The sequence below is a fragment of the Streptomyces sp. NBC_01261 genome, from assembly GCF_036226385.1.
Taxonomy (GTDB): domain Bacteria; phylum Actinomycetota; class Actinomycetes; order Streptomycetales; family Streptomycetaceae; genus Streptomyces.
On the sequence record NZ_CP108463.1, the window covers coordinates 5948596 to 6004814 of the forward strand.

The following is a 56219-nucleotide window of genomic DNA, read 5'->3' on the forward strand; positions in this document are numbered from 1 at the left end:
ACGGGGAAGCCGTGCGCGAAGGGCAGCGGTTCGCCGTTCATGCCGAGGGCGAGGAGGGCGTCACGGCCGTCCATCACGTCCTCGACCGGGCTGCCGATCGTCATGCCGTCCACGGAACGCGCCACCAACTGGTCGGCGGGGCCTCCCTCGGAGGGCGGTTTCACGCCCGACTCGGCCAGCAGATCGGCCAGTCGTACGCCGATCCAGCGCGCGTTGCCGACGTAGGGGCCGCCGACCTCGTTCGACACACAGGTGAGCGTGATGTCGCGCTCGACCAGTTCGCGCCGCAGCAGGTCGTCGAAGGTGAGGGTGAGAGGGCGTCGTACGCCCTGCCCGTGGATGCGCAGCCGCCAGGTCGTGGCATCGACCTTCGGCACCACGAGGGCGGTGTCGACGCGGTAGAAGTCGCCGTTGGGGGTGACGAAGGGGCTGACGCCGGGGACGCGCAGCCGGGCGCCCTTCGGTACGGCCCGGGCCCGGGAGGCCGGCGCCGGCAGGACCAGGTTCCGGCGGGAGGCGACCGCGTCCCGGCCGCCGGCGCCGCTCAGCGAACGGCCGAGGAGCCCGGCACCGGCGGATCCGACGGCGGCGGCACCCGCCGCGATCACGAACCCGCGCCGGTCCCATCCCGCACCGGGCGGCGCCACGGCGTCCTGGTCGGCCGCGCCCCGGGGCCGGAGCCGGCCGACCAGGACGTACAGCACCACGGCCCCGACGACGGCGCCGGCCACGGAGGGCAGCGCGTCCGTGATCCCGGTGGAATCCGGGCGGCCGGTCGCCGCGAGGGCGCCGACGACTCCGAACAGCAGCACACCGGCCGCCCCCGTACGCCGGAATCGCAGCGCGACAATTCCCAGGGCCAGCGCGAAAAGCGCGAGTACCGCGAGAATTCCCAGCTGGAGAAAGAGTTTGTCGTTCGTGCCGAAATGGCGGATCGCCCAGTCCTTCACGGCGGCGGGCGTACGGTCGATCGCCGCGCCCCCGACCGCGACGACCGGCCCGGCCTGCGGACGTACCCCGCCCGCCACGGCCTCGGCGACCGCGAGCGCGGCGAGACCCGCCAGTACGCCGCTGAGCGCGGCGAGCGGCAGCAGCAGTGCGGTGGCTGGTTTCTTCTCGTTCTCGGTCACGGGGGGAATCCGACACCGAATGGGGTGAGGATTGGTCGCCCGCCCGATCGGATGAATTTCCCTTTCCGACCCATCCGCGGCCCCTTCGGCTCCGGAAGGAGAAGAAACGGGCGCACGCGCGTCACAGACGCCGCGCGGCCGTGTCCAACCCGCAGACAGACCGGACGAGAGGAGCCGCCCAGTGGCGGGGCCCCGCACACCCGACGCACCACCGGACACCCGGGCCGAGACCGATGACGCCCTGCTGGCGGTCCGGGCCGCGGAGGGGGACGAGGACGCCTTCGCCGTGCTCGTGCACCGGCACGCCCCCGCGCTGATCCGGCTCGCCACGAGCCTGCTCGGTACCGGCGCGGAGGCCGAGGACGCCGTACAGGACGCGTTCCTCAGCGCCTGGCGACGGCTCCCGGAGTTCCAGGGGCGCTCCGCCTTCGGCACCTGGATGTACCGCATCGTCACCAACCGCTGCCTGAACGTGCTGCGTTCGCGCAGACCGGTGGCATCGCTGGAGGCGGCCGGTGACGTGGCCGCCGCCGAACACACCTCCTCCCCGGCCCGGATCGCGGAGGGCCGCGACGCGGTCCGTGAACTGCGCGCCGCCCTCGACCTCCTCTCGGCCGAACAGCGCGCGTGCTGGGTGCTGCGCGAACTGGACGGCCGTTCCTACGAGTTCATCGCGGACGCGGTCGGCATCAGCCAGGAGGCCGTCCGCGCCCGGGTGTTCCGCGCCCGCCGATCTCTGACCCAAGCACTGGGGGCCTGGCGATGACCGACCGCACCGACCAGCCGAACACCACGCCCGCCCAGGCCGACGACGAACTCCTGCCCTGCGGACGGCTGTTGTCGCGGACCTGGGACGACTGGGAGCGAGGCACGGACGACCCGCACCTCCGTACCTGCCCGCACTGCCGCCAGGCCGTGCGCGGACTCGACGACCTGGAGTCCGTGGTGCGCGGCCTCCAGGCGGAGACGGACACCACCGCCTCCGCCTACGACACCGAGCCGCTGACCCGGCGGATCATGGACGTCGTACGCCTCGAACTGCGCCCGGGGCGCCCGCTGCCCCTCGGTGAACCCGCCGAGGACCTCTGGATCATGGAGGCGGTCGCGGCACGTGCACTGCGTGCGGCGGCCGAGTCGGTCCCGGGCGTCCGGGCCGGTTCCTGCCGGCTCCGCTACGGCGGGGACGGCGACGGTGCCGACGGCGCGGTCGAGGTCCGCCTCGACATCCACGCCCCGGCCGACGCCCCGCTGCCCGAGCTCGCCGCCCGGGTCCGCGAACGCGTGTGGGAGGCGGCGGACCGTGAACTGGGCATGGGCGTCACGGCAGTCGACATCCGTGTGACGGATCTCGTGTCCACGCCGATGTCCGACGCCGACGGTGACGATGACGATGACGATCAGGAAGGCGGTACGGCATGACCGCGCAGCACTTCGAGGACTCCGCGCCGTACGGCCGGCCCGCGCACGCGACGCTGGCCGCGGAGGTCGCCACGGCCGTCGAGGGCGTCTCCGGGGTCGCCTTTCTCCGGCCGGGGCTGACCGACCGGCTGCGGTCGATGGTGCCGCGGCCCGGAGCGGCGCCCGCCGGGGTGCGGATGACTCCGCCGGACGGTGACGGTCCCTGGCGGGTCGAGATCCACGTCGTCGCGCTGCGCCGGGCCAGGACCGTGGACGTGGCACGCGGTGTCCGGGACACCGTCGAACGGCACCTGGACACCCTGGCACCGGCACGGTCCGCGCCCCGGGTCACCGTGACGGTCACGGGGCTCGTCTGACCGGCCCGGCTCAGGTCGGGAAGGTCAGCAGGGCGAGCGGGGCGGAGGTGGGGTGGGGGGAACCGCCGGCCGGTTCGACGGTGATGCCCATGCCGGACGAGTCGTCGACGGTGCCCCGGAGCAGGACGGCCTGGTCGGTGCGGGCGGGGTTCATCAGACCGGCCGACCGCATGGTCCCGGCGTCGTCGAACCACAGCTCGTAGACCTTGCCGCCCGGCGGCCGGGTCATCCCGGAGACGACGAACACGGCCCGGTCCCGACCGTGCGAGACGACGACGGTCCCGGTGGCACCCCCGGCCAGTCCGGCGGCCCGGGTCCTGGCGTCCGGTGCGGCCAGGACGGCGGCGATCTCGTCCGACGCCTGCACGGCCTGACGCGCCCGGTCGCGGGCGTCCTCGGCCCGCTGGTGCTGCCAGACCGCCGTACCGCCGAGCGCCGTGGCCCCCGCGAGACAGGCGGCGAGCGCCCAGCGGGAGAGCGTACGGGTCCGCGGGCCGGCCGGTGCGGTGCGGTTCCGGGGATGCCTGCCGGGGGTCTCCTGGCGGACGGCGGTGATCCGGCGCAGCACCTGCTCGCGCAGCGCGGTCGGCGGCGTCACGGCGACGGCGAGTCCCAGACGGGCGGCGGCCGCGCTCAACTCGGCGGTCTCCTCCGCACAGGGTTCACACCCCCCGAGGTGTCGTTCGAAAGCCGTGCTCTCCTCGTCCGGCAGCGCGTGCAGGGCATAGGCACCCGTCAGCCGGTGCAGATCGACGGTCGTCACGCGGTCACCCCCGGGTGGTCGGTCGGCGTGGGTGCGGCGTTCGGACCGGTCTGGTGGTGGGGGGTGGTGGTGGTCGTGCGGTCGGTCTCCGGACGGGCGGGCAGGGTGTGCGGCGCGGGTGGGGTGGTCGGCTGGTGCAGGTCGGTGGTGGTCGTGCGCTTGGTCTCCGGGCGGGCGGGCAGGGTGGGTGCGGCGTTCGGGCTGGTCGGCAGGCAGGGGGCGGTGGTCGTCACGCGGTCACCCCCAGGCAGTCGCGGAGGCGGATGAGGCCGTCGCGCAGTCGGGTTTTCACGGTGCCCAGCGGCAGTGCCAGCGCCTCCGCCACCTCGCGGTAGGTCAGGCCCCGGTAGTACGCCAACGTGACGGACTGGCGCTGGAGTTCGGTCAGCGTGCGCAGGCAGCGTCGTACCTGTTCGCGTTCCAGCCGGGCCTCGACGCGCTCGGCGACCTCGTCGTACTCGGGGAGCTGGTCCAGCAGCGCGGCCTTGTGGTCGCGGGCCGCCGCGGCGTCCACCGAGCGCACCCGGTCCACCGCCCGGCGGTGCGCGAGGGTGAGGATCCAGTTGACGGCGGTGCCCCGGTCGCGCCGGTAACGGGGAGCCGTCCGCCACACCTCCACCAGCACCTCCTGCGTCACCTCCTCCGACTGCGCCTGGTTGCGCAGCACCGCCCGCACGACACCCAGCACCGGCCCCGCCACGGCGTCGTAGACACCCCCGAAGGCGTCCTCGTCCCCGAGGGCCACCCGGCCGACCAGTTCCTCCAGGTCGGGCCCTGCGGCCGGGTTTCTGCCGATCTGCACTGCTTCTTTCACCGAGGGCCTCCGCGGTCGGGACATGTCCGGGCGTAATCCGTTCCCGCCGGGACCTTGGATTGGATGCGGTGCCAACGAAAGGACGGGGAGAGCGGGTACGGGTCCGGGGCCCGCCGCGGTGCGGGGGCCCCGGTGCCGGTCAGCCCGCGGCGATGCCCTCGCCGCCGACGGCGCCGGGTACGACGACCGAGCCGATCGCGGTGAGTGCCCCCTGCGGGCCGACCCGGAACTCGTCCACCGTGCCCTGGGCGCCGGTCTGGACGTACAGGTACCGGCCGTCCGAGGAGGCCGCCGCGTCCACCGTGCCGGGGTGGGTGGCCGTGTTGCCGAGTGCGGTGAGCCCGCCGCCGGAGCCGACCCGGTAGCCGGAGAGGGTGCCGCTGGCCGCGTTCGAGACATAGAGGTCGTCGCCGGCGGTCACCGCCCAGCAGGTGGCGGTCTGGCCCGTCGGGACCGTCCCCTTCGCGGTCAGTCTGCCGTCACGCCCGACCGTGAAGGTGCCCACCGAGTTCGTCCCGGCCTCCGTCACCCGGATCCGCCCGGCGGAGTCGAAGGCGAACCCGAACGGCACGGCACCGGGGGTCGAGGTCACCACGGGCCGCGCGGACGGACCACCGTGCACCCCGCCGACCGGGAAGACGTCGATGCTCTGCCCCGAGGCCTTGGTGGTGACGACGAGCTTCGAACCGTCCGGCGTGAAGGAGATCTGCCCGACGGCCGAAGCCGCCTTGTCCAGACCGAGGTCGCGGTGCCAGGACGGAACCTTCACCAGCCGTTCGCCGGTCCGCACGAAGCCCTGTACGGAACCGCCGCCGAGCGTGTTGGCGACGTAGACCCGGTTCCCGTGGAACGTGACGCCGACCGGGAAACTCCCGCCGCTGGAGATCACCTGCACCCGCCGCAGGTGCGTTCCGCGCACCGCGAAGACGGTCACGGTGTCGCTGCCCGCGTTCACGGCGTAGAGCAGCTGGTGGTGCCGGTCGTAGGCGAGCGACCCCTGCGAGGCCAGGTGGTCCGCGACGGTGCCGGCCAGCATGCCGCCCTTGCCGCCGGTGGGGTGGACGCCCTTCTGGGCGAGGGTGCCGTCGGCGGCACGGGCGTAGGCCACGACGGTGTTCGCGGCGGTGTTGTCGCTCTGCACGAACACGGTTGCGCTGCCGCTGTGTCGAGCGAGGGAGGCGGGGCCGTGGTGCGCGTCGGCGGCGACGGCGGCGGGCGCGGCGAAGAGGGCGGCCGCGGCGAGGGCGGCGCCTGTGGCGACGGTGCGGGTGGCGAGGGTCATGGGTGCGTACTCCTCTTGTGGAGAAGGGGAATTGGGGCCGGCGGGGTTCTCACGCTCGTCGCCGGACGATTCGCAACGCTAGACCGAAAGCGGAGGGACGAAACGGCCATAAGCCGCACTCCGGGTCGACGTCCCAGGTTCGTAAGAAGGCCATGGGGAGCACGGATCAGTGGACGCCGAACCGCCGTGCCCGCCGGGTGGTGCTCCCGGCACCCGTGCGGCTGTCCTTGCCGAAGAGGAAGCTCAGTACGACGGCGACGGTGAAGGCGACGGTCAGCCGCAGCCCCCACGCGGCGGCCGAACCGTCCTCGATGACGGACGCGAAGGCGGCCTGCCGCAACAGGGCGCCGCTCAACGGGAACGACCCCGCGCAGCTCACCACGTAGACCCACAGCGGCGGTTCATTGAAGGCGATGAGGACCGAGGCCGAGACGACGACGATCACACTGAGTACGACGGTGAGCGAAGCGATGTCCATGTCCAGGTCCATGTCCGTAAGCATTCCGCCGGGCCGACGACGAATCGTCGACGCGGCGGAGGAGGAGGGTCTCTATCCAAGGGTGGAGAGGCTCCCGCCTATCACCGCCCTGCCGTGGCCAGTTGCCAGATCTGGGCCGCCGTCTCCTCCGCGGACTCGGTCGGTGGTGGGTTGTTGGGGAGCTGGGCGGGGACGGTCGTGTTCTTCTTCTTGCCCGGGCGGTCGGCGAAGAGGGCGACTGTCAGGGTCAGTTGGGAGTCCTGGGTGGTGGACCAGATGGTTCGGCGGGTGATTCCGCCGCCCGCTCCGGCGGTGAAGGAGATCTGGGGGGTCGGGATCTTCCGGGGGACGGGAGTCGAAGGGATGGGGGTCGAAGGGACCGCCGCTTGGAATGTCTTCGACATCTGCGCGGTCACCGTGAACACGTCCCGCTCGTCCAGCAGGTGTCGTGTGCTGGGGTGCGCCGTGTACATCCGGCGGCCGTCCCGGGTGATCTTCGTGATCGTGTACGGGGTCGCGTACACGCCGTTCGCCGCCACCGTCGCGTAGGCCGAGGCCAGCTTCAGCGGGGTGGGTGCGGCGGTCTTCCGGAGGTCGGTCAGGGGGGCGCCGAGGAGGACCTTGCCGAAGGGGTCCAGGGCCGTTCCCGCTTCCACGGCGCCGCCGACCGCGTCGTTGAACGGTTGGCGGGCGTAGTCCGAGCCGCCGTACAGGAGCCGGACCGCTCCGTCGCCGGGTTTGATCGCCACGACCGCCGTGTGCAGGGTCGTGCCCTTGGCGTCCTTGCCGGTCTTGCCGGTCTTGAGGTTCTTCACCGCCTCCGTCGTGGCGTCCTGCAGCGCCAGGTCGAACGTGGTGTGCACGGTGTAGCCGCCGCGGGCCAACTGGTCCTCGGTGATGCCGAGTCGGTCGGCGGCCTCCTGTGCGGCCACGTCGATCATGTACTGGCGTTGGCCCTCGGTCGTGCCCGGCGGGTAGAAGCGGAAGGCCGGGAAGGTGGCGTCGGCGCGTTGCTTCGGCGTGATGGCGCCGCTTGTCGCCATCGCGTCGAGTACCCATGCCCAGCGTGCCTTGAGGGTCGCGGTCACCTTCGGGTCGGAGCCCGCCTTCTCGTAGTACGACGGGATGTTGACGATCGCCGCGAGCGCGGCGCCCTGGGAGACGGTCAGGTTTCGGGTGTCCACGCCGAAGTAGTTGCGGGCGGCTGCCTGGATGCCGGCCGAACCCCGGCCGAAGTAGACCGTGTTGAGGTAGCCCGCGAGGATGTCGTCCTTGGACCGGGTGCGGTCGAGTTTGATCGCGATCAGGGCCTCGCGCGCCTTGCGGGACAGGGACTGTTCCGGGCTCAGCAGGGCGTTCTTCACGTACTGCTGGGTGATGGTGGAACCGCCCTGGTGTTCGCCGCCGGTGAGGGAGGCCAGGACCGCGCGGGTGATGGCTCGTGGCGAGACGCCGTCGTCCGTGCGGAACGAGCGGTTCTCGGCCGCGATCACCGCGTCCTGGACGTAGCGCGGTACCTGGGACAGGGGTACCTCCTGGCGGTCGACCGGTCCGCGTCGGCCCAGGTAGGAGCCCTTGTCGTCGACGAAGACCGTGCTCTGCGTGACCGTTTCCGGGTGCGGTTCGGGAATGTCCGTGAGGCGGTACGCGACGACCGCCGCCGTGCAGAGCGCCGTGATCAGGAGCAGGACGGCGATGAGCAGTCGGCGCAGCAGGCGGCCCCGGGTGCGGCGGAGGCGCAGGCGGAGCGGGATGCGCCGCAGCTGGGCGCGGGCACGGGTGCGGATGCGGTGCTTCACTCGGCCGCCCCGCCCCGTGCGACGGCCTTGCCGGACGCGTCGTACACCGTGACGGTCGGGCCGCCGTCGACGGAACTCGACTTCAACTCCCGCTGCGTCAGCGGTGTGCGCGCGTACCAGACGCCCCAGCCGGGGCTGCCCGCCAGCGTGAGGACCGTACCGGTGATCCTTCGGCCGTCGACCGTGACCTCGACGCGGGCCGGGTCGGCGGACAGGCCTCGGTACAGGCCCGACAGGAAGTACGAGGTGTTGTTCAGCGGGTCGGGTTGTACGGAGACGGTCGGTTTCCCGCTCTCGACGCCGACCTTCGTGCCGCTCCCGTACTTGTACGTCTCCTGCTCGTACCTGTCCTGGTACTTGTTCCGGTAGGTGTCCTCGGCACCGGTGTCGGTCAGGCCGAGGAACTGGTTCGGCGCTTCCGGCGTCGACCAGTGCTTGCCGTCGCTGGTCAGCCAGACCTGTACGCCCGGTACGGCGTCCACCCGTTCGCCGGGCGCGACGATCCTGATCGGGCTCTGCGCCACGGCGGTGGCGCCTCCGCCCGACCCGTCCGTGGAGCCGCCGCCCATGAACCGGTCCGCGCCGAACACGACCCCCGGCCCGAGCAGCAGTGCGCAGGCGGCCGCGACTGCTCCGCTACGGCGCCGTCGTAGCGCTCGGCCGCGTCGTTCGACGGCATCGAGCGGGACGGCGGACGGGACGACCCCGGCGGCGGCCTCCGCGAAGCCCCTGCGCAGCCGCTCCTCGTCACCTCCGCACAGCGCCAGCCCACGCCGGGCCCGGCTCTTGACCGCACCGGCGGACCAGCCGAGCAACTGGGCGATCTCCGCCTCGCGCAGGCCTTCCCAGTGCAGCAGCACGAGCACGGCCCGTTGGGCCTTCGGGCGGTGCGACCGCCCCCGTGCTCCGCGCAGGTACTCCTTGACCAGGAACCGTCGTACGTAGAAGTCCACGTCGGCCCGAGGTATTCGGCGCCACCGGGCGCACGCCTTCACCAGGGTTCTCCGCACCAGCTCGGTCGCCTCGCGGCGGTCGCCGGGGGTGCCGGTGAGCAGGTGGGCGGTGGTGACCAGCTGGGGCAGGCTCGCGTGGGCGTACGCGGTGAAGTCGTCGGGGGAGTGCGGCACTTCGGGGTTCCTCCGGTACGGCTGTGGGGGAAGTGGATCCAGGGACGCGTGTTTGTCGTCTTTCCTGTGAGGCGTGTGGTGAGGACGCGGCCATCGGGACCTGTACGCACGGCGAGGGCGGTCAGGTTGCACGGGAATTCCAAGACTCCGGTGAGGTCATGACCGAGGACGAGTTCGACGCTTTCTACGCGGCCACGTTTCCCCGTCTGACCGGCCAGCTCTCGGCGTTCACCGGTGACAGGGAGGAGGCACAGGACGTGGTTCAGGAGGCGTTCGTACGGGCCTGGGACCGGCGCGGGGACTTTCTCGCGGACGAGGCGCCCGAGGCGTGGATCCGTACGGTCGCCATGCGGCTGGCCGTGAGCCGTTGGCGCCGGGCCAGGCGCTGGCTGGAGTTGGTGCGCCGCACTCCGCCGCCCGGGTCGGTGCCGGGACCCGACCCTGATCACACGGCACTTGTCGCCGCGCTGCGCCAACTGCCCAAGGCGCAGCGGATGGTGATCGTCCTGCACCATCTGTGTGACGTGAGTGTCGAGCAGATAGCCTCCGACACGGGGGCGCCTGTGGGGACGGTCAAGGCCAGGTTGTACCGGGGGCGGGCGGCGTTGGCGAAGCATCTGGTGGTTGACGAGGGCGATGGGGCCTACGGAGCCGGCGGGGCTGATGGGGCGGGCGGCACGGGTAGCGCGGGTAGCGCGGGTAGCACGGGCAAGGCGGGCGCGTCGGTTCGGAAGGAGAGTGGTCGTGTCTGACGAACTCTCCGAGGACGGAGTCCCCGCCGCCGGACTCCCCGCCGCCGAAATCTCCGACGACTCCGAACTCTCCGCCGCTCTGCGTGAGTTGGCGGCTCGCCATGAGGCCTTCCCGGTGCTCTCCGGCGCCGCGGTCCGTCGTCGTGCGGTGCGTCGGGGGCGCCGTCGGACGGCGGGTGTGCTGGGCGCGGGTGCGGTGGCTTGCGCCGGGGTCGCCTTCGCGTTGACCGTGGGTCTCACGCACTCCGTGGGGGAGAGGGACGAGCGTCAAGTCCCGGCCGCCACCCACGCCGACCCTGTCCCGTCGCCCCGCGTCACCTCCCCCGAGGTGACAACTCCCGTACCGCGCGGGCCCGTCACCGGCACGGTCGTCGTCGGCAAGCGGGTCCTGATCGTGGGGCGCCGGATCATGCCGATGACCTCCGGTCTCCCCGACAGCTCAACGTTGGCAGGCCCGTTGACCGTCTACAGGAAGCACGAGACCAAGGTGGTCACCGTCACCGACCTGCCCGGCGGAGTCGCCTACACCACGGAGGTGTCGGTCGCGGTCGAACTGCGCGACACCGACGACGAACCGGTCTACGTCGGCATCGCCTCCTCCTCCAAGGAGAAGAGCACCGGGAAGGACGACACCCGCGCCGGCTGGATCGGTCTGGGCTCGGCCGACGCGAAGTGGTTCTACGAGGACGCGAAGATCGGGAGCGTTCTCTCGGTCACCGGTGCCGTGTCCGCGACGCCGGGATGACCATCGGGAAACCCACCGCTCACCGCCTCTTACCGCCTCGGTCCGGCGAAGGCGTACGCCGCGGTGCCAACTCCCAGGAGCAGCAGGGCAGTCCAGGTACCTTCCACCGTTCCGGCCGGCAACAGCATCCAGGTCGCCACCCGCATCGCCGTACTCGTGGCGGCCGGGGCGAAGAACGTGAACGACAGCCAGGCGAACGGCAGCGTCCACGCGTACTGTCCGCCCGAGAGCGCCGCGCCCAGGGCGGCGAGCCCGGTCAGGCCCGCGCTGTTCCGCACCACGAACTCGGTGCCGGCCATGAACTGGGTGCTGCCCGCGGGCGTGCCCGTCATCTGTACGGCCAGCAGCACCGCCGCGACCACCGCACCGGCGAGCAGCACATGCGCCGCTCTGCGCGGCACCCAGCGGATCGCGGCGGTCCGGTCCAGCGCGAGGTCCTGACCGCTGAGCCCGACCGAGGCCGCCATCACGCCTGTGGCGAGGACGAGCACGGGCAGCCGTGGATCACCGGGCTCTTGGCCGCTGCCGCCGGTGAGTGTCCTCATCGCCGCCGCGCTGATCATCAACGCGGCGAGTGACGCGGGTACTTGGCGCGAGCGGGCGTACAGCGTCAGCCAACGCACGGGCACCCACCTCCTCGGCACCCATGGCACCGGCCCCCACGCCACCGGGCCGCTTCTCCCTGGAACCCACCTCACCGGACGCACCTCCTCGGCACCTGTGTCCCGGGCACCCGTCCTACCGGGACGTACCTCTCCGGCACCTGTCTCCTCGGCACTCGTCTCACCGGGACGTGCCTCCTCGGCACCCATGTCCCGGGCGCTCATCTCTCCGGGACCTGTCTCCCGGGCATCCATGTCCCGGGCGCGCGTCCCGCTGGGAGGCACCTCTTCGGCGCCTGTCTCCTCGGCACTCGTCTCACCGGGACGTGCCTCCTCGGCACCCATGTCCCGGGCGCTCATCTCCCCGGGACGTGCCTCCCCGGCACCCATGTCCCGGGCACCCGTCCCACCGGGACGTACCTCCCCGGGACCTGCCTCCCGGGCATCCATGTCCCGGGCACCCGTCCCACCGGGACGTACCTCTCCGGGACCTGCCTCCCGGGCATCCATGTCCCGGGCACCCGTCCCACCGGGACGTACCTCTCCGGGACCTGCCTCCCGGGCATCCATGTCCCGGGCACCCGCCCCACCGGGAGGCACCTCCCCGGCACCCATCTCCCCGAGACCCACCTCCCCGGCACCCATGTCCCGGGCACCCGTCCCACCGGGAGGCACCTCCCCGGCAGTTGCCTTCCCGGTATCCATTTCCTGGGCACCTGGCTCACCGGGATGCACTCCCCCGGCACCTGGCTTCCCGACATCCGCCTTCCGGCCCCGCCTCACCGAGCCCCCCGCCCCGACAACACCTCGAACGGATCCCCCGTACAAGCCAGCGCAGCGCCCCGCATCGCGTTGATCCGCGAGACCTGCTCACCCCGCGGAAGCGCCATGAGCTTGTTCCACACCGGGCGGGCCTTGGCGTCGGCATCCTCGCGCATTCCGGCCGTTAGGCCGGGCAGGGGCTTCAGCTCGCCGAGGACCCACCCCAGCGCGACAGCCTGCGCGTACTGGTCGTCGCCGAAGCTGCTCCAGCCGGTCGGGGTGCAGCCCGGGACCAGGCCCTTGGCGAGCAGGGACCAGGTCAGCTGGTCCCTGCCCTTCGCCGCCGTGACGAGGTCGTCGTCGAAGTCGAACAGCACAGTCGTGCGGGACCACTTCGGCGTGGAACCCTCTGCCTGCACGGCGGTGTTCTCCCGCGCCGAGACCGGTGCCCGTCCACCCAGCGCGCCACGCAGCAGCCGTAGCGCTTCCTTGCCGGGACCGGCCAGTTCGGCGAGCCGGTCCTCGTGGGTCCTCGTCACGCACACCGGGCCGTCGCACACCAGCTCCGCGGCGGTCCTGTCGACGACGTACATCCGGCTCGGGTCGGACGGGAGGACGAGCAGGGCGAGGACCGCGCCCGCCAGGACCGGGGTGAGGGCGAGCAGTCGGGTGCGCCGGGTCGCGGCGATCAGGAGGGCGAAGCCGGTCGTGGCCATGCCCAGGACCCAGATCGTCTGGCCGATGTGCACGGAGGCGGAGAGCGTGACGAGGGCGCTGTGGACCTCGTCGACCTCGGGTGACAGGAGGGAGACGCGGTTCGGATGCGTGATCGGGAATCCCCCCGCCGGGTCGGTCGTCGCCGTCCGGCCGAGCGACAGGTGCATGAGGGCGGTGAACGCGAAGGCGCTCATGGCCAGCAGGGGCGGGGTGAGCGCGGACGGCAGGGCCCGGCCGACGCCCATGCCCAGCAGGGCCCCCGCTACGAGGAACAGCGCTCCCACGAGGGAGATCGGGAGCCAACCGGCGTGTGTGTAGGCGGTGTTGGCGAGTACCTGGACCCCGCCGACCAGGATGAGGAGGGCGTAGGCCGAGGCCAGTGTGATCGCTGTCGCGCCCGCCGGTACGGCCGCGCGGTGCCGGGCCGGACGCGGTGTGCTCGTCAGCAGCTCGACCATCCTCGAACGGTGGTCGCGCAGACCCTGCAACGCCCCGAACCCCACGGCGAGCGGCCACAGATAGAACAGCAGGCTCCGGGACCACAGGGCCAGGGACGTCCACTGGGCCGTCCACGCCGTGGTGCCGGTCCACCAGCTGCCGTTCACCAGGTACAGGAACGCCAGCGCGCTCGTCAGGATCACGCCGCCGGCCCAGGGGGCGACGGAACGTCTCAACTCGGTACGCAGGACACGGAAGTTGACGTCGACGCGCGGGACACGGCCGTTCACCAGGAGCCCCTCTCCCGCTCGGGGTCCGACAGCAGCGCCGAGTAGCCGCGCTCCAACGGGCTGTCGCCCACCTGCTCGGGACCACCCGTCGCGGCCAGCTCGTCCGGGGTGCCCTGGAAGACCAGCCGCCCCTCGGCGAACAGCACCACATCACCGCACGCGGCGGCGACGTCCTCGACCAGATGGGTCGACACGACCACACACGTGTCCGCGCCCAACTCCTGCAACAGCTCCCGGAACCGCAGCCGTTGGGCCGGATCCAGCCCGGCCGTGGGTTCGTCGAGCAGCAGGATCGCCGGGTCGTTGACGATGGCCTGCGCGATCCCGACCCTGCGCACCATGCCACCGGACAGCGCCTTCATCCGGTCGTCGGCCCGGTCGGCCAACCCCACCCGTTCCACGGCCCGTTGGACCGCCCCGGGGATCTCCGCCTTGGGCACTTCCTTCAACCAGGCCATGTACTCGACGAATTCACGCACGGTGAACCGCTTGTAGTAGCCGAACTCCTGCGGCAGATAGCCGATCCGCCGCCGCAGCGCCCGGTGCTCACCCATCCCGCCCGCGGACTCGCCGAGCAGTTCCAAGGTCCCCTCTGCGGGCCGCAGCACGGTGGCCAACGCCCGTATGAGGGTGGTCTTTCCGGCTCCGTTGGGGCCGAGCAGCCCGTGCACACCGGTCCCCAACGACAGATCCAGTCCGTCGACGGCCATCCGTTTCCGACCGACCCTGACCTTCAACCCCGTGGCCCGGATCTCCCAGGCGTAGGGCGTAGGCGCGATGTCGGCCGCGCTCACCGCGGGCATCATGTGATGGTCCTTTCCAACGGAATCCCCCATGGCCTTATGGCCTTTCTCATCGATCTCTCGCCGGTCACCGGTGGGCCCCCAGCACGGAGTACGCGCCCCGGCGGACGACCACGACCCCGACGCCGACCGCGAGAACCAGGCCCCACACAGCCAGCCCGCCCGCCTGCAGCGCGAAGGTCGCACGGTCGGCGACCACGGTCGGTGCCAGAACCACGGCGGCCCATACGCCGACCACCGCCACGGCGGCACGGGTCACCCCGACAACACCGCCGAGCGCCAGGGTCGTAGAGGTGAACGCCAGACAGGGCAGCAGCCACTGCGCGGCCGTCACCCCCGGCACCCCCGTTGCCCAGCCACCCACGAGCAGCGCCGGAACGACCACGGCGATCACGGACGCCGTACGCCGCAACACCAGCTGAAGCCCGGCCCTCGGCACGGAAGCCGTCAACTCGTAGGCGGGGTCGAGCCCTTGTGACCAGGACGCCGCGACACCGAGCACCGGCAGGACCGGCGCGAGCAACAACACCAGCGACACCCGGCCGACCCCGAACTCGTAGCCGCCCCCGACCAGATCGAGCAGCAGCGCGAGCAGGGTGACGCTCACGACCATCCCCAGCCACGGCACCATCGCCGGCGTCAGCCAGCTCGACACCCGCACCGACCGATACCGCCGCCGCGACACGGGCCCGTCCAGCCGAGGCCCAAGCCCGTCCCACACCCTTCCGACGAGCGCCGCCACGTCCGGCACATCCGCGGCAACGGCCGCCGCGAGCCGGTCCCGACAGACCCCGCACGTCTCCAAATGGGCTTCTACGGCCCACACTTCGTCGGCGGTGAGGTCGTCGCCGCCGAGGCCGCGCGCGTAGCTGTCGATGATCCGGGTCGACGCATGTTCCACGCTCATGTCAGCGCCCTCCGCATCGCGATCCTGGCCCGGCGCGCACGGGTCTTGACCGTGCCCTCGGGCAGTCCGAGCAGGACGGAGGTCTCCCGGACGGACAGTCCGTCGAGCACCAACGCCTGCAGTACTTGCCGGAGTTCCGGCGCGAGACAGCGCAGCGCGTCCCCGACGTCGCCGCCGACGGTCGCCGCGAGCACCTCCTCCTCGGCGCCGGGTGCGGCGTCGGCGGAAGCGGCGGCCGGTGGCGGCTCGGCGTGATGGGCCCGGCGCCGGAAGGCGTCGACGAGCCGTCGCGCCGCGATCGTCCACAGCCATCCGACGGCCGTACCGCCCACCGAGGCCCCCGCGAACGCCCCGGCCGCCCGCCACACCGCCAGATACGTCTCCTGCATCACCTCGGCGACGATCTGCTCGTCGGCACAGCGCCGGCGCAGCCGTACGGCCATCCACGGCGCGGTACGCCGGTACAGCTCGTCGAACGCCGCACGGTCCCCCCGTGCCACCAGCCGCACGAGACGCTCCTCGTCCAGCTCACCGTGTGCCTTCCTGACTGCTCTCACACCGGCTAGACGCGGGGCGGGGGGCGGAGGTTTTCTGTGTGGCGTGAGCCCCGTCACATTGCCGGGGGCGGGGGCGGGGGCGGGGGTGGGGGAGCGGCCGAGTGTGACGCTGCGAAGGGAACGACGGGCACCGTGCTGTCCGCACCGTGGTCTTCGGGGCGATGCCCCGGCTCGTGCCGATCTCCAGGTGACGGGTGAGATTTGATCATTCCGAGATGGCCGGGAGCCGGAAGCAGGGACCATCGCTGGGTACTGTCGTCAACGCGTTCGACGGCAGAACGGGGGACCGTCGGCGTGATGCGGCGAAGGCGGCGGCTCCGGAATCCGGCGTCAGGCGTTGACCAGGCGTGGTTCCGCTCGATCACGGCCCCCACTCGAGGGTTCGGACGTGTTGTCGGGCGTGAGAAGTGCGCCCGTCCGAGACAGGAGCCGTAGTGGCACTGAAGATACGGGGATCACGCGCGACCGCTGCCGCGTGCGCGGCAGTGACGGCGGTCGTCCTCGCGGTGGGCGCAGCCCTGCCCGCCACCGCCGCCGGATACCCGGCGTCGGCCGGCCCATGGGGGTCCGCGGCCGGCCTGACCGGCGCCGACGGTGAGCAGAGCCTGATCGACGTTCAGGTGGCTGGGGACGGCACAGCGTTCGCCCTGTGGCGCAACAAGGCGGCCGGTGCCGCCACTTGGGACATCCAGGCTGTCGTCAGGCCCGCGGGCAGCGACACATGGGCCGCTCCCCACACCCTGTTCACCACCGCCAACGCCACCGCCCCGGCCGTACTGACGGTGACCGCCGACGGGCACGCCGAGGTTGCCTGGATGACCGGTACCTACACCGACGGTTCGCTGGCCGCCGTCTCGGCCGGCTGGGATCCGGCGACGGGCGCGTGGTCGGATCCCAGCACGCTCACGGCCTACGCCGGACTGGACCTGTCGATGCCCCAGCTGGCCGCGGCGGCGGACGGCACCGTCACCGCTGTATGGGTCCAGGGCGACGCGTTCTGGAACTCCGAGGCGATGACCGCCACGCTCGCTCCCGGCGCGACGGCCTGGTCGGCACCGCATCGTCTCGGGTCCTTCTCCGACGGCTTCATCGAGCAGTTCTCCCTCGCGGTGGCTCCCGACGGCGCGGCCACGACGGTCTGGGACGCCTGGGACAGGACCAGCGACTCCAATGTCGACTCCATCGTGACCCGGGCCACCCCCGGCGGAGACTGGAGCAGCCCGGTCGCCCTGCCCGGCGCGGACGCCAAGTCCAGCGACGTGCAGGTGTCGATGTCCGCCAAGGGCGCCACCACCGTGCTGTGGCAGCACGCCACCAACGGGGTCGAGACGCTGAAGTCCCTCAGCAGGCCCTCCCCGACCGGCAGTTGGGGGGTTGTCCAGACCGCCGCGCCGATCGTTCAGGACAACGACGACAGCGGTCCCCTGACCGCCCCCAACGGGGATGTCACCTATGTGTGGGCGGGCTGGACCGGGAGCGCCGGCATGCCGATCGTCCAGGCCGTCACCCGCAGCGCGAGCACCGGCAGCTGGACCGCGCCGAAGACGCTGTCCACCGGCTACGTCGACCCGCAGATGGACGCGTCCATCGGCGCCGACGGGACCGTACAGGTCGTATGGCCGCAGGCACCCGGTATCGACAACGGCGAGGACCACTACCTGGAATGGGCCGTCCGGACCGGCGGCACATGGAGCAAGGCCACCGCACTCACCACCACGCCGGTCGCCTCCGTCCCCGACATGTACGCCCTGACGGCGGAGGTGGCGGCCGGACCTGACGGCCGGGCCACCGTGCTGGGGCGGACGGCCGTCCACGCCCCCGGGTCCGCCGACCGCTACACCTCGCAGGTGTGGAGCCGCTCGCAGACCCTGCTGACCAAGCCGACCATCACGAAGAAGGCCACGGTGAGCGGGACCGCCCGAACCGGTTCCAAGGTGACATGCTCCGCGGCCTGGTCCGGCTACAACGCGACCGGCGCGTGGTCGTGGTCGCGTGACGGCAGGACCATCTCCGCCGCCACCGGCACGACCCGCACCCTGACCTCGGACGACTACACCCACAAGATCGCGTGCGAGGTCACGGTCGGCAACGGCGCGGGTTCGGTCGACTCCACGTCACCAGCCGTCACGGTCGCCGTCGGGCCTGCGGCGAAGGCCACCAAGGCGCCCTCGCTCAGCGGCACCGCCGAGGTCGGGTACCGGCTGACGGCCGCGCACGGCACCTGGGCGCCGACGGCGACCTCGTACGCGTACTCCTGGAAGCGCGACGGCAAGGTCATCACCGGTGCCACCAAGTCGACCTACGTCGTGGTGAAGGCCGACAGGGGCCAGAAGATCACCGTGGGGGTGACCGCGCACCGCTACGGCTGGAGCGCCGGATCGGCGACCACCGCATCGGTCACGGTCCGCTGAGGGAATCGGCGCCCCGGCCGTAGAACGCTGTTGGTGGTCGGGGCGTCAGCCCAGAAGTCGGATTTCGACGGCCACGGCGCCGGGAGCTTCCTGGAGACGAAGCGCTGTGTCCTGGGGGTCCGGTATCCATTGGCGCGGAAACGATGAGCGTTCGTGGGAGCCGGAGCCGGAGCCGGAGCCGGAGCCGGATCACAGGGGTGGAAGCACATGACGAACCAACCGGTGTTCGTCCTGGGTGAGGAACTGCAGGCTCTGGAGCGGGCCGAGTTCGAGACCGAGGCGGAGTTCCAGGAGTTACTGGCGCGTACGGCAGCGGCTCGCCGAGGGTCAGCGACTCGTCCTCCGCCTCGCCGGTTTCGCCGTAGCGTCGGATCACGGTGCCGTGCTCGGCGACGAGCCAGGCGGAGCCGTCGCCCCGGCCGCCGTAGTAGTACGCCTGGGCCCGGCCGTAACGGGCACTGAGTTCGGTGCACAGGCGTAGCACTTCCTGGCGGCGCTCCTGGCGGCGCTCCTGGCCGTGCGGGTCGCACCAGGCGCCGAGGACGAGGGTCCAGCCGGCGAGTTCGGGGGTGACGAAGACCCGTTCGTAGCCGGTGTGTTCGTCCGTGTCGCGGCCGTGGCCGTCGGCGTCGACATCGTCGCCGAGGTGGCGCTCGGCACCGACCTCGCGTTGGACCTGGCCGTGCTGCGGGCCCGCGGCACGATCTCGGCCTACGCCAACGACGGTGGCAAGCCGGTCGAACTGGACGTGCCGCAGAGCATGGTGCTGAACGCGCGTCTGCAGTTCCTGGTGCTCTACACGGCCGGTCCGGAGGCACTCGCCGCGGCAGTCGACGACGTGGCCGCCGCAGTACGCGACGGCGCGCTGCCGCTCGGCGAGGAGCACGGCCTCCCGCTGGTCCGCTTCCCGCTCGACCGCACCGCCGACGCGCACCAGGCGGTGGAGAGCGGAACCATCGGCAAGGTCCTGGTGAGCATCATGGAGCGACCCCCGGCCGACCGCAGCGCGAACACAGCGCCGTAGCCGCCCCGCCCCGCCGTCGACACGCCACGGCCGTCCCGTGCGAAACCCGAACTGCCTTCTGACACGAACCTCCCACCCGCCGGCTGATCACAGCGGACAGCAAAAAGGCCCGGGTCGATGACCTGGGCCTTCGTCCTGGAGCGGGTGACGAGAATCGAACTCGCACTCTCAGCTTGGGAAGCTGCGGGTATTTGAGGCGGATCCCTGCTCTGACCTGTACGGACGGCCTCTTGGGTAGCTCGATGGGTGCTGGCGTCGTCCCCGTGGTTCCCCGCAGTTCCCCGCCTTATCTGGTGCGGTTGTGGTGCGCTCTTGCCGTGCTGTGGGGGAGTTCAGCTCCGAGCGGCCGAGCGTCGCGACCACCTATGCCACCGGCCTGTGAGAAGTCGGTTGCATCCCATGAGTAGTGCGAAGCAGAGCACCAGCAAGGTCAGTGCTTCGAACAGGTCGACGCTCGGGCCGCGATGGGACACGGCGAGGAACCAACAAGCCAGACTGAGAACGACGATGGCGAGCGTAAGGACGCGCGCGAAGAACACAATCAGCGGACGCAGTTCCCTCATACTCGCCTCACTCAACAGTGGTCATCCTGATTACGTCAAGTCGAGACCCTAACAGCCGAACTGCTGTAGCTGACCGCCTAGTTGAGGCCTGCGAGCACGGTTCTGCCGTCGGCTACCGAAAGCAAGCCAAGACGACGGATGCGTCGAACAAGCTCAAGTTCTCCGGGCTTCGGCATAACCCTTCCAGCTTCGCAGATCAACTCCGGCAGCCCAGGCCAGAGCAGGGTGGGGGCGGTCACCTGTGGGCTTCGGCTGTCAGCGTTGATCGGCCTCGTACGGCCCAGGGACGGCCCAGGGCGGCATTCGGTCGGACCTTCCTGGCGATGTCAGTGCCGGTGGCTATGGTGCGACGACCATCGAGCGCGACTCATCGGGGAGGGGCCATGGGAGCCAAAACGGGACTGCTCATCTATGCCGACGGCGAGGTGCCGGGCCTGCTGCGACAGGTGAAGGCGGCAGACCTGCCGCGGACGTTCGAGATGATGCGGCGCCTTTACCCGGGCTGGGAGATCGAGCAGCTCGAAGGCTCGTCACTGGGAGGCGGCGTGTATCCCCCGAAAAACACGGCATACGCCGCGAGCCGACTGGGCGTGGAGATCGTCTGCGACCAACGGGTAATGATCGACTTCCCGTCCCAGCTTCCCGAGCACCTCATCGCGGCAAGCGCCGGCCGACGGCTCGTCCTGCACGCCATGCACAGTGTCGTCGACTGGCTCGCGTTCGCAGTGTGGGAGGACGGGCGCCTGGTCCGCTCCCTGAGTCTGTCGCCGGACAGCGGCATCATCGAGAACATCGGCGAACCGCTCCCCTTCGAGCTGCCCTACTGGGCCGGGGACCGTCCCGCCGACGTCGTCCCCTGGCCGGACGAAGACGAAGAGCCGTACCCGCTGCCCTTCCACCCGTTGGAGCTGGGCGAAGACGCCCTGCGTGCGCTCTGCGGCTTCGTCCAGGAGGGCCGCCCCGAACCTGACGACATCGACGCATACAGCATCGACCTCCACGGATTCCACGTGCGGGACCCTCACGGGCCTGACCCTGCGGAGGAAGAAGCGAAGTTGAAGAGGATCATGGAAACCATGGGGCCGCCGCGCTTCTACACGCTGAGCCCCGATGGCTCGCTGATCGAGCGCGACAACCTGTAGCCCACGACCTCTTCGTCCCGAAGCAACTTGGGTGGGGGCTCTGCCTTGGGTCGGTGTGCCTCTCACCTGCTGCAACTGTCCGCAGGCGTCCGCGCTTGTCCGCCGCTGTTCGCCTGCGTTGTCACGCAATTAGACACTCACAGCCCCAGCGACCTGCCGGCGCTGGCGGCAGTCCGGGCTGGGGCATGACGCAAGGATGCCTGAGCCGCGAAGGCTCGAAGAGCCGCTAGTAGAGACTGCTGTGTACGGCCCAGACGTCGATGACAACCATCGTCAGGACCCACAGGGCTGCGACACCGAGGACGGAACGTTTGACCAGTTGGGTCCGCTGCCGCACCACGGTGGTGAGTTGCTCTGTGTTCCTGCCGTCGGGTCGTGGGTAATCCCGCCATCGGCCTGTTCCTATCCAGACTGCCGCCAAGGCCATGGCGATCCAGACGGTCCACTCTCCTAGCCGTTCACCGAGTTGGTACAGCGTCATCTGTAGACCCCCCTATCCCCAGCACAGAAGGACCCTACTCGGCCGTGGGACAACAGTTCGGTGGGGGCCGGTAGCCGATTCGAGGCGGAGAACTTCTGATCCGTGGCTCTGCAGACATCGGTCGTTGTAGGCCAGAGAGGACGTAGGCAGTGGCCTGTGGGTCGGCGTTGGGCGCTGCCGGTTGCTGGATTTCGTTGGTGTACAGCAGGATCGAAGGATGTCCCGATCAGTAGGCGCGCACACTGCCGATCCGTGTCCTCGGTGCCGTGTTGAAGCGGTCCGTCTGGGCAAGCCGATGACTGTTGGGGGATGCGATGCGGTTGGATACCACTGCGATCACTGTGCGCATGCGTGGACTCGGCAGGTTGAGGATGACCTGAACGTCTACGACATCGTCAGGGTGGACCTCCTCGACGCCACGCTCTACGGCAACGTCTGGCAGGTGGACGCCGATCGCGTCCAGGTACGCGGTGCGGGCGGTGATTGGCTGCGGTGGGTCGAGCGCTGGAGAGTGATCGTCTACTGAGGCCCCACCTCGCCTGTGTCTGACTGACCGACCGCACTCGGGAATCACCTGGCTTGCCAGTGTCGGCCGCGCATCGGATGACTGCCGCACGCGCCAGGGGTGCATGCACTCTTTCCAACTGTGGGGGTGGGGCGTTGGCGTGTGTTCAAGGCTGTTCACCTGCGTTCATAGGCGGTTGACCATTGAGCGTGCGCGGTGCGCTGGACTCATCTGAACGTCGGTGAACTTGGGTGAATGAGACGGAAACTGAGACGGCTGCCCGTGGCCTCGTCAGCGCAAGAACGGTAGGCGTCGGCGCCGGGTTCCCCCCGCTGGCCGGTCGGGCAGCCGTGCATAGCGGATCAAGGATGTTGGGCTGGCGGTACGGATCCACACTGGGGCTCCGACGATGATGCGCTGTGCTCCGAGCATGTTGCCGGAAAGGTGCCAGCGGCTTTCGGTGAGCAGGACGTCGGTGTAGATCTGAGTGAACCACTCGCTGTCATCTGTGTGAGCGAGGGTGTATCCGCGTGTCCAGGGGCGGTCTTCGTGCTCTTCTTCTGTGCCGGTGGAGCCTTGGTTCAGCGCAATGTTCAGAGCTTCCACTGACAGCTGTTCGGGATCATCCCATTGAGATGTGTTCCTGGTGCCTCGGCTCTCCAACAGTTCGGCGACGGCGTGCCAGGCGGATGAGAACCACCCGGCTTCGGGGGCGTCTGCTGGGCGCAGAATGCGGCCGGGGAAGTTGTCCATGCTGCCGAAGAGCACAAGGTCGATGTGCTGGCCTGCGCTGCTGGTCGTCCTGATGTGGAACATTGCCCCTTTGTCTCGCTCCGGCCCGCCAAGGAACCTGGCGATGTGGATCTGGCCGGCTCCCTTGGCGAAGCGAGCGGGAGGGGGCTTGTCGAGGGCGGAGGCCGCTTGGGCACCGATGTGCTTTTCGATCTTGCCGGCCTTTTCGCGGCGAGTCAGGTCCCCTCGGTTGCCGTTGCCGACCTCGACCCCGATGCCTTGCAAGGCAGCCTTGAGAGTCCAGTTCGGCTGGCCGTCCAGCTTGATGCCGTTGTCAGATGCGACCTCGGCAACGCGGCGTTCTGACCAGTACAAGTAGCTGCCCGCGTGGCCGCTTCGCATCATCAGTTCTCCATCTCACGCTGCCCTGGTGCGCAGCGTATGTTTCCACTCTCGTCGGCATGGTGGCCTTGGGCTCTTGGCTGACGCAAGCTCGGTGAGGCTGCGTGACGAGAGCATGCTGAATAGCGCCTGAGGTTAGGAAGGTTGCTGCATTTCGCTGCTGTACCGCTTGTAGCAGTACTGGGCCGGTGTCCCGCCGGTACGATGCGCGGGCTGGACGGTGTCCATGCGATGGGGGAGGGGCGATGAGGATCAAGGATCAGGCGTACCCGGCAGCGGTCGAAGCGGCTGTTGAGGTTCTGCGGAAGCGGGCCCGGCAGGGACAGGACATTACGTACGGGGAGCTGAGCGCCGAGTTGGCGGCACAGGGCTTCGACTCCATCCCGCCGCATCGCGGGATCATGACTTACCTGCTCAAGGATGTCTGCCTCTACGACAACGAGGACGGACGAGCACCGATGCTCTCGGCGATCGTGGTGAACAAGGCCAGTCGGGAGCCATCCGACCAGTTCTCAGGCCTTGCCCGAAGCCTGCCCTTCTCCCGGCCGGCCAACTGGAGCTGGCGGAACGAGCAGCAACAGGTGTTCGCTCAGCACTGCGAGGAATGACGTTGGCCCTCGACACCAGATTTAGGAGTTCGATCACGGCACGGTTCAGCCTCGGAACTGCATGGTCGGCTCGGCCGAGCCCGGCTGTAGCTGATTGCGAGCGTGCGGGGGCGTTGATGTCACTCGTGGATGTCAGGGCGGACTACCGCTAAGCGGCCCACACGGTGTAGACGGCGTGGGTGGCCGTGCTCAGGGCAGGGACGCCGGTCCACTTCTCGCGATAGCTCATTCCGGCGGGCAGGCTGTCAGGCACGTTGTCGGACGAGCCGGTGTCGCCGCCGACTACATGTCCGACGGCGTCATAGAGAACGACCTGCTGGGTGACGCCGCCGGTGAGCTCGTCGTGGGTGCTGTTAGTGACCTTCACCGTCAGGTTGTAGGACAGCGGAGCGTCCGTGTAGGTGTCCTCGTTGCCCTTGGCGAGTTTCAGCTCGCCGGTCTTGAGCATAGGCAGTTCGATGGCGCCGGCCTGTCCGAAGGCGTTCTTGGCCTGTGAGACCTGGATTTTCGCTGGGGTGCCCGTCAGGTCGGTGTCGAAGGCCCCACCGCCTCCGAGGTAGCCGAAGTAGTCGAAGGTGGTGCCGCTGGGAATGTTCGGTAGATCGTTCTGGCTGGAGCCGACGATCGTGCCGGTCTTGTCGAGGGCGCGCGCGTTGAGAGCGACGGATGCGGCTGAGTCGGCGGGGTTCTTGACGCGGGCGACATACCACACTTGGGGTTCGTCGAAGAAGGTGCCGACGTGGCTCCATGCGAGCTGGACCGTGGGGGATCCTGAGCTGGGGTGATTGAGATTGCTGGCGCCGGTGCCCTGAGGGGCTGTGCTGTGGTTGGTGTGGCTGGTGCATCCGCCGGTAAGCGCGATGGCCGCCACCATTGCGGTCACGGCCAGGTAGGCGCTGCTTCTCATGTCGATCCCCCAAGTGTGGTGCTGGCTGGCGAGATCGTCCCGCTGCCTCCGTACCGGGTCAACTCGACCGATGGCTTCAGCCGAGAGAATCGAACTCGCGCTCTCAGCTTGGGAAGCTCGGGTTCTTTGGCGGTGGTTGCTGCGCTGGCCTGCGCCGGAGTGAGGTTAGGGGACTGACCGCACGTGTGGTCAGTCCCGCTGTTGACCGTGGTTCCCCGCACGATCTGGCACGCGAATGGCACGACATTCTTGCTGTACAGAACATAGGGCTTTGCAACGTCTGGGCCTCAGCCGAAGACAGTCAGCCACGATGGTGGGTGCGTCGACCGAACAGGCGCGCGTGTGCCAGAGCACCCACCACTGAGTCTCAGCCACGCTGCTCGGTGGTGGCCGTCAGAGTAAGCCGCGCCGATGGACGCGTGGTTGTAGAGCCTCGGATCATGGGGGGGATGCTGAGGCACTGTTGAGGTTTCGTTGCAATTTTTGGACGCTGGCGTTCAATGTCGTTGCTGCGGGGAAGTAGTCCGCTTAATCCTGGGAGGCAAAGCTAATACCTCCACCCTCCTGAAGCATTTGAATGAATTTCCACATTGATGTAGAGGGATTTTTCTTCTGTATCTGCTCGCCGGGATCGAACTTCTTCTCCAGCTCTATTGCTCGCTCCAAGGCTTTGCCAATATTTGGCTCAAATTCTTCGAATTTAAAGCTCTTTCCTGTATAGGAAGGTAGCTTTTTTTCGGCGATTTTGATCATATCGCTCGTGGTCATGTAGCGGTTGTGCGGGGTGGCGTGAAGAAGTAGCCACAGCTCGAAGCATGGGTTTGATACTGCGCAGCTGATCTTGTTCTTCGAGGCAAGAGAGAGGGCCGGCTTCAGGCTTCCATGTGGGGGCGTTTCAACATCGAACAAACACCACACGTCATCGTAGGCATCTCCGGAACGCACTTCTTTGGCGCGCTTAATGGCGCTATTTACTAGACTCAGTGGTTCACCGTTTGAGTTTCCTGGGTCAATAGTAATGGGGTGTCCGCGCAGCATCCTCCTAAGGCCGTTGATGTAGAGACGCTCGGTCACCTCCCCCTCGAAGAAAACCAGGATCTTCTTGTTGGGCGGCTTACTTTGAGCTCTTCGACCTAGTGGCTTTCCGTGCCTACTCATGATCCTGCCGCCTCTACTTCGGAGATCACGATTTCCAGGAGTTCTTCATCGAAGAATGGAAGTCCGCCGTACCTGCCCCCAAGATAACGCTTTTCCACGTTCTCAATTGAGCGCACCTTGTAGTCTGTCAGTGGATACAAAGCTGTGGCGCCGTCCACTTTCTCGGTGAGCCATACTTGGTCACGCCGTAGCGTCGCCACGGCATCGGGACCCAGCAAGGCGGCGTCATGCGTATTGAACAGCAGTTGGGCGCCATGCGGATTTGTTCGCGGATCCTGAAACAGCCTGATGAACTGGGCCGCCAGATGGTGGTGCAGTCGAGCATCCAATTCATCGATCACCAGTACGCAACCGTGCATGAGCGTAGAGATGATGGGGCCAACGATGCTGAGCCATGTTCTCGTTCCGCTGGATTCAAGCTCCAGCGGCAATTTGAAATCATGGCCTTCGATTACATGGGATAGCTCTACGTCCACACCGGCGGAAATCTCATCTGGAGATACGTCGACTGCCTCTGAATCGATTTGCTGGATCAGTTCAGCAATCTTAGCTGCTTGCTCTGGGGGAAGTTTCACGTCTGAGAATGAGACGTCAGAAACTCCCAAGTCTGCATACTTAAGCAGGGCGAGAATTGACTTGGAATCATGCGTCTCAAGATAATGCCGAGTTTCCCTAAGGCGCGCATCAAAGTTGGTTTCCCAGGCAATGCGAAGATCGTCAGAGAACCAATCGAAGACAGGGAGTAGCTGCTCGTGATTGTTGGCCACTGCGGCCGACAGGAAGAGACTGTTTGGCCGGACCATCCGCTCAACCTGGACCTTCTGTCCGTGCAGAGTGGGGCCGAAGTCGATGGGGGATCCCGCTCGCCGATCGTAGATCTTACGCGGACGCCCCTCCGGGTACGAGTAAAGCCATTCGCTGAGAAACTCCTTGGAGTTGCACTGAAATCCGAATTCGTAACGAACTCCTTCCGCTACGAACTCTATAGTGAACTCGCTTGGATCATTTGCCTTCTCCGGGTCTAGGAGGAACGGGCGACGGGGGATCTCTTGCCTTGGCCGCCAGCGCTGGTGAGAGTTAAGGACCGCCCCTCGCATGAATGCAAGGGCGTGAATGAAATTACTCTTTCCTGCGGCGTTTGGTCCGAAGATGCCGGCCACCGGTAGGGCCCACTGCTGCGAGCGGGGAACTGGTTGGACAGCGAGGTCCTCGTGACGCCTATCGGAAATGACAGTCAGTTCCGTTTCGTCGCGGAACGATGCGAAGTTGGCGACAGTGAAGCGCAGCAACATGGTGACTCCTAACGTCGGGCGACTTGGCATCTCGGCGCTCCTCAGGTCAAGAATTGCCCTGAGAGGCTCTCTGATGCAACACCTAGCGGCGATTGACACTCGAATGAGAGGCGAGAGATGAGGTCTGGTTGGCTCGCTATGCGTGCCGCTGCGGACTTCAGGGGCGCGAGGGGTCGGTGTGACTATGTGGGCCGTGAACTGCTGTGTGCGGCCCGGGCGCCGACCGGGCTGGAGCGGGGCGGAGACAGGAGCGCAGGCCCGGCCGGCGCCCGGGCCGCGCGGGGAGCGGAGCGAGCCGCCTTGAACCAGTAGAGAAAGTTGTAACTCACTGGGCTGGCAGGTCGTGGTCGTGATCACTGGGGTGTGTCAGAACGGTGGCGGTTCGCTGTAGCCCTCGCTTGTGTCAACGGGACATGGGGCGCCGTCCGTTGGTGCGTCGCTGTCACAGAACAGGAAAGGGTTCTGCTGGCCTTCCAGGCCTGTGGAGTCTTCGCCCCATGTGTCGAGGGTGTCGATGGCCTGCTCTCTGTGTTGCCACCGTTTGCTGGTTCCCAGGGTCTGCCGGATCGCGGGTATCAGTGCTGCGCGGTGGTGCAGCAGGCGGGGATCGTCCAGGAGCGGAATGCATGCTGTGATCGCGGCCTCGGCTACCTGCCGGTCGGTGTCGTCGACGTATGGCACGGCTGCTGAGTGCAGCGGTGGCCGAATCCTTCGGGTGCCGACGGCCGGCGGGTAGTCGTCGAGGGGGAATCCGTGCCGCCGGCTGAGGACGTCAACCTCGTCTGTGACTGCGTCGGCCACCGAGGCGATCCAGTGAAGTAGCTCGGCGCGCATGCATCCGGTGGTCAAGTGGTGGTTCTTGTCCACGGTGCGGGTGGTTCGTGGATTCGGGAGGATTGCGGCCACGCACAGTGCTGCGGGCACCGTCGCATCGTAGAGGGTGTTTTGGTGGTGCAGGGTGTGGTGCAGGTAGTCGAGAGCCTTGGTTCTCACGGTCTGGTCCTGGGCGAGGAGTTCGGCCAGCCTCTTGGGTGCTTCGGCGGCCGACCCATAGGCGTGCCCGAGGGTGGCCCAGTTCGTTGCCGTCACTAGGACTCGGTACGTCTCCGCCTCGTTCAGGGTGGCGATTGTCCTCGGGAGGTCCGCACCGACACCGTGCGCAGTGGCGTTGGTGCCGTTCAAAGGGCGATTGTTGCTGTCGGTGCTCACAGTGCTGAGCATGCCCGATGCCTGGCCCAGCGGGGAGATTAGGTGCGAGTTGAGCATCTGGGCCAGGTGTCGAGCGTCAAGCGGACCTGTGGGGCTTGAAGTCGTTTGCGCATGTGGGGAGTTCTGCGGTCTGACGGTGCGCCAGCGGCAGGAAGTTCACTGGGCTTACGGTCCAGGTGATGAGTGTGCGGGCATGGATGACGGACACCGTCCAAGGCACGCGGCGCAACAGGGCTCGTCGGGTGTTGACGCGGTGGTCGTAGAGCCGTTCCCATGCCTCCTGGGAGGCGTCGGAGTCGAGTTCCGGTGAGATGGTGCGCAGGATCTCGGAGACCCAGTTGTTCGCCTCGGTCTCTGTGTAGGCGTCGTAGGAGCCGAAGAGCGTTGGCGGCTGGCAGTCGTCCAAGTGCCGGGTCCAGCACTCGCACCAAAAGCCCGGACCGATCGTCGTGCTCAGCACGGGTGCCCTCCTCGTCGTACGTCCGTGAAGAGTTCCGCGGTGACGGTGTGACCGCCGTCGCTGTCGTGGACCACGACCCGGTGGGCGATGGCGCTGATCATCCCCAGTCCCCGGCCGTGCTCGGCCTCGTGGTCCTGGTGCTCGGCCTTCGGGGCCGTCCCGGCGCCCCCGCCGTCGGTCACCGACAGGGCGACCACCTGCGCCGACACCGCAAGCGCCAGGTGGAAACTGCCGGTCTCTCGCCCACTCGCCGTGTGGAGGATCGCGTTCGCGCTCAGCTCGCTCACGATCAGTTCCGCGTCCTCGGCCAACGGCGACCCGCGCAGGATGTCCCGCGTCCAGCGGCGGGCCCGGCTGACCTCTTCGGGGAAACCTGGGCAAGTGAGTCCCCAGACCCGCGCAGTGCTCGTATACTCGTGCATACAAGTTCCTTCGTGCTGGTAGGCCGCCATGTGCAGCGGGTTCGGGCTAGACGAGTTTCACGCCGTCATGGGCGCGGATGGCCGGCGGAGACGCCGCGTCGAGTGCGTCCAGGACGCGGATCGCGTAGGCCTCGTCGGCGAGTTCGGATACTTCTTCGCGGGTGGCCCAGCGCAGTGCGCGGGTCTCGTCCCCGGTGGTGGGTGTGCCGTCGGCGGCCTGGCAGCGGAAGACCAGGGAGACGATCAGCCCGGTCATGTTCTTGTAGACGCCGGTGAGGGTCGCGGGAAGTGCGATCTTGATGCCGGTTTCTTCGAGGACTTCGCGCTGGAGGGCCTCGGGGAGGGTTTCGTCTCGCTCAACGACGCCACCCGGAGGTTCCCACTTGCCGTTGTCGCGGCGCTTGATCAGGAGGGCGCGGCCGTGGTAGTCGACGATGACTCCGGCGACGCTCACGGAGTGCGGACGGTCAGTGCTCACGTTCCTCGGCCCTCCCGGCTGGCTAGGCTCTCCACCGTAGCAACAACACTCGCCCACTCGTCTAGATACCTAAAGGAGTACTCGACGTGAGCCCTCTCCGTTCCGGCCTGCTCGGCGATCTCGACCCCACGAGTGATCGTGCGGTCTTCCGCCAGATCGCCGACCAACTGCGCGAGGCCATCGACCGTGGGCGATTCAAGGAGGGCGAAAAGCTGCCCTCGGAAGCTGACCTCGTCGAGCACTACGGAGTTTCCCGGATGACCGTCCGCAACTCCTTCTCCGTCCTCCAGGGCGAGGGCCTGGTGCATGCCGAGCACGGCAAGGGCGTCTTCGTCCGGCCCCGGCCGCCCGTACGGCGGCTCGCCTCCGACCGCTTCGCCCGCCGCCACCGTGAGCAGGGCAAATCCGCGTTCATCGTCGAGGCCGACGCCGCCGGCAGCCACCCCCAGGTCGACAGTCTGGAGGTCAAGGAGGAGAAGGCCAGTCAGGACATCTCCACCCGGCTCGGCTCCGTACGGCGCGTGCTCGCCCGACGCCGCCGGTATCTGCTGGACGGAAAGCCGGTCGAGTTCGCCACCTCCTACCTTCCCCTCGACATTGCGCGCGGTACGCAGATCGCCGAACCCAACCCGGGCCCCGGCGGCATCTACGCCCGCCTCGAAGAACTCGGCCATCACCTCGACCACTTCGAGGAGGAGATCCGTGCCCGGATGCCCTCGCCCACCGAGGTGAAGACGCTCCGGTTGGCCTCCGGCGTGCCCGTGATCCACCTCATCCGCACCGCGTACGACACCGAGGGGCGGGCCGTAGAGGTCTGCGACACGGTCATGGCGGCGGACGCGTACGTGCTGTCGTACCAGCTCCCGGCGACCTGATCGCGTGATGGGCGGTGGTGCGCGGGGGGATGCTTCCCGAACTCGTACACCCCAACGTGCATACTCGTATAGACGAGTGGGCAAGTTGTGTGGCAGGGTGGTCCGCACGAACCCGGAGATCGGGTTCGCGGATCGCTACATGTATAGACGAGTAGATAGGGAAACTTCCTTGCGTACCATCCGTGTTGAGACCGCCGCCGCGACGATCCTGCTGACCGAGGCCCCGGAGCCGAAGGTCCGCGACCGTCAGACCGGCGAGATTGCCAAGGACGCTGTCAGCGGCGAGGCGCTGATGACGCTCGGCGTCGTCTACATCGAGGACGGCGAGTCGTCGCTCATCAAGGTCACCGTCCCCGAGGGCGGTGTCTCCGAGGGGCTCGCGCTCGGAGCTCCGGTCTCGCTCCCGGGGCTGGTCGCCCGGCCGTGGGAGAGCGTGTTCAACGGGCAGCAGCGCCACGGCATCGCCTTCCGCGCCGCCGCCGTCACTCCGGCCGCGTTCCCGGCCGTCGCCGAGGCCGCCGCCTGATGACCGATCTGACGACGCTCCTGGAGGTGGGTGGTCCCCTCGCCGCACTCGGTGGCGGGGCCGCCTACACCCGGGCCAAGCACCCGGCCGCGTACTGGTCCACGATCGGGCTGCCGATATCTACGACCCGCCTGCTCAGCTCGTACGGTTCGGTCATGGAGGCCTGTGGCCTGACCGTCGCCCCGTCCCGGCTGCGCGTCCTCGCCGTCAAGGCCACCACCCGCCGCGAGGTCCGGCCCGTACCGCCCCGCCGGGGCGTCATCCGGCCCACGACAACCGGCCTGCGGATACGGCTGCGGCTCGCCCCGGGCCAGGAGCCCGCCGACGTCGCCGCCTCTGCCGAACGGCTGCGGCACGCATGGGGAGTTCACGCCGTCTACGTCACCACCCTCAAGCCCGGCGTCGTCGAACTCCGGCTCGTCGGCTACGACGTGCTACGCCGGGTCCGCATGCCCCGCACCCGCAAGCTCCCCTCAGGCCTCCTCAAGGTGCCGGTGGCTCTGCGAGAGGACGCCACCCCGTTCGTACGGGACTACCGCACCGTTCCGCACCAACTCACCCTCGGCGCAACCCTGTCGGGTAAGTCCATGTACCTGCGTCACCTGGTCGCCGGACTCGCCCGTCAGCCGGTCGCCCTGGTCGGCATCGACTGCAAGCGTGGCGTGGAACTGTCCCCGTTCGCTGCCCGACTCTCGGCCCTGGCCACCGACCCCGACCAGGCAGCCGACCTGCTGCCCGCGCTCATCGACGAGATGGAGGACCGCTACGACCTGATCAAGTCCCGGCAGGGCATCGCCCCCAACACCCCCGACGAGGAGATCACTTCAGACATCTGGGGCCTGCCCGAGAGTGAACGCCCGGTCCCGATCGTGCTGTTCGTCGACGAGGTGGCCGAACTCTTCCTCGTCGCCACCCGCAAGGACGAGGAACGGCGCGACGAGATGGTCACCCAGCTCATCCGCCTCGCCCAACTCGGCCGCGCCGCCGGCATCTACCTCGAAGTCTGTGGCCAGCGCTTCGGCGCCGAACTCGGCAAGGGCGCCACCATGCTCCGCGCCCAACTCACCGGCCGCGTCTGCCACCGCGTCAACGACGAAGCCTCCGCCAAAATGGCACTCGGCGACATCGCCCCCGAAGCCGTCGGCGCCGCCTGCGCCATCGCCCCCGAACGCCCCGGCCTCGCCGTGGCGGGTGACACCTCCGGCGGCTGGTCCCGCATCCGCACGCCCTACCTGTCCCTGGGCGATGCCGCCGAGATCTGCCGCGACTCCGCGCACCTGGTGCCCGACCTGCCCGACCTGCCCGCACTCAAGCGCTTCCAGCCGTACGCGCCCGCGCAACTGGTCAAGGCCCCGGGCCCCAACGTCCAGCCGCGCCCGGCAACCAACTGACCTTCACCCAGCCCGGTTTGGCGTGACCGCCTCGCGCCACGTCCCTACCCCTCCATGCCCGAACCCGGAAGGAGCCGCATCATGCGCGCCCAACTGGCCCGCGTCGACGCGGTACTCGTCCAAGCCCTCATCGCCGCTGCCCTCTCCTTCGCCCACCTGCACGACATCGCCTCGGCGGCCGGGCAGGACGGGTGGAAAGCGTGGGCCTATCCGATCAGCGTCGATCTCCTGCTCGTCGCCGCCTGGCGCCGACTGCGGACCGGACACGCGAAGGCCTCTGGCTGGTGCTGGTTCGTCATCGCGCTGACCGCGTCTCTCGGCGCGAACGTCGCCACCGCCGGCCTGCTCGACCTTGGCGACGTCCCCGCCTGGCTGCGCATCCTCGTAGCGGGCTGGCCCGCCGTCGCCTTCCTCGGCGGAACCCTCCTCGCCCACACCACAACGACCCCGGCAACCAACGACATTGAGGCCGCCGACGTCCAGGAGGACGCGCCCGAACCCCCGCCTGGAATACCTGTGCAACCGGCCATCGAGGCACCACCCGAGCGCCCTGCCGTGTCGGTCCCTGCCGCCCTGGTCGAGCACGCACGCAAGGTCGCCGCCGAGCACCACACCCGAACCGGAACCCCCATCGACACCCCGACCCTCCGCGCCCGCCTCGGCGTCCCCGCGCCCATGGCCGAAGCCATCGCCGCCCACCTCACACCGACAGGAAGTTGACCCGTGCCCCTCACCTTCAACACCGCCGCCGACTACCTCGACGCGGCCCGAGAGATGGCCCGTAGCAGCCGGTGGGCACTGGCCCGGCTCCTCGCCGAGGAAGCTGCCGACCGGACCTCGGACCCTGCCCAAGCTGCCCGCATCCTTGCCGAGTTCCCTGCACCGAACCGCCGAGAGGAGGGCTGAAGATGCCCGCCAACCGCCGCTTCCGCAACGTCATCCGCATCGGCCCCGTCCAGGTCGCCACGTCCTACGACGACCGGGGCCAGGAGAAGCACACCGCTGCCTGCACCGCCCCGCGCTGCGGTGCCTCGCACGACTACGACAGCCGTGCCGCCGCCGAGTTGGCGGCCCACACCCACCGCTGCCCCGTCCGCTGAAAGGGAGTTCCACTCCGTGACCGTCAGCCTGCCGCTCGTCGTCGTTCTCGGCTTCTTCGCCTGGGGAGCGGTCAAGTTCCTCGGTGTCCGTACCTGGATCGTCGTGCTGATCGCCCTGTTCGGCTTCTGGCTCTCGCACACCTTCCTCGCCCCCGCCATCGAGTCCGGCACGCGTTCCGGCGTGGGTGTCGTAAACGGCTCACATGACTAGACGAGTAGATGAGAAAGAGTTCGCCGTGTTCCTGCCCAAGTACCCCGACAACCCGACCCCGCCGCCCGCACACACCCACACCCCGGCCGACCCGATGCCCGCACGGCGCCCGCTCCCACCGGTCGCCATCGACCGCAACACGGTCCTCGCCCTGGTCGTCGGCGGAGTCGTCCTCACCGCGCTCCTGGCCGCCGTCGCCGTCACGGCCATCTCCGTGGCCATCGCCGCCGTGGTCCTGCGCTCGATGCTCCGCGACCACAACCGGCGCTGAACGACTCCCGGAACACGCCCTGGCCTCCGGGGCGGCGGCACACGACCAAGCATTTCGCCGCCCCGGGGCCCGTCTCTCCGGACCGAGCCAGCCAGAAGGAGCAAGCCATCTTCACCCGCCCCACCCCGGCCCCACTCCCCGAACTAGCGAACCTGGCCGCGCAAGGCACCCTCCCGGGTATCCTCCGCCAACTCTCCGGCCTCGGCGGCTGCACCAACCCCATCCGCCTCGACGGCCACCGCACCGAATACGACGTCGACACCACCACCGGCGAGATCGGCACCGTCCTCCACCACCTCAACTCATCAACGCTCCCGGCCGGCCAACTCCTCGTCCGCTGCAACAATCGCCGCACCACCCGCTGTGCGGCCTGCTCCGAGGTCTACCGCCGCGACACCTTCCACCTGATCACCTCCGGCCTACGCGGCGGCAAGGGCACCCCCGAACACGTCGCCACCCACCCCCGCGTCTTCGCCACCTTCACCGCCCCCGGCTTCGGCCCCGTCCACAACCGCCGCACCGACGGCCACCCCTGCCGCTGCGGCACCCACCACGACCAGGACGACGACACACTCGGCACCCCACTCAACCCGGACACCTACGACTACGAAGCCGCCGTCCTCTGGAACGCACACGCCGGTCCCCTCTGGCGCCGCTTCTCCACCTACCTGCGCCGAGAGGTCGCCAAGCGGGCAGGCCTCTCCCAACGCCGGTTCCGCGAACACGCACGCGTGTCCTTCGCCAAGGTCGCCGAGTACCAGAAACGCGGCGCCGTCCACTTCCACGCCGTCATCAGAATCGACGGCCCCACCGGCGGCGACACCCCACCCCCGCCCTGGGCCACCGCCGAACTGCTCACCGACGCCATCCGCACCGCGACCGCCAAGGTCCAGGTCGACGGCCCGACCATCGACGGCCGCACCCACACCTTCACCTTCGGCCGCCAACTCGACGTCCGCACCATCCGATCCGCCGACTTCAACAACGGCCAGGAACTCACCGAACGAGCCGTCGCCGCCTACATCGCCAAGTACGCCACCAAGGGCGCCGAAACCGCGACAGGCGCCCTCGACCGCCCGCTCAAGTTCGCCGCCGAACTCGCCCACCTCGACATCAGCGACCACGCCCGCCGCCTCATCCGAACCGCCTGGACCCTCGGCGCTCGCAAGAGCCTGGAACACCTCCGCCTACGCGCCTGGGCCCACATGCTCGGCTTCCGCGGCCACTTCTCCACCAAATCCCGCCGCTACTCCACCACCCTCGGCGCCCTCCGAGACGCCCGAACCGAATGGCGCCAAGCACAAGCCGCACCCGCCAACGGCCCCACCACCAACACCACGTACGTACTCGCCCACTGGGTCTTCGCCGGAACCGGCCTCTCCGACACCGAAGCCTGGCTGTCCGCATCACTCGAACCCGCCCCCGGCACGGAAGGAGAGCCCACCCGTGCCTGAGCCGCGAGCCCTGACCGCTGTCCCAGACCTCGCCGACTCATCCTTGGTCCTGCTGACCGTCGAAGAAGCGGCCCGGCGACTCCGTATCGGCCGTACAACCTGCTTCAAGCTCGTGCTCGCGGGCGAGATCGAATCGGTCACGGTCGGCAGACTCCGCCGAGTTCCGGCTGAGGCGCTGCCCGCATACGTCAGCCAACTCCGCCGCCGTCCCGCCGTAGCGGCCTGAAGGGGGGAGACGTGGCAGAGACCAAACGCACTCGCCAGCCCAACGGCGCCTCATCCATCTACCTCGGCAAGGACGGCAAATGGCACGGTCGGGTGACCGTCGGTGTCAAAGACAACGGCAAGCCTGACCGCCGTCACATCGAGCGCAAGACCAAGCCCGAAGTGACCAAGGCCGTCCGCGAGATGGAGCGGGCCCGCGACGACAAGAAGCTGCGGAAGCCGGGCAAGGGCTGGACCGTCCAGAGCTGGCTTGAGCACTGGGTCGAGAACATCGCCAAGCCGTACGTCTCCGAGAACACGTACGACGGGTAGGAGGTCGACGTACGCGTTCACCTCGTCCCGGGCCTGGGCGCTCACAAGCTCGACCGCCTGGAGCCGGAGCACCTCGAACGCTTCTACCAGAAGATGCAGGCGTCCGGGAGTTCGGCCGGCACCGCCCACCACGCTCACCGGACGATCCGAGTCGCCCTCGGTGAAGCGGTCCGGCGTGGGCACGTCGTCACCAACGCGGCCGAGATCGCCAAGGCTCCCCGTCTCGAAGAGGAGGACATCGAGCCTTACACGATCGAGGAGGTACAGAGCCTGCTCGTCGAAGCGGCCAAGCTCCGCAACAGCGCACGGTGGGTCATCGCCCTGGCGCTCGGCCTTCGCCAGGGCGAGGCGCTCGGCCTGCACTGGGAAGACGTCGACCTCGCCGCCGGGTACGTCCGCATCCGCAAGAACCGGCTCCGCCCGAAGTACGCGCACGGCTGTGGTGCCAACCCGTGTGGCCGGAAGGCGGGCTACTGCCCCAAGAAAGAGCAGACCCGCCGCGAGCACAAGTCCACCAAGTCCCGAGCTGGACGGCGCACCATCGGCCTGCCCGACCCGCTGATCAAGATTCTCCGCCAGCACCAGGAAGCTCAGGAGCGGGAGCGGATCGCGGCCGGTACCGACTGGGAGGGCAAGGGGTACGTCTTCGCCTCGCCCGTTGGCGGACCGCTGAGCACGAACACCGACTTCCACGTCTGGAAGCGGCTGCTGCGGGATGCCGACGTACGGAACGGCCGTCTCCACGACGCTCGCCACACCGCCGCGACCGTTCTCCTGATCCTCGGGGTCCCTGACGTCGTGATCGACTCGATCATGGGCTGGGAGCCCGGGGGAGCGGCCCGGATGCGCGCTCGCTATATGCACGTGACGGGGACCATGCTCCGCAAGGTCGCGCAGCAAGTCGGAGACGCGCTCTGGGTGTTGCCCGGGACCAACACCCATACCGATACCGACACCAGCGCCGAAGAAAAATCCAACTGAGACGGAAACTGAGACGGCCAACGACGAAGGGCCCCACCGCGAACGGTGGGGCCCTTCGACATCGTGCCCGGTGAGGCACTGGCGGAGGATACGAGATTCGAACTCGTGAGGGGTTGCCCCCAACACGCTTTCCAAGCGTGCGCCCTAGGCCACTAGGCGAATCCTCCGGGGCAAACAATACAAGACGTTGAGGAGTGCTCGCGAACTCGTTCCCCCCGCTCAGATCCTGTAGCCTGTGCGGAGCCCCTCACGCGGCGCTATCTGACTGAACTCCCCCAGGGCCGGAAGGCAGCAAGGGTAGGTTGGCTCTGGCGGGTGCGTGGGGGGCGCTTGCGTTCCCGGGAGTTCGCCGACGTTCCCCGCCCTTCCCCTTGCGGGGAGCGCCTCCGTGGATCTTGTCGGCGGCCCCCGTTGTCAGTGGGCGCCTATAACCTCGTACGCGTGTCGTCTCTCGCGCTCTACCGCCGCTACCGCCCGGAGTCGTTCGCCGAGGTCATCGGGCAGGAACATGTCACCGACCCGTTGCAGCAGGCGCTGCGGAACAACCGGGTCAATCACGCGTACCTGTTCAGCGGGCCGCGAGGCTGCGGCAAGACCACGAGCGCGCGCATCCTGGCCCGCTGTCTGAACTGCGAGAAGGGCCCCACCCCCACCCCCTGCGGCGAGTGCCTGTCCTGCACGGACCTCGCGCGCAACGGCCCCGGTTCCATCGACGTCATCGAGATCGACGCCGCGTCGCACGGTGGTGTGGACGACGCCCGTGAGCTGCGCGAGAAGGCGTTCTTCGGACCCGCGAGCAGCCGCTACAAGATCTACATCATCGACGAGGCCCACATGGTCACGTCGGCCGGCTTCAACGCCCTCCTCAAGGTCGTCGAAGAGCCGCCCGAGCACCTCAAGTTCATCTTCGCGACCACCGAACCCGAGAAGGTCATCGGGACCATCCGGTCGCGCACCCACCACTACCCCTTCCGGCTCGTGCCGCCCAGCACCCTGCGCGAGTACCTGGGCCAGGTCTGCGGGCAGGAGAACATCCCGGTCGAGGACGGCGTCCTGCCCCTCGTCGTGCGCGCGGGCGCCGGTTCCGTGCGTGACTCCATGTCCGTCATGGACCAGTTGCTCGCCGGTGCCAGCACTGACGGTGTGACATACGCCATGGCGACCTCGCTCCTCGGCTACACCGACGCCTCGCTCCTCGACTCCGTCGTCGAGGCCTTCGCCACCGGTGACGGCGCCGTCGCCTTCGAGGTCGTCGACCGCATCATCGACGGCGGCAACGACCCGCGCCGTTTCGTCGCCGACCTGCTGGAGCGCCTCCGCGACCTGGTGATCCTCGCGGCCGTCCCCGACGCCCTCGACAAGGGCCTCATCGACGCCCCCACCGACGTACTCGAACGCATGCAGGCCCAGGCAGGCACCTTCGGCGCCGCCGAACTCAGCCGCGCCGCCGACCTCGTCAACACCGGCCTGACCGAGATGCGCGGCGCCACCTCACCCCGCCTCCAGCTCGAACTCATCTGCGCCCGCGTCATGCTCCCCGCCGCCTACGGCGACGAGCAGTCCGTCATGGCCCGCCTCGACCGACTGGAGCGCGGCGTCAACTTCACGGGCGGCGGCGGAGCGCCCACCATGGCCTACGTCCCCGGCCCCGACGCCCACCCCCAAGCCCACGCCCACCCCCAAGCCCACACGCAGCCCCAAGCCCACGCGCAGCCCCAAGCCCAGGCTCACGCCCAGGCCCCCGTCCCGCCCGGCGGTGGTGCCGCCGCCGCGCGCGCAGCCGTACGAGGCCCAGGGGCCCCCGGCGCCACCCCGGCTCCCGTCGCGACCCCACCCGCGATGTCGGCGGAGCAGCCCCCCGCACCCGCCTACGTCCAGCCCGCGCCGCCCACCCCGGAACCCCAACAGCCGCAGCCCCAGGCACAACCCCAGGCCCCCGCCTCCACCCCCGGTGCCTGGCCCACCGCCACCGTCGCGGGCAGCGGTCGTCGCCCCGGCGGCTGGCCCACGGCGGCCCCGGCCGGTGGCGGACAACCCCCGGCCCCCGCCCACAACACCCCCGCTCCCACCCCCGTACAGGCCTCCGCACCCCAGGCCGCGGCGCCCGCCCAAGCCGCCGTCTCACCCCCGGCCGGCGGCCTCGACCCGCGCATGCTCTGGCCGAACATCCTGGAAGTGGTGAAGAACCGCCGCCGTTTCACCTGGATCCTGCTGAGCCAGAACGCGCAGGTCACCGGCTTCGACGGCACGACCCTCCAGATCGGCTTCGTCAACGCCGGTGCGCGGGACAACTTCAACAGCAGCGGCAGCGAGGACGTCCTGAAGCAGGCGCTGTCCGAGCAGTTCAACGTCCAGTGGAAGATCGACGCGGTCGTCGACCCGTCGGGCGGCGGCACCCCGCCCCCACAACCGGGCGGTTCCTACGGAGGCGGCGGTGGCGGCCCCGCGGCGGGTGGCTACGGCGGTGCGCCGTCCGGTGGCTACGGCGCCCCGGCCCCCGCTGCGCCCGCCCCCCGCCCGGCATCCCCCCAGCCCACGCCCGCCCCCACGAACACGCCCAACTCCCCCTCGGCACAAGCGACGCCCGCCCAACCCCCCGCGCCCCAGGCCCCCGCCCCCCGCACCGTCTCCGCCGAGGACGACACCCCGGAGGACGACGACCCCGACCTCGACGAGTCAGCCCTCTCCGGCCACGAACTCATCGTCCGAGAGCTGGGAGCCACGGTCATCGAGGAATTCACCAACGAGTAGCCCCCCGCACCCTTCACCCAGCCCACCCCGGTGCCGTTAGGGACGCGAGGAACTGCGCGAAAAGCCCCCACGCACCCGCACCCCGCACACAACCTGAACCACCCACCCCCACCCACCCCCAACCCCGCCCCACCACCGACCACCCCCCGCCCCAACTCCGCCCCCCACCCCCACCCCGCCCCACCCCACCCCCACCGTGACCTAGGCTGACCCCGTGAAGGTCCTCGTCATCGGTACCGGCGCCCGCGAACACGCCCTGTGCCATTCCCTGTCCAACGACCCCGACGTCACCGCACTGCACTGCGCCCCCGGCAACGCCGGCATCGCCGAGGCAGCCGAGCTGCACGAGGTCGACCCCCTGGACGGCGCAGCCGTAGCCGCGCTGGCCACCGAACTCGGTGCCGAACTGGTCGTGGTCGGCCCGGAGGCACCCCTCGTCGCCGGGGTCGCCGACGCCGTGCGCGAGGCGGGCATCCCGGTCTTCGGCCCCTCCGGGGAGGCCGCGCAGCTGGAGGGCTCCAAGGCCTTCGCCAAGGAAGTGATGGCGGCAGCCGGTGTGCCGACCGCCCGCTCCTACGTCTGTACGACCCCGCAAGAGGTCGCCGAGGCTCTCGACGCCTTCGGTGCGCCGTACGTCGTGAAGGACGACGGACTGGCCGCCGGCAAGGGAGTCGTCGTCACCGACGACCTCGAAGCCGCGAAGGCACACGCCAACGCCTGCGAGCGGGTCGTCATCGAGGAGTTCCTCGACGGCCCCGAGGTCTCGCTCTTCGCGATCACCGACGGCGTCACCGTCGTCCCGCTGCAGCCCGCGCAGGACTTCAAGCGCGCGCTGGATGGCGACGAGGGCCCGAACACCGGCGGCATGGGCGCGTACTCCCCGCTGCCGTGGGCCGACCCGAAGCTGGTGGACGAGGTCATGCAGACCGTCCTCCAGCCGACCGTCGACGAGATGCGCCACCGCGGCACCCCCTTCTCCGGCCTCCTCTACGCCGGTCTCGCGATCACGAGCCGCGGCGTCCGGGTCATCGAGTTCAACGCCCGCTTCGGCGACCCGGAGACCCAGGTGGTCCTGGCCCGCCTGAAGACCCCGCTGGCCGGTGTCCTGCTCGCCGCCGCCGACGGCACCCTCGACGACCTGGCCCCCCTGCGCTGGAGCGAGGACGCGGCGGTCACCGTGGTCGTCGCCTCGCACAACTACCCCGGCACCCCGCGCACCGGCGACCCGATCACCGGCCTCGACGAGGTCGCCGCGAAGGACGCCCCGCACGCGTACGTGCTGCACGCCGGGACCAAGTACGACGGCGACACGGTCGTCAGCGCGGGCGGTCGCGTCCTCTCCGTCACGGCGACCGGCGCGGATCTCACCCAGGCCCGCGAGCGCGCGTACGCGGCCGTGTCCCGGGTCCGTCTCGACGGTTCCCAGCACCGTACGGACATCGCGGCGAAGGCGGCGGCGGGCGAGTGACCCCAAGCGCCCGCGCGCACCGATAAACCCGACAGGCCCCGAATCCGTCTCACGATTCGGGGCCTGATCCTTGCCCTCTGTCATCCACCTTTCCCCTGAGCCATTCCATCGAGTGACCGATGCCCCCAACCGGCTGACGGGGGCCGGGGCCCCAACTATGGTGCGGCGCAAGCGTTCCGGCACTTGGCCCACCGGCATTGCGATGTCAGTGGCGGGTGCCACAGTGGGGGAGTGAGCAACGCCAGCGGAACGGGACAGCACGGAGGGGGCGAGGTCCGGTCGTGACCGGTATGGGTGTGGGTGTGGAGGCGGGCGCGCAGGCGGCGCGTTCCCGGGCCTTGGCCGTGCTGCGGATCCGCAGCCGGGCGCTGGCCGTCGCCCTGTTGCCCGCCGCCGTCGCGGTGATCCTGCTCGCGGGCGGTTCCACCGGCCATCTCGTGGGCCGGGGCTGGGACCTCTCCCGCTGGATCATGGGCGTGGCCGCGGTCGTCGTGCTGCTCGCCGCCGGCGCCATCGCGCTGGTCGTCGCGCGGGCCCGCCCGGCCGTGAGTCCTACGGTCGCGATCGCCGAGGAATCGGCCCCCGACCTGTATCGCCTGGTGCGCGACCTGGCCGACCGCCTCGACGTCCCCGCGCCGTCCGCGATAGCGCTCACCCCGGACTGCGACAGCTGGCTGGAGGACCGCACCCACCCGTCCCACGGCCCGCCCCCGCAGGAGAACCGCGACGAGATCACCGGCGTACGCGGCCTCACCCCGACGCGTTCCCGTCGTACGGCCGCCTCGCCCGTCCTCGTCATCGGCTCGCCGTTCCTGTGGTGGATGCGGGTGGGTGAGCTGCGCGCGGTGCTCGCGCCGGTCGTCGCCGGTACGGGACCCTCGGCGCACCCGGACATAGCCGCGGCCCGCCGTTTCGTACGGGGCCTGGACGCGGCGGTGGCCGTGACCTCGGCACCGCGCGGTCCCGTGTTCCGTTCGGTGCTCGCCGGGGTCGGCTGGGTCGCCCGGCTGCTGCTGCGCAGTTGCCGGGGGCACGCGGCCGAGATGGAGCGGGGCGTGGCCGCCGCTGCCGCCGAGCGCGCACAGGCTGTGGACTACGGCCTGCGGATCGTCGCGCAGGAACAGGTGGGCCTGGCGTACGCGGGCTGGGACCGACTGCTGACCCGGGTCGCGCTGCCCGCGTGGCGGATGGGCCGCTGGCCGTCCCGGCTGGACGCGGGCGTCGTGGCGGCGCTCACGGAGCTGTCCCGCCGTGACCGACTGGCAGCCGAGGGCTTTGCCTCGCGGCTCGGCGAGCGCCCCGCCTGCGACCTGCTCGAAGAGCCCGGCACGATCGACGAGGCGACCTCGCTCCTCGCCGCCCGCCTCTTCCACGGGGGCCCCGCCGAGACCGGTCCCGACTGGGCGCCGGTGAGCTGGCAGGAGTACCCGGAGGAGGTCGTCGACCGCAAATGGCGCACCGACGCGGCCCGCCTCCACCGCGTCCTGGACACCCTCGGCGTCCGCCGCGCCCCCGACCCGACCCCGCCCCACCACGACGCCCCGACCCTGGCCCGCGTGGTGGACCACCTGACGGACCCGACGGCACCGGACGGCCGTACGGACGAGCGGTACGCGGACGACCGGTACGGGGAGGCCGACGCCGTAGATCCGTATGCGCCGGACGCCACCCTTGGCGAACCGTCCACCCCCGCACAACTGGCAGCCCCGGAGCCGGAGTTGAAACCCGACCCCGACCCCGACCCCGACCCCCACTCGCACCCGGAGCCCGAGCCCTACAAGGCGATGGCGGCCGACGACGAGGAGCTCGGCGAGAGCGGATCGCCGCACAGCGCGGCCCTCGCCGCCGGACTCACCGCGGAGTTGGCGCGCGAGGAGGCCGCGACCCCGCCGCCGAGTTCGGCCCCGCCCGGGCAGGGCCCCGACACCGGGCTCTGGGACGACACCGCGCTCCCGCTCTTCCCGCTCCAACCGCCGCGCACCGGGCGGGAGTTGCTCGCCGATCACGTCACGGCGATGGTGTGCTGCGCCGCGATGGACACGGCCGGCGCGCTGCCCGGCCTGGACTGGCTCGACGGCCCGACGCTGCTGGTGAACGGCGAACGGGCGGCCGACCTCGCCCCGAGGGTGCTCAGCCTCGTGGAGGACGGCGACCCGGCCCCGCTGCGCGCGTGGCTGATCGACCTGGGCATACGCCCGGAGAAACCGGTACGCCTCGTCTGAATCCCCGAACCTCGGCGGAATCCGCACTTCCACTTTTGGTCAATTGGCAACGACCAGTGACAGGGTGCGTGCTTAATGTGATGTGCTGGGACCGATCCCGTATGCCGTCCCGTACGTGGCAAAGGCTTACGGCATACGACAGTTGGACGAAGCAACACCACGGGGGCACGAGGGAGGGGAGCGACCATGGGGTCGGAGCAGATCCGCCGCTGGGAGTCCGGAGCGCTGGCGCACGCCGTCACGGACCCCTTCGGGCAGGGCCCCGTCCCCTGGCTCCGGGGCAGCGAGACCTACTTCGACGACACCGGCCACGTCGTCCCCTGGTACGTGGACCCGACCCCGGCCCACGCCCCCCGCACCTCCGGCAGGAACGTTCCCACGCTCCCCGCCCCGCGTGCGTCCGAGGGCGGCGGTCCGCGCTCGGCCGACGACGTCCGCCGCCAGATCAAGGGGTTCACCTCGGCCAGCGCGGTCGCACCCGGCGAGGCGCTCGACTTCCACGTCACGGTCGACCCGCCCCAGGAGTTCGCGGTGGACATCTACCGCATCGGCCACTACGGCGGTGACGGCGCCGCGAAGATCACCACCAGCCCCCGGCTCTCGGGCATCGTGCAGCCCCCGCCGCTCACCGCCGACCGCACGGTCTCCTGCCACCACTGGTGGCTGTCCTGGCGGCTGCAGATCCCGAGCTACTGGAGCATCGGCGCGTACGTCGCCGTCCTCACCACCGCCGACGGATACCGCTCGCACATCCCGTTCACGGTCCGCGACAACCACCCCGCCGACCTGCTCCTCCTCCTGCCCGACATCACCTGGCAGGCCTACAACCTCTACCCGGAGGACGGCCACACCGGCGCGAGCCTCTACCACGCCTGGGACGACCACGGCCGCCTCCTCGGCGAGTCCGAGGCCGCGACGACGGTCTCCTTCGACCGCCCGTACGCGGGCGCGGGCCTGCCCCTCCATGTGGGCCACGCCTACGACTTCATCCGCTGGGCGGAGCGCTACGGCTACGACCTCGCCTACGCCGACGCCCGCGACCTGCACTCAGGACGCGTCGACCCCACCCGCTACCGGGGGTTGGTCTTCCCGGGCCACGACGAGTACTGGTCGACACAGATGCGCCGTACCGTCGAGCGTGCCCGCGACCACGGCACGTCCCTCGTCTTCCTCTCCGCCAACACCATGTACTGGCAAGTGGAGTTGGGGCCCTCCCCGTCCGGCGTCCCGGACCGCCTCCTCACCTGCCGCAAGCGCCGGGGTCCGGGCAAGCCGGTGCTGTGGCGTGAAGTCGACCGCCCCGAGCAGCAGTTGGTGGGCATCCAGTACGCGGGCCGGGTGCCCGAGCCGTCCCCCCTGATCGTCCGCAACGCCGACCACTGGCTGTGGGAGGCGGCCGGCGCCGGCGAGGGCGACCCGATCGAGGGCCTGGTCGCGGGCGAGGCCGACCGGTACTTCCCGCGCACCCAGCTCCCGCCGCACGAGGAGCGCATCCTGCTCGCCCACTCCCCGTACGCGGACGGCGAGGGCGCCCTCCGCCACCAGGAGACGTCCCTGTACCGGGCGCCGTCCGGCTCCCTCGTCTTCGCCTCCGGCACCTTCGCCTGGTCACCGGCCCTGGACCGCCCCGGCCACGTGGACGCCCGGGTCCAGCGCGCCACGGCCAACCTCCTGGACCGCATCTGCAAGCACGACTAACCCCGCGACCAGGGGCCGGTCCCGCATACGGGACAATCGAGCCAGTTGGAGAGACCCACTGGAGGAACCCGTGTCCGGATTCGTAGAAAAGCCCGAGCCGCTCCAGGTTCCGGGCCTGACGCACCTCCACACCGGCAAGGTGCGCGAGCTGTACCAGAACGAGGCGGGCGACCTCGTGATGGTCGCCAGCGACCGCATCTCCGCCTACGACTGGGTACTGCCCACGGAGATCCCCGACAAGGGCCGCGTCCTCACCCAGCTCTCCCTCTGGTGGTTCGACCAGCTCGCCGACCTGATCCCCAACCACGTCCTCGGCACCGACCTCCCGCCCGGCGCCCCCGCCGACTGGGCGGGCCGCACGCTGATCTGCAAGTCCCTCCAGATGGTCCCGGTGGAGTGCGTGGCCCGCGGCTACCTCACCGGCTCGGGCCTGCTGGAGTACGACAAGTCCCGCACGGTCTGCGGCCTCGCCCTCCCCGAGGGTCTGGTCGACGGCAGCGAACTCCCGGCGCCGATCTTCACCCCGGCCACGAAGGCCGCCGTAGGGGAGCACGACGAGAACGTGTCGTACGAGGAGGTCGCCCGGCAGGTCGGCGCCGACACCGCCGCGCAGCTGCGCCAGGCGACCCTCGCGGTCTACGGCCGGGCCCGGGACATCGCGCGCGAGCGGGGGATCATCCTCGCGGACACGAAGTTCGAGTTCGGCTTCGACGGCGAGACGCTGATCGCGGCCGACGAGGTCCTCACCCCGGACTCGTCCCGCTTCTGGCCGGCCGAGACCTGGGAGCCGGGCCACGCGCAGCCGTCGTACGACAAGCAGTTCGTGCGCGACTGGCTGACCGGCCCGGAGTCGGGCTGGGACCGCAGGAGCGAGCAGCCGCCGCCGGCGCTTCCGCAGCAGGTGGTGGACGCGACGCGCGCGAAGTACATCGAGGCGTACGAGCGCCTCACGGGCCTGAACTGGGCCTAGAGGGTACGAAAAACCCCGGTCCACCCGGACCGGGGTTTTTGCTTGGAGCGGACGACCAGGTTCGAACTGGCGACCTCAACCTTGGCAAGGTTGCGCTCTACCAACTGAGCTACGTCCGCGCTGCGCCGTGGCGCGAGAGCAACTATACCCAACCTCGCTCGCGTGCGAGACGCACTGCCGCATGACGGTTCTCGGCCCCGAGTTTCGAGACGGCGGACGAGAGATAGTTCCGTACGGTCCCCTGCGAGAGCGCGGCCCGCTCGGCGATCTCCGCGACCGGCGCACCGTCGGCGGCCAGCTCCAGCACCTCGGCCTCACGGGCGGTCAGCGGCGAGTCCCCGGCGGAGATCGCGTCCGCGGCCAACTCGGGGTCGACATAACGATTTCCGGCATGCACGGTACGAATGATCTCGGCAAGCCGCTGCGCACTGACGGTCTTGGGCACGAACCCCCGCACCCCCGCGGCGAGCGCCCGCTTGAGATGCCCCGGCCGCCCGTGCCCCGTCACGATCAACACCCGACACCCCGGCAACTCGGCCCGCAACGATGTGGCCACCTTCACACCGTCCGCCCCCGGCATCTGAAGATCCAGCACAGCCACATCCGGCTCATGAGCCCGAGCCATGGCCAACGCCTCAGGCCCGGTAGCAGCCTCGGCCACCACCACAAGGTCATCCTCCAGCCCGAGCAACGCGGCGAGCGCCCCCCGAATGAGGTGCTCGTCATCGGCGAGCAGGAGTCTTACGACGGGGGTGGTCATGGGGCGCTCCTGGTGAGGGCGGACGGGGTGGGCGGTCAATGGGGTGCCCTTGCGCACGGCCGGCAGTGGCGGTGGGCGTTCGGGGTGGGTGATCACGAGGCGACTTCCTCGACTCGCGGTGGGCAGGGGGTGACTTCCCCAGCTGGCGGTGGGCGGGGGCGGATGGGACGCGCGGTCATGAGGCGCCCCCGCTCACGCCTGCCAGCGGGCGTACGACACGGCTGCTCACGAGGCGCTCGCCCCGGGTCACGACGGGATGCGGATGTACAACGGGGCCGGTCATGAGGAACCCCGGCTCATGGCAGTCGGGGGCCGTATGACGCGCCCGGCCATAGGGCACTCCCGGTTCTCACGGCGGCTGGAGGGCGTATGACGCGCCCGGCCATAGGGCACTCCCGGCTCCCACGGCGGCCGGAGGGCGTACGACGCGCCCGGTCATGAAACACCCCCGGCTCTCACGCCGGCCCGAGGGTGTACGACGCGCCCGGTCATGAGGTCGAGCCTCCCGTCCCTGTCCCCGCGGCCCCGGCCAACGGCACCGTGGCCACCACCCGGAACCGGTCGCCGTCCACAGCCCCGGCCTCCAACTCGCCCCCGACCGCGGTCAGCCGCTCCCGGAGCCCGACCAGCCCGGATCCGCCCTTGCCGCCACCCCCATCGTCGTCACCGGCGCCGACTTCGCCTCCCCCCACCACCTTCGCCCCGTCGTTCTCGACAGTCAGCACAACCCGCCCCTCCTCCACCCGCACCCCCACCACGCACCGCCCCGCATCCCCATGCCGCAGCACATTGGTCGTCGCCTCGCGGACCACCCACCCGAGCGCCGACTGCACCTCGACCGGCAGCCCCGCCGCGTCGCCGGTCACCTCGCATTCGATGCCTGCCGCCGCCAACACGCCCTGCGCACCGGCCAGTTCGAGGCGGAGGTCGGCCTCGCGGTAGCCCCGTACGACATCGCGCACCTCCCGTTGGGACTCGCGGGCGATCCGCTGGACCTCGATCATCTGCTCCACGGCCTCGGTGCGCCCGCGCCGGGCGAGTTGCACAGCCAGTTCGCTCTTCAGCGCGATCACCGACAGGTTGCGGCCCATGACGTCGTGCAGGTCGCGCCCGAACCGGAGCCGTTCCTCGGCGACGGCGAGGCGGGCCCGGGTCTCGCGGGCCTCGTCGAGTTCGTAGACGGCGTCGAGGAGCCAGACGGAGAAGGCCGCGGTGAAGGCGAGACCTCCCGCGGTGAAGAGGACGGCCAACCCGGTGCCGAGCGCGGCCGGCGCGGCCACCCCGAGCGGGAGCTGCGCGACCAGCGCCCCGCCGACCGCACCCGCCACCACCCCGAGCACCTGCCGCCGACCCCGCACCCCCAGCGTCAACGTCCCGGCGCCGAAGCCCAGCACCCCCACGAAGAGCGTGCTCGCGGCGGCCCGCACATGGTCGTCATCGGGACCCCGCTCCCGCAGGACGAGCGCGGTGACGGCGATCAGCGCGGTCACCGCCCCGAGGAACCACAGCAGCCGTAGGGGCTGCGCCCGCCGGCCGCGCGTCCAGTCGAGCGCCCGGGACGCGGTCGCGGAGCAGATCAGCGCGTGCACGGTCACGACCGCCGCCATCCAGGTCGCGGTACCCACCCCGACCTGCGCGAACAGCGGCAGCCCGATCGCGCCGACCTCGATCACGGCGAAGAAGTGGAAGGACCAACGGGTGTACGTCTCGACCTTCCCGGGCGTGCTCTTCCGCCCCCACCAGCCCCCCGAGCCTTCGCCCGATCCTCCCGGTGTCCGCATCTCTCGGTGCTCCCCGTGCTCGCCGTGCTCCGCGTACTTCAGCGCCGCGGCTCCCACCGGAACCACCGCCGTACAGCAAACACCGCGAGGACGGTCCAGGCCAGCGCGATCAGGACGGCGCCCAGCGCGTCGTAGCCGGACAGGTCGCCGTTCCAGCCGCCGCTGATCAGCCGGATCGCGGGGGACAGCGGGAGGAATTGGCAGACGTCCGCGATCCGGTCGGGGAGGAGTTGGAGCGGGATGATGATCCCGGAACCGAGCATGGACGCGAACAGCACCGGCAACGCGGTCACCTGTGCGCTCTCCGCCGTCCTGGTGATCGTCGCCGTCAGGGCGGCCAGCGCGGCGGACAGGAACAGCCCGAACAGCAGCCCCAGGACGACGAGTTGGGGCATCGCGGGCGCCCCCGCGTCGAGCAGCAGCACGCACGCCACCGCCAGCAGCACGGACTGCGCGAACCCGACGCACACCGCCGGCAGCGCGGTCCCCGCGAGGATCTCGGAGTCGCCCAGCTCCCCGGTGCGCAACCGCTTGAGGACCAGTTCCTCCCGCCGCGAGACGAAGGCACTCACCAGCGACGAGTACACGGCGAAGAGCAACGAGAACCCGATCGCGGCCGTGAGCATCACCGCCCCGACCGACAGCCCCTCCCCCTTGAGATCCATCTGGTCGACGGCCGGCCGCACACTGAACGGCAGCGCCAACGGCACGAGCAGCGCCGTGACGACCGCACTCCGATTCCGCCCCAGCAACGCCAGCTCGGCCCGCCCGAGCGCCCGCAACCGCCGTACCGGAGTAGTCGTAGCGGCCCTCGTAGTGGCCGTCGTGGAAGTCGTCGCACTCATACCGTCACCTCCTGCTCATGCCCGTGCTCCCGAGCGATTCCCAGGAACGCCTCTTCCAGCGAAGCCGACCGCACCTCAAGCCGCCGCAGTTCGATCCCCGCCCGCTCGGCCCACACCAACAGCCCGGTGGCCGCCCGCTGCAACTCCTGCGTCTCCAGCCGTACGACCCTCCCCACGACCTCGTGCCGGGCGACCCCCAGCGGGCCGAGCGGCGGCAGGTCCCCCACGAAATAGCCCGAGGGCAGCTCGAACGAGATCCGCGACGGCCGCCCCGCCGTCACCTCGGCCGGCGTCCCGGTGACCGCGATCCGCCCCTCGCTGAGGATCGCGAGCCGGTCGGCGAGCCCCTCCGCCTCCTCCAAGTAGTGCGTGGTGAGCAGCACGGTCGTCCCGCCGTCGCGCAGCGCCCGCACCAACTCCCAGGTGTCCTGCCGCCCTTCGGCGTCAAGCCCGGTCGTCGGCTCGTCGAGGAACAGCACCTCGGGTGACCCGAGCAGCGCGAGCGCGAGATCGAGCCGCCGCCGTTCACCCCCGGACAACTGCTTCACCCGTACGTCCGCCCGCCGCGCGAGCCCGACCAGCGCGAGCGCCTCCGCCTCGGGCCGCGCCCCGCTCGTACAGCCCGCCCACATCCGCGCGGTCTCGGCGACGGTCAGCTCGGACGGAAACCCGCCCTCCTGCAACATCACCCCGGTCCGCGGTCGTACGGCGGCCCGCTCGCTGTAGGGATCGTGGCCGAGGACGCGCACCTGCCCGCCGGACGCCGGCGCGAGGCCCTCCAGAAGTTCGACCGTGGACGTCTTGCCCGCGCCATTGGTGCCCAGGAGCGCGAAGACCTCGCCGCGCCGCACGGAGAACGTGATCCCCCGCACAGCCTCGAACCCGCCCCCGTACACACGGCGTAGGTCAGTGACCTCAATCACGTGTTCGTGTTCGTTGGTGTCCATGACTTCAGCGTCGCCGCGGCGGAGGCCCGGCAGCAGTGCGCGGTGTCATCACTCGGCATGACAAATGTCAGACGGGGACGATCTGTTGACGCGCATCGGGCACAGCAAAAACCCCGGTCCACCGGACCGGGGTTTTTCGCTGGAGCGGACGACCAGGTTCGAACTGGCGACCTCAACCTTGGCAAGGTTGCGCTCTACCAACTGAGCTACGTCCGCATTGCATCCGATCGGCTTTCACCGGTCGGCGCGAGCACCACCCTACCCGATCCACAACAGTGGTCCGAACGGTGATGCTGCAGAGCGGGTGACAGGAATTGCACACTGCGCCTTCCCCCTGGAAGGGGGATGTTCTGCTACTGAACTACACCCGCGTGTACTCCGTGAGCTGGGCCTTTCGGCCTCGCCCCTCGGCGTGCTCCGAACTCTAGCTGACCAGGAGGGGTGCAGCGCAAGTCGGTTGCCCCGAGGGGCCGGTGACCGGCCGTCGGCCCAACTCATCCGGGGCCGCTCACTGGGCGGCGGCGAACGCCTCGTAGACCTTCTTGGGGATGCGTCCGCGCGCCGGCACGTCCATCTTGTTCGCCTGGGCCCAGGCCCGGACGGCCGCCGGGTCGGGGGCGACCTCGGTCTGGCGGTAGGCCTTGCCGGACCTCGACCGCTTGCGGCCGGCGTCCACGTAGGGCGCGAGCGCCTTACGCAGTTTCTTGGCATTGGCTTGATTCAGGTCGATCTCGTACGACTTGCCGTCGAGCCCGAAGGCGATCGTTTCCGCCGCTTCCGAGCCGTCGATGTCGTCAAAGAGAGTGACCACGACCTTCTGCGCCACGAATATCGGTCCCTTCGTGCGACACCGGAAACCGCACTATCCGCGGGGACGCACGGAGACGTCACGGAGGTGCGGAGATGTCGACTGTCCGCCTGTTATTGGGCAAAGTATCGGCTATTGCCAATTCATTTGTACAGTGCCCGGCAATGCAATGTGAAGCCCGACTAAATCTTCCCGCGTGTCTCCGCGCAATAGGGAACCGGGATCGATCCGGGATCTTTCCCTGAACTTTTCGTGAAGACCCCCGCCCGACACCGGATCGTGATGGTCCTCACGTAGATTCCTACAACTCTACTCGCGTAGAAATTTTGTACGGGTAGTCTGAAGTCACCTGTCGAAGACCCGCAGGAACACGCTCAGCACCACAACACCGGGAGTGCCAGTGGCACGCGTCGTAGTCGACGTCATGCTCAAGCCGGAGATCCTCGACCCCCAGGGCCAGGCGGTCCAGCGTGCGCTGCCACGCCTGGGTTTCGAAGGCATCTCCGACGTACGTCAGGGAAAGCGATTCGAACTGGAAGTTGACGGCCCGGTCGACGAGGCCGCGCTCGCCCGCATCCACGATCTTGCGGAATCCTTCCTCGCCAACACGGTGATCGAGGACTTCACCGTCAAGGTGGAAGAAGTGGCGGAGGCCGCCAAGTGACCGCTCGTATTGGCGTCGTCACTTTCCCCGGCAGCCTCGACGACCGCGACACCCAGCGCGCGATCCGTCTCGCCGGCGCCGAACCGGTAGGCCTCTGGCACAAGGACAAGAACCTCCACCAGGTCGACGCGGTCGTCCTCCCGGGCGGTTTTTCCTACGGCGACTATCTGCGCGCTGGTGCCATCTCCCGTTTCTCGCCGGTGATGGAGACGGTCATCGAGCAGGCGAAGTCGGGACTCCCCGTCCTCGGTATCTGCAACGGCTTCCAGATCCTCACCGAGGCGCACCTCCTCCCCGGCGCGATGCTCGGCAACAACCACCTGCACTTCATCTGCCGTGACCAGAAACTGCGGGTGGAGAACGCGGACACCGCCTGGACCAGCGACTACGTGTCCGGCCAGGAGATCCACATCCCGCTGAAGAACATGGACGGCCGCTACGTCGCCGACGAGCACACGCTCGACGAGCTGGAGGCGGAGGGCCGAGTCGTCTTCCGGTACCTCGACGTCAACCCGAACGGTTCGCTGCGCGACATCGCGGGCATCACGAACGCCGCCGGGAACGTCGTAGGCCTCATGCCGCACCCGGAGCACGCCGTCGAGATGCTCGTCGGGTCCGGTCGCACCGACGGCCTCCCCTTCTTCACCTCGATCCTCAAGAAGCTGGTCAACGCATGAGCCGGACGCCTCTGGACACGGTCGAGCACGCGGCCGAGACCCCCGACGTCGAGCTGCCCTGGGCCGAACTCGGCCTGAAGAAGGACGAGTACGAGAAGGTCGTGGAGATCCTCGGCCGCCGGCCCACCGGCGCCGAGCTCGCCATGTACTCCGTCATGTGGTCCGAGCACTGCAGCTACAAGTCCTCGAAGGTCCACCTCCGCCAGTTCGGCGAGAAGGCCCCGCAGTCCGACGCCCTGCTCGTCGGCATCGGCGAGAACGCGGGCGTCGTCGACGTCGGTCAGGGTTACGCGGTCACCTTCAAGGTCGAGTCGCACAACCACCCGTCCTACGTCGAGCCCTACCAGGGCGCGGCCACGGGCGTCGGCGGCATCGTGCGCGACATCATCGCGATGGGCGCCCGCCCGGTAGCGGTCGTGGACCCCCTGCGCTTCGGCGCGGCCGACCACCCCGACACCAAGCGCGTCCTCCCGGGCGTCGTCGCGGGCATCGGCGGCTACGGCAACTGCCTGGGCCTCCCGAACATCGGTGGCGAGGTCGTCTTCGACGCCTGCTACCAGGGCAACCCGTTGGTCAACGCGGGCGCCATCGGCGTCATGCGGCACGAGGACATCCACCTCGCGAAGGCCTCCGGCACCGGCAACAAGGTCATCCTCTACGGCGCCCGCACGGGCGGCGACGGCATCGGCGGCGCGTCGATCCTGGCCAGCGAGACCTTCGACGACGCCAAGCCGTCGAAGCGCCCCGCCGTCCAGGTCGGCGACCCCTTCCAGGAGAAGCTCCTCATCGAGTGCACCCTGGAGGCATTCAAGGAGAAGCTGGTCGTCGGCATCCAGGACCTCGGCGCGGCCGGACTCTCCTGCGCCACAAGCGAGTTGGCGTCGAACGGCTCCGGTGGCATGACGGTGACGCTCGACGACGTCCCCCTCCGCGACTCCACGCTCTCGCCCGAGGAAATCCTCATGAGCGAGTCGCAGGAGCGGATGTGCGCGGTCGTGGAGCCGTCGAAGGTCGACCGCTTCCTGGAGATCTGCGAGAAGTGGGACGTCATCGCCACGGTCATCGGTGAGGTGACCGACGGCGACCGCCTGGAGATCTTCTGGCACGGCGGCAAGATCGTGGACGTCGACCCGCGCACGGTCGCGCACGACGGCCCGGTCTACGAGCGCCCGTACGCCCGCCCGTCCTGGCAGGACGCGCTCCAGGCGGACGACGCCAACAAGCTTGCCCGGCCCGGGACTTCGGAGGAACTGAAGGCCCAGGTCCTGGCCCTGGTGTCGTCCCCGAACCAGGCGTCCAAGAAGTGGATCACGTCGCAGTACGACCACTTCGTGCAGGGCAACACGGTGCTGGCGCAGCCCGAGGACTCGGGCATGATCCGCATCGACGAGGAGACCGGCCTCGGGGTCGCCATCGCGACGGACGGCAACGGCCGGTACGCGAAGCTGGACCCGTACGCGGGTGCGCAGTTGGCGCTCTCGGAGGCCTACCGCAACGTGGCCACGACGGGTGCGAAGCCCCTCGCGGTCTCCGACTGCCTGAACTTCGGTTCGCCCGAGGACCCGGCGGTGATGTGGCAGTTCGCGGAGGCGATCCGTGGACTGGCCGACGCCTGCCAGCAGTTGGGCACGCCGGTGACGGGCGGCAACGTCTCCCTCTACAACCAGACGGGCGACGTGGCGATCCACCCGACCCCGGTGGTGGCGGTCCTGGGCGTCATCGACGACGTGGCACGCCGCACGCCGGTGGCTTTCCAGGAGGAAGGCCAGCTCCTCTACCTCCTCGGCGACACGCGTGAGGAGTTCGGGGGCTCGGCCTGGTCGCAGGTCGTCCACGACCACCTCGGCGGCCTGCCCCCCAAGGTCGACCTGGAGCGGGAACGGCTGCTGGCCGAGATCCTGATCTCCGCGTCCCGCGACGGCATGATCGACTCGGCGCACGACCTGTCCGACGGCGGTCTGATCCAAGCGGTAGTGGAATCGGCCCTGTTGGGCGAGAAGGGCGCACGCCTGATCGTCCCCGACGGCCTCGACGCGTTCACCTTCCTCTTCTCGGAATCGGCGGGCCGCGCGGTCGTGGCGATCCCGCGCTCGGAGGAACTCCGCTTCAACGACATGTGCGGGGCGCGGGGCCTCCCGGTCACGCGCATCGGTGTCGTCGACGGCGACTCGGTGGACGTCCAGGGCGAGTTCGCGCTCTCCCTGGAGGAACTGCGCGAGGCGCACGAGGGAACGATTCCGGCGCTGCTGGCGTAACACCCAAGCGCGGAAAGGGCGTTCGTGGGACGGTCACGCCGACCGTCCCGCGAACGCTTTTTCATGGCAGGGCGAGGGTGGCGAGGAGTCGTAGCCTCTCGTCGCTGTCGGTGTCCTTGTCGGGGTAGTAGACGACGAGGATGACGTCGTCGATGGGGAGTTTGTCGCGGTGCAGCCGTAGGTCGCCGACGACGGGGTGGTGGACGGTGGTGGTGCCGCCGTCGAGGTTGCGGACGTCGTGCCGAGCCCACAGGGTGCGGAACCGGGCGCTGGCCAGGGCGAGTTCGCCAACGAGTTCGACGAACCGGGGGTTGTCGGTGTCGTCCCCGATGGTCGTGCGCAGCGCGGCGACGAAACCGGCGGCGGCCTGCGGCCAGTCCTGGTGGAAGGCCTGTTCCTCGGGATCGAGGAGGAGCGAGCGCAGCCGGTTCTCGCCGGGCCGCAGACGCGGGGAGAACGCGACGGCCATCGGGTTGGCGGCCAGGACGTCGAAGGCCCGCCCCTCGACGAACGCGGGGATCTGCAGATGGGCGAGGAGCTGGTGCACCCGTGCAGGTACGTGCTCGGGCCGCTTGCGGCGCGGTGCCCTGGGGCGGGCGGCGCCGAGGCCGAGCAGATACGTCCGCTCGACGTCGTCCAGACGCAGGACGCGCGCGAGCGAGTCGAGGACCTGGGCCGAGGGGTTCTTGTCGCGGCCCCGTTCCAGGCGCAGGTAGTAGTCGGCGCTGATGCCGGCGAGCAAGGCGACTTCCTCCCGGCGCAGACCGGGCACACGGCGGTTGCCGCCGGCCGGGATGCCTGCCTGCGCCGGGGTGACCAGCTCACGCCGGGCGCGGAGATAGCTCCCGAGCCGGTTCTCGGATTCCTCGTCCTTCGCGGAGACGCCCATGGATACGTCCATGTCGACACGGTAATGCGGTGAGCGGATCTCAGCGGGGGCCCTGACAGGACCCCGGACGAAGGGGGCACTGCCCCGCCGGGCGGATCCCGCCAAGACTCACGGCATCTTCTAGTGAAGGGAAGACGTTGTGGATCTCACCAACCGCACCGTTCTCATCGTCGGCGGGACCTCGGGCATCGGCCGGGAACTGGCTCACCGGTTCGCCGCGGCGGGCAGCACGGTTGCCGTGGGCGGCCGTAGCGAGAAGGCGCTTGCGCAGCTGGCCGGAGAGGGCTTCGGCACGTTCACCGTCGATGTCACCGACGACGCCTCCGTCACCCGTGCCCGTGACGCCGTACTCGCGCGCCACCCCGAGCTGGACACGGTGGTGACCATGTCGGGCGTCATGCTCCTGGAGGACCTGCGCGACCCCGCGCACTTCGAGGCGGCGCGGACGACGGTCGACACCAACCTGCTCGGCACGATCCGGGTGATCGACGCCTTCACTCCGCACCTCGTACGGCGGGGCGCCGGCGTCTTCGTCACGGTCACGTCCGGCATCGCGTTCCTGCCGTTCCCGCCGATGCCGACCTACGCCGCCTCGAAGGCGGC

57 protein-coding genes, 4 tRNA genes, 1 other RNA gene and 1 pseudogene (2 of these 63 only partly in view) are annotated in these 56219 nt (G+C 69.6%); 31 read left to right on the forward strand and 32 right to left on the reverse strand.

The genetic code is table 11. From position 1 onward, the window contains the following. Nucleotides 1-1130 carry the 5' portion of a molybdopterin-dependent oxidoreductase gene (locus OG226_RS26285; protein ID WP_328681049.1) on the reverse strand. It extends 463 nt beyond the left edge of the window, so 1130 of the gene's 1593 nt are visible here — the first part of the coding sequence; its start codon is at nt 1128-1130; the stop codon falls past the left edge of the window. A gap of 181 nt (nt 1131-1311) precedes the next feature. Here OG226_RS26285 and OG226_RS26290 point away from each other — a divergent pair, with 181 nt between their 5' ends. From OG226_RS26290 to OG226_RS26300, 3 genes are read left to right on the forward strand one after another with little or no spacing between them, the layout of a single operon-like run. Continuing rightward, a complete protein-coding gene (locus tag OG226_RS26290) occupies nt 1312-1896 on the forward strand; it encodes an RNA polymerase sigma factor (protein ID WP_328681048.1) in 585 nt (194 codons plus the stop codon). Next, on the forward strand, nt 1893-2549 hold the full coding sequence (locus OG226_RS26295; RefSeq protein WP_329350199.1) for an Asp23/Gls24 family envelope stress response protein: 657 nt from the start codon (nt 1893-1895) through the stop codon (nt 2547-2549). Before OG226_RS26290 ends, OG226_RS26295 begins: the two co-directional genes overlap by 4 nt. Beyond that, nucleotides 2546-2905 carry a hypothetical protein gene (locus OG226_RS26300; RefSeq protein WP_328681046.1) on the forward strand — a complete coding sequence of 120 codons (360 nt, stop codon included), beginning with the start codon at nt 2546-2548 and terminating at the stop codon, nt 2903-2905. Before OG226_RS26295 ends, OG226_RS26300 begins: the two co-directional genes overlap by 4 nt. Before the next feature lie 10 nt (nt 2906-2915). Here OG226_RS26300 and OG226_RS26305 read toward each other — a convergent pair whose 3' ends face one another. The 7 genes from OG226_RS26305 to OG226_RS26335 form a co-directional block, all read right to left on the reverse strand. Further along, a complete protein-coding gene (locus OG226_RS26305; protein WP_329350200.1) occupies nt 2916-3668 on the reverse strand; it encodes an anti-sigma factor in 753 nt (250 codons plus the stop codon). After that, nucleotides 3665-3901, reverse strand: a complete 237-nt coding sequence (locus OG226_RS26310) for a hypothetical protein (protein WP_328681044.1) — start codon at nt 3899-3901, stop codon at nt 3665-3667. Before OG226_RS26310 ends, OG226_RS26305 begins: the two co-directional genes overlap by 4 nt. Then, on the reverse strand, nt 3898-4482 hold the full coding sequence (gene sigK / locus OG226_RS26315) for an ECF RNA polymerase sigma factor SigK (RefSeq protein ID WP_328681043.1): 585 nt from the start codon (nt 4480-4482) through the stop codon (nt 3898-3900). The genes OG226_RS26310 and sigK overlap by 4 nt, the downstream gene beginning before the upstream one ends. A 139-nt stretch (nt 4483-4621) precedes the next feature. Beyond that, nucleotides 4622-5764 (reverse strand): lactonase family protein, encoded by a 1143-nt coding sequence (locus tag OG226_RS26320; protein WP_328681042.1) that lies wholly within the window; start codon nt 5762-5764, stop codon nt 4622-4624. 166 nt (nt 5765-5930) lie between these two features. Further along, a complete protein-coding gene (locus OG226_RS26325) occupies nt 5931-6254 on the reverse strand; it encodes a hypothetical protein (RefSeq protein ID WP_328681041.1) in 324 nt (107 codons plus the stop codon). A gap of 89 nt (nt 6255-6343) precedes the next feature. Then, nucleotides 6344-8041, reverse strand: coding sequence for a transglycosylase domain-containing protein (locus OG226_RS26330; RefSeq protein WP_329350201.1), 1698 nt, complete (start codon nt 8039-8041; stop codon nt 6344-6346). Further along, nucleotides 8038-9168 carry a sigma factor-like helix-turn-helix DNA-binding protein gene (locus OG226_RS26335; RefSeq protein WP_329350202.1) on the reverse strand — a complete coding sequence of 377 codons (1131 nt, stop codon included), beginning with the start codon at nt 9166-9168 and terminating at the stop codon, nt 8038-8040. Before OG226_RS26335 ends, OG226_RS26330 begins: the two co-directional genes overlap by 4 nt. A gap of 158 nt (nt 9169-9326) precedes the next feature. Between OG226_RS26335 and OG226_RS26340 the strand changes: the two genes are divergently transcribed. Both OG226_RS26340 and OG226_RS26345 read left to right on the forward strand, forming a co-directional pair. Further along, nucleotides 9327-9920, forward strand: coding sequence for a SigE family RNA polymerase sigma factor (locus OG226_RS26340; protein WP_328681038.1), 594 nt, complete (start codon nt 9327-9329; stop codon nt 9918-9920). Then, nucleotides 9913-10665, forward strand: coding sequence for a hypothetical protein (locus OG226_RS26345; RefSeq protein ID WP_329350203.1), 753 nt, complete (start codon nt 9913-9915; stop codon nt 10663-10665). The genes OG226_RS26340 and OG226_RS26345 overlap by 8 nt, the downstream gene beginning before the upstream one ends. Nucleotides 10666-10694: 29 nt before the next feature. Here OG226_RS26345 and OG226_RS26350 read toward each other — a convergent pair whose 3' ends face one another. From OG226_RS26350 to OG226_RS26370, 5 genes are all read right to left on the reverse strand, one after another. Then, nucleotides 10695-11288 (reverse strand): hypothetical protein, encoded by a 594-nt coding sequence (locus tag OG226_RS26350; protein WP_329353520.1) that lies wholly within the window; start codon nt 11286-11288, stop codon nt 10695-10697. A 758-nt stretch (nt 11289-12046) separates the two neighbouring features. Then, nucleotides 12047-13474: a hypothetical protein gene (locus tag OG226_RS26355; protein WP_329350204.1), complete on the reverse strand. Its 1428-nt coding sequence runs from the start codon at nt 13472-13474 to the stop codon at nt 12047-12049. Next, nucleotides 13471-14280, reverse strand: a complete 810-nt coding sequence (locus OG226_RS26360; protein ID WP_328681034.1) for an ABC transporter ATP-binding protein — start codon at nt 14278-14280, stop codon at nt 13471-13473. Before OG226_RS26360 ends, OG226_RS26355 begins: the two co-directional genes overlap by 4 nt. A 64-nt stretch (nt 14281-14344) precedes the next feature. Next, nucleotides 14345-15184, reverse strand: coding sequence for a zf-HC2 domain-containing protein (locus tag OG226_RS26365; protein WP_329350205.1), 840 nt, complete (start codon nt 15182-15184; stop codon nt 14345-14347). Then, on the reverse strand, nt 15181-15741 hold the full coding sequence (locus OG226_RS26370; protein WP_328681032.1) for an RNA polymerase sigma factor: 561 nt from the start codon (nt 15739-15741) through the stop codon (nt 15181-15183). Before OG226_RS26370 ends, OG226_RS26365 begins: the two co-directional genes overlap by 4 nt. 434 nt (nt 15742-16175) lie before the next feature. On the opposite strand from OG226_RS26370, the gene OG226_RS26375 reads away from it, so the two are divergent. The 3 genes from OG226_RS26375 (at nt 16176) to OG226_RS26385 (ending at nt 20881) form a co-directional block, all read left to right on the forward strand. Next, nucleotides 16176-18152 carry a hypothetical protein gene (locus tag OG226_RS26375; RefSeq protein WP_329350206.1) on the forward strand — a complete coding sequence of 659 codons (1977 nt, stop codon included), beginning with the start codon at nt 16176-16178 and terminating at the stop codon, nt 18150-18152. A gap of 517 nt (nt 18153-18669) precedes the next feature. After that, the gene (locus OG226_RS26380) at nt 18670-19176 is read left to right on the forward strand and encodes a hypothetical protein (protein ID WP_329350207.1); all 507 of its coding nucleotides are present in this window, start codon (nt 18670-18672) and stop codon (nt 19174-19176) included. A 946-nt stretch (nt 19177-20122) separates the two neighbouring features. Beyond that, nucleotides 20123-20881, forward strand: coding sequence for a DUF6928 family protein (locus tag OG226_RS26385; RefSeq protein ID WP_329350208.1), 759 nt, complete (start codon nt 20123-20125; stop codon nt 20879-20881). Nucleotides 20882-21107: 226 nt separating this feature from the next. Here OG226_RS26385 and OG226_RS26390 read toward each other — a convergent pair whose 3' ends face one another. After that, on the reverse strand, nt 21108-21362 hold the full coding sequence (locus OG226_RS26390; protein WP_329350209.1) for a hypothetical protein: 255 nt from the start codon (nt 21360-21362) through the stop codon (nt 21108-21110). A 400-nt stretch (nt 21363-21762) separates the two neighbouring features. On the opposite strand from OG226_RS26390, the gene OG226_RS26395 reads away from it, so the two are divergent. Next, a complete protein-coding gene (locus OG226_RS26395) occupies nt 21763-21888 on the forward strand; it encodes a hypothetical protein (RefSeq protein ID WP_328681026.1) in 126 nt (41 codons plus the stop codon). A gap of 270 nt (nt 21889-22158) precedes the next feature. Here the strand turns inward: OG226_RS26395 and OG226_RS26400 are convergent, their stop codons facing one another. Then, nucleotides 22159-23004, reverse strand: coding sequence for a hypothetical protein (locus tag OG226_RS26400; protein ID WP_329350210.1), 846 nt, complete (start codon nt 23002-23004; stop codon nt 22159-22161). Nucleotides 23005-23246: 242 nt separating this feature from the next. Here OG226_RS26400 and OG226_RS26405 point away from each other — a divergent pair, with 242 nt between their 5' ends. After that, nucleotides 23247-23609, forward strand: a complete 363-nt coding sequence (locus OG226_RS26405; protein WP_329350211.1) for a hypothetical protein — start codon at nt 23247-23249, stop codon at nt 23607-23609. A 148-nt stretch (nt 23610-23757) separates the two neighbouring features. Here OG226_RS26405 and OG226_RS26410 read toward each other — a convergent pair whose 3' ends face one another. The 7 genes from OG226_RS26410 to OG226_RS26440 form a co-directional block, all read right to left on the reverse strand. Continuing rightward, the gene (locus OG226_RS26410) at nt 23758-24516 is read right to left on the reverse strand and encodes a hypothetical protein (RefSeq protein ID WP_329350212.1); all 759 of its coding nucleotides are present in this window, start codon (nt 24514-24516) and stop codon (nt 23758-23760) included. A 528-nt stretch (nt 24517-25044) separates the two neighbouring features. Continuing rightward, nucleotides 25045-25674, reverse strand: coding sequence for an RloB family protein (locus OG226_RS26415; protein WP_329350213.1), 630 nt, complete (start codon nt 25672-25674; stop codon nt 25045-25047). Then, nucleotides 25671-26966 (reverse strand): AAA family ATPase, encoded by a 1296-nt coding sequence (locus tag OG226_RS26420; RefSeq protein WP_329350214.1) that lies wholly within the window; start codon nt 26964-26966, stop codon nt 25671-25673. The genes OG226_RS26415 and OG226_RS26420 overlap by 4 nt, the downstream gene beginning before the upstream one ends. A 366-nt stretch (nt 26967-27332) precedes the next feature. Then, complete coding sequence (locus OG226_RS26425) at nt 27333-28175, reverse strand: hypothetical protein (RefSeq protein ID WP_329350215.1); 843 nt, start codon at nt 28173-28175, stop codon at nt 27333-27335. 76 nt (nt 28176-28251) lie between these two features. After that, a complete protein-coding gene (locus OG226_RS26430; protein WP_329350216.1) occupies nt 28252-28635 on the reverse strand; it encodes a hypothetical protein in 384 nt (127 codons plus the stop codon). Next, nucleotides 28629-29057, reverse strand: a complete 429-nt coding sequence (locus tag OG226_RS26435) for an ATP-binding protein (protein WP_329350217.1) — start codon at nt 29055-29057, stop codon at nt 28629-28631. The genes OG226_RS26430 and OG226_RS26435 overlap by 7 nt, the downstream gene beginning before the upstream one ends. A 46-nt stretch (nt 29058-29103) precedes the next feature. Then, on the reverse strand, nt 29104-29511 hold the full coding sequence (locus OG226_RS26440) for an NUDIX hydrolase (RefSeq protein WP_329353521.1): 408 nt from the start codon (nt 29509-29511) through the stop codon (nt 29104-29106). Nucleotides 29512-29621: 110 nt separating this feature from the next. On the opposite strand from OG226_RS26440, the gene OG226_RS26445 reads away from it, so the two are divergent. The 11 genes and pseudogenes from OG226_RS26445 (at nt 29622) to OG226_RS26495 (ending at nt 36881) form a co-directional block, all read left to right on the forward strand. Further along, a complete protein-coding gene (locus OG226_RS26445) occupies nt 29622-30410 on the forward strand; it encodes a GntR family transcriptional regulator (RefSeq protein ID WP_200689245.1) in 789 nt (262 codons plus the stop codon). A 169-nt stretch (nt 30411-30579) separates the two neighbouring features. Next, on the forward strand, nt 30580-30936 hold the full coding sequence (locus OG226_RS26450) for an SCO3933 family regulatory protein (protein WP_329350218.1): 357 nt from the start codon (nt 30580-30582) through the stop codon (nt 30934-30936). After that, the gene (locus OG226_RS26455) at nt 30936-32327 is read left to right on the forward strand and encodes an FtsK/SpoIIIE domain-containing protein (RefSeq protein WP_329350219.1); all 1392 of its coding nucleotides are present in this window, start codon (nt 30936-30938) and stop codon (nt 32325-32327) included. The genes OG226_RS26450 and OG226_RS26455 overlap by 1 nt, the downstream gene beginning before the upstream one ends. An 81-nt stretch (nt 32328-32408) precedes the next feature. Continuing rightward, entirely contained in the window at nt 32409-33047 is a 639-nt protein-coding gene (locus OG226_RS26460) for a DUF2637 domain-containing protein (protein WP_329350220.1), read from the forward strand. A gap of 3 nt (nt 33048-33050) precedes the next feature. Beyond that, the gene (locus OG226_RS26465; RefSeq protein WP_329350221.1) at nt 33051-33233 is read left to right on the forward strand and encodes a hypothetical protein; all 183 of its coding nucleotides are present in this window, start codon (nt 33051-33053) and stop codon (nt 33231-33233) included. A 2-nt stretch (nt 33234-33235) separates the two neighbouring features. After that, nucleotides 33236-33427: a mobile element transfer protein gene (locus OG226_RS26470; protein ID WP_093628273.1), complete on the forward strand. Its 192-nt coding sequence runs from the start codon at nt 33236-33238 to the stop codon at nt 33425-33427. 16 nt (nt 33428-33443) lie between these two features. Beyond that, nucleotides 33444-33638, forward strand: coding sequence for a hypothetical protein (locus OG226_RS26475; RefSeq protein ID WP_019075277.1), 195 nt, complete (start codon nt 33444-33446; stop codon nt 33636-33638). A gap of 25 nt (nt 33639-33663) precedes the next feature. Next, nucleotides 33664-33909: a SpdD protein gene (locus OG226_RS26480; RefSeq protein WP_329353522.1), complete on the forward strand. Its 246-nt coding sequence runs from the start codon at nt 33664-33666 to the stop codon at nt 33907-33909. Between the two features lie 152 nt (nt 33910-34061). Next, nucleotides 34062-35363 (forward strand): replication initiator, encoded by a 1302-nt coding sequence (locus OG226_RS26485; RefSeq protein WP_329353523.1) that lies wholly within the window; start codon nt 34062-34064, stop codon nt 35361-35363. After that, a complete protein-coding gene (locus OG226_RS26490; protein WP_329350222.1) occupies nt 35356-35589 on the forward strand; it encodes an excisionase family DNA-binding protein in 234 nt (77 codons plus the stop codon). The genes OG226_RS26485 and OG226_RS26490 overlap by 8 nt, the downstream gene beginning before the upstream one ends. 11 nt (nt 35590-35600) lie before the next feature. Further along, a pseudogene (locus OG226_RS26495) lies at nt 35601-36881 on the forward strand (tyrosine-type recombinase/integrase). 79 nt (nt 36882-36960) lie between these two features. On the opposite strand, the gene OG226_RS26500 reads toward OG226_RS26495, so the two are convergent. Beyond that, nucleotides 36961-37048, reverse strand: a tRNA-Ser gene (locus OG226_RS26500). A gap of 71 nt (nt 37049-37119) precedes the next feature. Here OG226_RS26500 and ffs point away from each other — a divergent pair. From ffs to OG226_RS26530, 6 genes are all read left to right on the forward strand, one after another. Beyond that, nucleotides 37120-37218, forward strand: an RNA gene (gene ffs, locus OG226_RS26505) — signal recognition particle sRNA small type. A 104-nt stretch (nt 37219-37322) separates the two neighbouring features. Continuing rightward, nucleotides 37323-39632, forward strand: a complete 2310-nt coding sequence (locus OG226_RS26510) for a DNA polymerase III subunit gamma and tau (protein WP_329350223.1) — start codon at nt 37323-37325, stop codon at nt 39630-39632. Nucleotides 39633-39846: 214 nt separating this feature from the next. After that, nucleotides 39847-41100 (forward strand): phosphoribosylamine--glycine ligase, encoded by a 1254-nt coding sequence (gene purD, locus OG226_RS26515; protein ID WP_329350224.1) that lies wholly within the window; start codon nt 39847-39849, stop codon nt 41098-41100. A 290-nt stretch (nt 41101-41390) separates the two neighbouring features. Continuing rightward, complete coding sequence (locus OG226_RS26520; RefSeq protein WP_329353524.1) at nt 41391-43322, forward strand: hypothetical protein; 1932 nt, start codon at nt 41391-41393, stop codon at nt 43320-43322. Between the two features lie 186 nt (nt 43323-43508). Then, on the forward strand, nt 43509-45020 hold the full coding sequence (locus OG226_RS26525) for a N,N-dimethylformamidase beta subunit family domain-containing protein (RefSeq protein ID WP_329350225.1): 1512 nt from the start codon (nt 43509-43511) through the stop codon (nt 45018-45020). A gap of 70 nt (nt 45021-45090) precedes the next feature. Then, nucleotides 45091-45990, forward strand: a complete 900-nt coding sequence (locus OG226_RS26530; protein WP_329350226.1) for a phosphoribosylaminoimidazolesuccinocarboxamide synthase — start codon at nt 45091-45093, stop codon at nt 45988-45990. A 43-nt stretch (nt 45991-46033) separates the two neighbouring features. Here the strand turns inward: OG226_RS26530 and OG226_RS26535 are convergent. From OG226_RS26535 to OG226_RS26570, 8 genes are all read right to left on the reverse strand, one after another. Further along, nucleotides 46034-46109, reverse strand: a tRNA-Gly gene (locus OG226_RS26535). A gap of 23 nt (nt 46110-46132) precedes the next feature. Then, entirely contained in the window at nt 46133-46750 is a 618-nt protein-coding gene (locus tag OG226_RS26540) for a response regulator transcription factor (protein WP_328681809.1), read from the reverse strand. Nucleotides 46751-47238: 488 nt separating this feature from the next. Further along, nucleotides 47239-48588 (reverse strand): sensor histidine kinase, encoded by a 1350-nt coding sequence (locus OG226_RS26545; protein ID WP_443044797.1) that lies wholly within the window; start codon nt 48586-48588, stop codon nt 47239-47241. Further along, a complete protein-coding gene (locus OG226_RS26550; RefSeq protein ID WP_328681811.1) occupies nt 48570-49376 on the reverse strand; it encodes an ABC transporter permease in 807 nt (268 codons plus the stop codon). Before OG226_RS26550 ends, OG226_RS26545 begins: the two co-directional genes overlap by 19 nt. Next, nucleotides 49373-50323 (reverse strand): ABC transporter ATP-binding protein, encoded by a 951-nt coding sequence (locus OG226_RS26555; RefSeq protein ID WP_329350227.1) that lies wholly within the window; start codon nt 50321-50323, stop codon nt 49373-49375. The genes OG226_RS26550 and OG226_RS26555 overlap by 4 nt, the downstream gene beginning before the upstream one ends. Nucleotides 50324-50463: 140 nt before the next feature. Next, nucleotides 50464-50539: transfer RNA gene (locus tag OG226_RS26560), tRNA-Gly, on the reverse strand. Nucleotides 50540-50622: 83 nt separating this feature from the next. Continuing rightward, a tRNA-Gly gene (locus OG226_RS26565) sits at nt 50623-50694 on the reverse strand. 137 nt (nt 50695-50831) lie between these two features. Beyond that, the gene (locus tag OG226_RS26570) at nt 50832-51149 is read right to left on the reverse strand and encodes a histone-like nucleoid-structuring protein Lsr2 (RefSeq protein ID WP_019073805.1); all 318 of its coding nucleotides are present in this window, start codon (nt 51147-51149) and stop codon (nt 50832-50834) included. A 382-nt stretch (nt 51150-51531) separates the two neighbouring features. Here OG226_RS26570 and purS point away from each other — a divergent pair, with 382 nt between their 5' ends. Genes purS through purL form a run of 3 tightly spaced genes read left to right on the forward strand, consistent with a single transcriptional unit; the run spans nt 51532 to nt 54727 of the window. Next, entirely contained in the window at nt 51532-51795 is a 264-nt protein-coding gene (gene purS, locus OG226_RS26575) for a phosphoribosylformylglycinamidine synthase subunit PurS (protein ID WP_015659417.1), read from the forward strand. Beyond that, the gene (purQ, locus tag OG226_RS26580) at nt 51792-52472 is read left to right on the forward strand and encodes a phosphoribosylformylglycinamidine synthase subunit PurQ (protein ID WP_329350228.1); all 681 of its coding nucleotides are present in this window, start codon (nt 51792-51794) and stop codon (nt 52470-52472) included. The genes purS and purQ overlap by 4 nt, the downstream gene beginning before the upstream one ends. Next, the gene (gene purL, locus OG226_RS26585) at nt 52469-54727 is read left to right on the forward strand and encodes a phosphoribosylformylglycinamidine synthase subunit PurL (RefSeq protein ID WP_329350229.1); all 2259 of its coding nucleotides are present in this window, start codon (nt 52469-52471) and stop codon (nt 54725-54727) included. The genes purQ and purL overlap by 4 nt, the downstream gene beginning before the upstream one ends. A 61-nt stretch (nt 54728-54788) precedes the next feature. On the opposite strand, the gene OG226_RS26590 is transcribed toward purL, so the two are convergent. Further along, complete coding sequence (locus OG226_RS26590; RefSeq protein WP_329350230.1) at nt 54789-55628, reverse strand: helix-turn-helix transcriptional regulator; 840 nt, start codon at nt 55626-55628, stop codon at nt 54789-54791. Between the two features lie 127 nt (nt 55629-55755). Between OG226_RS26590 and OG226_RS26595 the strand changes: the two genes are divergently transcribed. Further along, a protein-coding gene (locus OG226_RS26595) for an SDR family oxidoreductase (RefSeq protein ID WP_329350231.1) crosses the window boundary here: on the forward strand, nt 55756-56219 show its 5' portion. 298 nt of this gene lie beyond the right edge of the window; only the first 464 of its 762 coding nucleotides appear in the window; the start codon lies at nt 55756-55758; its stop codon lies off the right edge, out of view.

What these genes read in the sequence shown, in the direction of transcription:
- OG226_RS26295 (WP_329350199.1), top strand. Translation starts at nt 1,893, where the DNA reads ATGACCGACCGCACCGACCAGCCGAACACCACGCCCGCCCAGGCCGAC.
- OG226_RS26300 (WP_328681046.1), top strand. Translation starts at nt 2,546, where the DNA reads ATGACCGCGCAGCACTTCGAGGACTCCGCGCCGTACGGCCGGCCCGCG.
- OG226_RS26320 (WP_328681042.1), bottom strand. Translation starts at nt 5,764, where the DNA reads ATGACCCTCGCCACCCGCACCGTCGCCACAGGCGCCGCCCTCGCCGCG.
- OG226_RS26325 (WP_328681041.1), bottom strand. Translation starts at nt 6,254, where the DNA reads ATGGACCTGGACATGGACATCGCTTCGCTCACCGTCGTACTCAGTGTG.
- OG226_RS26340 (WP_328681038.1), top strand. Translation starts at nt 9,327, where the DNA reads ATGACCGAGGACGAGTTCGACGCTTTCTACGCGGCCACGTTTCCCCGT.
- OG226_RS26360 (WP_328681034.1), bottom strand. Translation starts at nt 14,280, where the DNA reads ATGATGCCCGCGGTGAGCGCGGCCGACATCGCGCCTACGCCCTACGCC.
- OG226_RS26365 (WP_329350205.1), bottom strand. Translation starts at nt 15,184, where the DNA reads ATGAGCGTGGAACATGCGTCGACCCGGATCATCGACAGCTACGCGCGC.
- OG226_RS26385 (WP_329350208.1), top strand. Translation starts at nt 20,123, where the DNA reads ATGGGAGCCAAAACGGGACTGCTCATCTATGCCGACGGCGAGGTGCCG.
- OG226_RS26390 (WP_329350209.1), bottom strand. Translation starts at nt 21,362, where the DNA reads ATGACGCTGTACCAACTCGGTGAACGGCTAGGAGAGTGGACCGTCTGG.
- OG226_RS26400 (WP_329350210.1), bottom strand. Translation starts at nt 23,004, where the DNA reads ATGATGCGAAGCGGCCACGCGGGCAGCTACTTGTACTGGTCAGAACGC.
- OG226_RS26405 (WP_329350211.1), top strand. Translation starts at nt 23,247, where the DNA reads ATGAGGATCAAGGATCAGGCGTACCCGGCAGCGGTCGAAGCGGCTGTT.
- OG226_RS26410 (WP_329350212.1), bottom strand. Translation starts at nt 24,516, where the DNA reads ATGAGAAGCAGCGCCTACCTGGCCGTGACCGCAATGGTGGCGGCCATC.
- OG226_RS26415 (WP_329350213.1), bottom strand. Translation starts at nt 25,674, where the DNA reads ATGAGTAGGCACGGAAAGCCACTAGGTCGAAGAGCTCAAAGTAAGCCG.
- OG226_RS26420 (WP_329350214.1), bottom strand. Translation starts at nt 26,966, where the DNA reads ATGTTGCTGCGCTTCACTGTCGCCAACTTCGCATCGTTCCGCGACGAA.
- OG226_RS26435 (WP_329350217.1), bottom strand. Translation starts at nt 29,057, where the DNA reads ATGCACGAGTATACGAGCACTGCGCGGGTCTGGGGACTCACTTGCCCA.
- OG226_RS26455 (WP_329350219.1), top strand. Translation starts at nt 30,936, where the DNA reads ATGACCGATCTGACGACGCTCCTGGAGGTGGGTGGTCCCCTCGCCGCA.
- OG226_RS26460 (WP_329350220.1), top strand. Translation starts at nt 32,409, where the DNA reads ATGCGCGCCCAACTGGCCCGCGTCGACGCGGTACTCGTCCAAGCCCTC.
- OG226_RS26470 (WP_093628273.1), top strand. Translation starts at nt 33,236, where the DNA reads ATGCCCGCCAACCGCCGCTTCCGCAACGTCATCCGCATCGGCCCCGTC.
- OG226_RS26520 (WP_329353524.1), top strand. Translation starts at nt 41,391, where the DNA reads ATGGGTGTGGGTGTGGAGGCGGGCGCGCAGGCGGCGCGTTCCCGGGCC.
- OG226_RS26525 (WP_329350225.1), top strand. Translation starts at nt 43,509, where the DNA reads ATGGGGTCGGAGCAGATCCGCCGCTGGGAGTCCGGAGCGCTGGCGCAC.
- OG226_RS26540 (WP_328681809.1), bottom strand. Translation starts at nt 46,750, where the DNA reads ATGACCACCCCCGTCGTAAGACTCCTGCTCGCCGATGACGAGCACCTC.
- OG226_RS26550 (WP_328681811.1), bottom strand. Translation starts at nt 49,376, where the DNA reads ATGAGTGCGACGACTTCCACGACGGCCACTACGAGGGCCGCTACGACT.
- OG226_RS26555 (WP_329350227.1), bottom strand. Translation starts at nt 50,323, where the DNA reads ATGGACACCAACGAACACGAACACGTGATTGAGGTCACTGACCTACGC.
- purL (WP_329350229.1), top strand. Translation starts at nt 52,469, where the DNA reads ATGAGCCGGACGCCTCTGGACACGGTCGAGCACGCGGCCGAGACCCCC.
- OG226_RS26590 (WP_329350230.1), bottom strand. Translation starts at nt 55,628, where the DNA reads ATGGACGTATCCATGGGCGTCTCCGCGAAGGACGAGGAATCCGAGAAC.